Source organism: Sporolactobacillus sp. STSJ-5 (assembly GCF_024385605.1).
In the GTDB taxonomy this organism is placed as follows: Bacteria; Bacillota; Bacilli; order Bacillales; family Sporolactobacillaceae; genus Sporolactobacillus.
The window spans coordinates 1-57671 of the sequence record NZ_JANFOJ010000014.1 but is presented as its reverse complement, the minus strand read 5'-3'; the positions used below and the strand labels follow the sequence as shown (position 1 = coordinate 57671).

Genomic DNA, 57671 nt, shown 5'->3' with positions numbered 1-57671 from the left:
GCAGATAAAATGCATCATTTTATTGATCTCTGCCTTCATGAAACACGTGATGAATTTGAGAACAGTTTGGAATTTACGGATATTGATTTTGATACGATTAAAGAAATCGGCAATATCGTCATTAATTCAATTATTGGCGAACTGAGCAATACGGTAAACATACCGGTTGAATACACTTTGCCAGACATAGATGTGTTAAATGATGCCAATGCGGAACACTTTGTTGATTGTGAAGATTATCGGCTTGTACTGATGATGTTTCTTGCTTTTGACATTGAAGGGACTGAGATTGCCGGAGCAATTGTCATTAATATGACGTTGAATTCGCTCGACGATATCCTGAATAAGATCGATAAACTGTACAATGGAAGATGAGTGATTATGGATTCTATTATTCCTGGTATTCTAAACTGCATAAATGAGGGAATCGTAATGATTACTGAAGACCTCGAGATTACCTACTGGAATCCTTTTATGGAGCGATTATCAGGTAAGAAGAGCAGAGAGGTTCTCGGGAAAAAGGTGGATCAGGTGCTTCCTGCGCTTGAACGTCCGTTCTTTTATAGTGCAGTGAAGCGGTTGACTTCCGGAGGAAACCCTGTCTTCTTCTCAGCTGCCATGCATCGAAAATTGGTGAACCCGGATCATCGGGTGAACATGAAAATGAATCGTGTGATGCTGGAAGGCCGAAGCGATCTTCTCCTTGAATTTATCGATGTCACGAATCAGTTTCAAAGGATCAGTCAATTAAGGGATTATGTCAGTCAACTTTCCCATCTAAATAATCAGTTGAAGCAGAAGGAAAAGGTGATTGAAAAACTCGCCTATTATGACAAATTGACTGGTGTTGCAAATCGAGCATTGTTCGACAAGTTCGCAGACAAATATTTAAGTATGGCCAAAGAACACGGTACAATGCTCGGCCTGATGTTTGTCGATGTTAATGAGTTTAAACTGATTAATGATACCTATGGGCATAATACAGGTGATAAAGTCATGACGCGCGTGGCAAGTCTACTGACAGAATCCACGCGTAAAAATGATATTGTTTGCAGATATGGAGGCGATGAATTCCTGGTTCTGCTCCCTGACATTCGAACCGTTCGAGATTATCAGGCGATCGCTGAACGCATTGAAGTGAATAAAAAAAGACATATCGTTCAGGACGGTTATGATATTTGGCTGTCTCTGAGCATCGGAATCAGTTTTTATCCCGATGACGGTACGACGATTGGTGATTTGATTGAAAAAGCTGATGAATACATGTATTTCAACAAGCATCGATTGAGAGCGCAGCAAAAAGATATGTTTTCAGAATAAACGTCGGGCGGATGAGTCATAAATCCGCTCGATTTTTGGTTAATCAGCCGCCATCTGCATGTTACGGAACAGGCTGATCATGTATTTATTTGCCGACTTCTGATTGAAATTCATCGAATGAAAAAAAGTGACGGTTGACATACCTGCCGGGCAATGGCATAAATAATAAAGCAGGAAGTTGGCGAAAAAGCCGAGAGGGAATGGTCATTGCGATGGATAAACAAGAAGTGCGCTCTAATTTATTGAACATCATGTCAAATGAAGAACAAGTAAAAATAGATGAAAATTTAAGTACATATACCTTTACTCACACTGGCGGAGAAGCTGATCTTTTTGTAAAGCCGCAAACGTATGAAGAAGTAGGAAAGACTGTTGCTTATGCCAATAAGCATCAGCTGCCGCTGACAATCCTCGGACGGGGATCCAATCTTATTATACGGGATGGCGGAATTAGAGGAATTGTCATTCACTGCGGCTGTCTAAATCAAATCAAATGCGAAGGTGAGACGCTGATCGCACAAAGCGGTGCATCGATCATTGATGTTTCTCGTTTCGCTTTGGCACATGCACTTACAGGTCTGGAGTTTGCTTGCGGCATTCCCGGATCAGTCGGTGGTGCATTATATATGAATGCCGGTGCCTATGGGGGAGAAACAGCCGATGTGCTGCGCGGAGCGGTTGTCGTCGACACAAATGGATCTATTTTGAAGCTTGAAGATCATGAACTTGAAATGGGCTATCGACACAGCGCATTTTCTCAAAAAGGTTATTTAGCCCTTGAAGGGACCTTTGTCCTTAAAAAGGGCAATCCAGTTGAAATAAAACAAGAGATGGACCGATTGACCGAATTGCGTGAGTTGAAGCAACCGTTGGAGTATCCATCATGCGGCAGCGTATTTAAAAGACCCACAGGTTATTTCGCCGGGAAACTGATTCAGGACAGTGGATTGCAAGGAACGAGAATTGGCGGCGTTGAAGTGTCGATGAAGCATGCCGGGTTCATGGTTAATGTTGATCACGGCACCGCTTCAGATTACATACGCTTGATAAGGCATGTGCAGGAGACGGTCAAGAAGAAGTTCGGAGTGAATTTGGAAACAGAAGTGAAGATCATTGGTGAAGAACCAAATAAATAACAGGCCGTGCCGGCCTGTTATTTTTAAGTTATAGTGTTATTAAAAATTGACTTATTCTGCGATTCGCTTGCCCATGATGACTAAATCGCGTTCGATCCCATCCAATTCGGCGACTTTCGGAAACGTTCCCCAGCGCTCAAAATCGAAATGTTCAAATAGGCGAAGGCTTGGCATGTTTTGAGCAAAAATAAATGCGAGTATGGTCTTGATTCCAAATTCACTGCAGTGGTCAAAAGCGTAACGAATGAGAAACGAGCCGATCCCTTTTCCTCGAAAGCGTTCATCAAGATAAATACTAATTTCTGCAGTTGCTTGATAAGCAGGGCGTCCGTAAAAATTGCTGAGGCTGAGCCATCCACAAACTTCTCCCTCATATTCAGCGACCCAAAGCGGCCGATTTGGGTCTGCTTGATGAGCGTCGAACCACGGACGCCGATCATTAATGCTGACCAGTTCCGTGTCGGCAGTGACCATGCGGCCAGGAATGGTTGAATTGTATATCGATACAATGGTTGCAAGATCCGATTCAACGGCATCTCTGACTTTAATTAAATGGGACATAAAGTTCCTCCATTTTTTGATTGGCTGCATCTTTTGCAATCAATCGGATAATAAATTGACCATTGCGTGCGCATCGGCTAAAAGGCTGGTGCGCACTTTTTCAGGAGCGGTCACTTTATAAATAAATGAGTTAATCAATTGAACATAGGTTTGCATGTAATAAACAGATGACGAAAGATTCCCACTCATATAAGCCGTTTGCGCTTTGTTCAACGTGTTAGAAAGTGACGCTGTTTCCGACTCATTCAAATTTTTCAACCCGAATTGATGGATGATCTCGTTGCGCATCGTATCAAAGCCGTCACGTATTCCTGAATAGCCAAGCAGCTGAAGCTCGCTGATCGACAGAGGGTTACTGCTGTTGTTTTTCGTTATGGTTATTTTGTAATAAGAGTATATCTTTGGATTTTTTATCGAGAACGCACGTGTCATGGAGCGCCATTTGAATTTCTGGTTAGTTCTTGTATCAAGAAGATCCCAGATTGTCCCATCATTTGATCCCCACACTGTCCAGCTCTCCGGATCGCTTGAATCCCGGCTGTTTGTCGAGGTTAAGGTATACATTTTTATCCTGCGATTCTCTGCTTTAAAATGAAAGATAACTGACGGATGATCTTTTTCGAATTTAACAGAAGTCTGCCACTTGTTGTCGACCAAATCGGTCAGACTGCCTTTCCCGTTTTGAGGATTGATTGTTGCTTTCTCAGTAAGATCATTCAACGCTTTCGGATAAAGAAATGAACCATTTGTCGATTGTGCGGTAAGTGATTCAGGTACAGTATCTGCGGATGTTCCCCAGCTGGATGGCTGAGCACCCATATTAAAGACGAGTGTTCCGCCGTTTGCCAGATCGCTTGCTGATAACGTCGTTTGTTGCAACGAACGGCCATTGAGTGAAACACTTTGGACGTATTTGTTCTTATTGCTTACCTTAGGAGCGCTGATGATCAGCTCTTTTCCGTTCTCCAAATGCAGCGTCATTTTCTTGAAATACGGAGCGCCGATTACATAATTCTGTGTTCCTTTCTGCAGCGGATAGATACCCGCTGCGCCAAATAGATAATAGCCTGAAAGCATCGCTCCTGTATCGGAGCCTAAATAGCCTTGACCGATTGATCCGCCTGTATAGAAACGGTTCAAGAGTGCCCGAGTCATGTTTTGTGTCTTCCAAGGAGCGGAAGCGAATAAATACATGTAGGGAAGTGAAGGCGATGAAGTATTGTCAAGGGTGAACATCCCCATCTTGCTGCCTAAAGCAAGACGCGCTTTTGCTTGTTTTTTAATTGATTGAGCAGAGGGCTCTGTGCTGAGATACTGATCGAGCTTATCAATCAGTCCAGCCTTTCCTCCATACAAATTAATAAGGCCTTGACCATCCTGGGGAACGTTAAAGGCGTTCGCCCAGTCCTCTACAGTTTGATTGCTCAACTGGCTGCTCTTCAATGAACTGATCGCCCATTTTCCGTTCTCTTTCCGCGGTGTGAAGGCATCGAGTGAGCGGTTAAAAAGATTAAGATAATCTTTCGAACGGCTTAAATAATAGCTGCTGTCCTCTGAAAGAGAAGAAGTATTCGGCTGTTTGTTTGCCAAAGTCTTGCCAAAATTCCCTAGGGCAAAATCGTTGATCGATCGGTTTAATGTTTGACTGATGCTGTTTTTTTGACTGGACGATGTATATCCGGTAAGTAACTGTTCCTGTTCATTTTCAGGTACAGAAGCGGCTTGCAGCATAGCAGTATACAGCAGCGACGTATTGATACCAGGAACTCCTTTTGCAACAGCATCAGCAAAGGCGGTCCCTGCATCAGCGTCGAAACGTCCGCCATTTTTATAAACCGTAAGAAATCCGTTTATTAAGCGGGCGGTCAGTTTCGGTTCAAGAAGTGCATAGGCAGGCCAAGCAGTTTGTGCACTATAAGCGAACGTGCTGTTGACATAAATATGCCCATTTTTGATTGACGCTCCCGTGTGATCGGCTGTATTCGCAGAACTCGCCGGAACGCTGAGGTCCGCATATCGGTACTTCGGGTTTTTCTTTGTTCCAATATTTTCAGAACCATCGTTCGGCGATTGATAGAGTCGATAGAGGTTCGAATACAGAGTCGCTTGCTGATCTGTTTCTGCACCATCGACCGTAATTCGGCTGAGTCGCTCATTCCATTCTTTTTTTGCTTTCTTTTCAACATCTTTAATGGAGGTCTTCTTGCCGATTTCCTGGTTCAAATTTTTCTTCGCCTGCCCTATGCTGATCAAAGAACTTCCCACTTTTAAGGTAACTGCGCGGTTCTTTGAGGTATCGAATTTGAAGAAGGCGGTCACAGAATCACGATCTTCTCCGGACAAATGCTGTGCATCGGTAACCGGCTGATCTACGGTTGCGTAGAAGAACATTCTGTTCATGTTGCCGGTGGTTTTATCTTTGATGTCGGAGTAACCTTCAATTGATTGTGTCTTGGGATGCAACGTCAGGCTGCCTTGCCGATCCAGATTGTCAAAGAGCAGATTGCCTTGGCTTCCCGTAAAGGTGTAACGCATGACTGCAGCGTGGCTGGTTGCGGCAAGCTCAGCGCTCATGCCATCAGTAAACGTGACTGAATAGCGATAAGGGCTGGCCGACTCGTCCGATCGATTGAACGCCTTGCTTCGTCCAAGCCGATTGGCGCTTGGTGTACCGGAAAAGCTTGAGGGCATCACCTGCAACGTTTGCCTAATGCCGCTCTGATCATTTGCTGATTGGCTGAGTGAAAAGGACTGAAGTTCAGGCAAATTACTCGGATCATTATTTTGGCTATATGGATAAATCTGTTTCTTCGCACTGCTGTCAATTGCCGGTGACCAATAATTGAATCCGTTGGGCACGCCAATTGCCGGAACCGTATCCCCACGCGCAAATTGTGAATCGGAAGCTGTGCCGCGGAGCACGTTTACCTGATCAACGGGCTGCACCTTTGCAGCAGATGCCGCGGAGACATTGCTGATGCGCAGGTCGTCAACTGCTCCTTTAAATGTGCTTTCTGTCCTTGATGATTTATAGGCGAGAAGAATGCGGACAATTGTTTTTCCTTTTGCAGCTTTACCGAGCGAGATCGTTTTATTATTCCATTGATTCATGAGCATCGTGCCGGATTTTCCCTGAGCTTCCGGGGTTATGGCCACACCATTCTGATCCACTGCTTTCAGCTGATGAAGATAGCTACCATCCGAAAACTTAAGATCGACGGATACATAGCTTGCTGTCTGTGCATTGGGATCCTTTTTTGTCGCTTCAGGAGCGATAAGATAGGAGAGCTGTGTATCTTTTGTTACCGGAATATGTACGTTGAAGAGCTTATTATAGGCATAACTGTCCTTCTTTTTGGCAGTTGAACCTGCATAAGTGAGGACATGACTGCCTGTCCATCCTAACTTTGAGGGAGCATTATACAAATCGCTTGGTCCGCGTGAGATATAAGTAGCCATAGTTTTGCCGCTGCCATCGAACGCCTTGACACCATTGGACGATATTTCTCCGTTTTTACCGTTTTCAGCTGTGTTCTTCCAAGTCAGTGCCGGATTGCCGTTCTCAAAGGAAGTGAAAAAGAGGTGCTGCTTAGTCTGTGCCTTTACTTCGTGACCAGGTAATAATGGAGCGGTCAAGCTCAGACAAATACAGCTGATGAAAATTTTAAAACTAGTACTTAAACTCATGATGCTGCCCCTCTTCTTTTTATACGGCGTACCCTGTCATTCATTATTCGCAAAGAAGTTGATAGCCGTGCCGGCCGATCAATTATTCTATGGTATGTAAAAAATTTCACAGCAAAATAACAGCCAGTAATTCAGTGACTTAATCATTTTATTATAACGGAACGCAGCTTATCTATAAAGAAGGCTCTGCAATGACATTGATTTTTTTACAGCACGTTGATGATGCGGATCAGACAGCATATTGCCCACAAAAAATGAACAGACGTCGCTCGAATCAAAGCTGAACGCAAAAAAAATATGCGACAAGAATGCCGGTCAGCATCTCATCGCAAAACGAGTAAATGATGGTTTCCTAAATCAAGATCAAACATCTTAACTTAAGGTTAACTGCAACAGAAGGTGTGTTAAAGCTTACAAGAACATAATAGCACCGTTTGACCACCATTCAATAAAACGTGTCATGAAATCTGACATATTATTTTGTTTTTATAAATTGTCGATACATCTGTGTTGCAAGATCTGACAGAACTTACTTTGTAAAAGGCGTGCTCATTTCCTTAGCACGTACGATTGCCTGATGAACACAGTCAATGACGTCTTGTTTTACATCTTGTTTGTCTAACGTGTCGATGCCTGCCTGAGTTGTTCCTCCGGGGGTTGCAACAGCCTTCAACAGGTCGGAGGCTGACTTTCCGGATTGATTCAGAAGATGTGTTGCGCCAAGTAGCGTCTGCATGACAAGCTGTGCTGATGAAGCCGCAGGGATTCCTTCACGCATTCCTGCTTCCTGCATTGCCTGAGCAAGATAGTATAAATAGGCGGGTCCGCTTCCTGCAAGCCCTGCGATGACATCAATCTCGCTTTCCTTAACGACGGTAACGGTGCCGACGGTTTCGAACAGCTGTTTGGCGAGTTTCAGCTGCGCATCCGTGACAAAAGAACCTGCTGCTATTCCGGTTGCAGAGAGACCTATGGATGCGGATGTGTTCGGCATCGCTCGAACTATCGAGAGATCGATTCCGGACGCCGATTGAATGAATGAGGTAGGTACGCCTACCATTAACGATATGACCAGTTGTTCCGGACGCAGATAGGCTTTCATTTCCTCCACTGCACTCTTTGTGTCTGCGGGTCTGAATGCAAAGATAACAATCTCAGCATTCTTCAGCGCCAATTCTTTATTCTGAGTTGTGTGGACATGAAACTCCTGTTCAAGTTCTACGAGGCGTTCCTTGTTTGCATGATTGTTCATCCAAACATGATCTGCCGTAACAAACTTTTTATTCAGAAAGCCCTTTAATAAAGATTCCGCTAATTCGCCGGAACCGATAAATGCTATTTTTTCAACCAACATCTTCACCCTTTCATTCCAAAGGTGGGCACCTCCGAGTCAAGGTACCCACCAAAAAAATATCAACGCTATCATATCATTAATTGATCTTACCTGCCAGATGCTCCTTTGAATGTCTGCAGCATTGCGGGTTTTTGCCGCCTTCTGTTTCCGAAGTGAACTCTATTGCCTAGAACCAGTTTTATGGTCTTGTGCAGGCGCGCGAATTGATTCATGCGTGCCGAATATCTTACCCAGTAGGAAAGCAGCACAAGAACCATAATCATAACTTGAGGCGAGGACAAGGTGAAGTCCATAATGCCATACAGAATGATGGTCGGCAATGAAAAGAGAAACAGTGCTGCTGAATAGTTGGTCTTAGCACTCATTCGCTGCGCTTTGAACAGCTGGAACGTATTAATGACAATGACAGCAAGAAAAAACAGACCGCAAAAAATGCCCGATGAAGAAAGAACGGACAGAAACAGATCATGAGCATGCGGAATCATCTCGCCATTAAGTGCCGCATAATCTCTGCCGAAGCCAAACGTAGTGGCACCGAAGAACGGATTCTCCGTAAAAATATGCCAGCTGTTGCCCCAAATTTCAATCCGTTTTGCCATCGATGATTCTGTTCCGCCTGATCGCGGCATCCATTGGTAGAGAAATGGAGCACTGATCATAACAAGGGCAGCAACGGGAATGAATGCCCGAATGCTCAGCTTATAAAGGAACAAAAGGTGAATCAGGAACATAATGGCGAATCCGGCTCTCGATCCCGTTTGATAGATACCTAGATCAAGAATCGGAAGAATCAAAAGTGACAAGACAATAAGCTGCTTGTTTTTTAGCTGCAAGGCTCGCAACAGTTCGACTGAAAGAAAAGCGAGTGCGAGTATTAACAGGTAACAGGCATAGTTCGGATTGAACGTTGATCCGTATAAACGCGGCATACCCCTGTATCCAAATAAAAAATGTCCGGTTAAGAAGGAAACCGCTGTTCCGACAATTGAATCATGAGGAATCAGATTCAATACTTTTTCCGAGAAGAAAATATAAACTCCGCCCCAAATTGTAATCCACACAAATTGTCTTATATGAAGATGTTCGGGATGACGCAGCCAATACATGTAGATCCCAAGGTAACCAATCAGAATGAGCGTGGAAAGAAGATCAGTAACTTGCCAATTAATCAGTACAGAACCGATCGACGCTATGGCCATTAAGGCAAGCAAAAGGCTGATGAGATCGGTAGGCAGCGCATGTTTTTTCGAAATTTGACTGCGCCATTCCAGGATGGCGCAGCCGACAAACCAAGCCATTCCGATAGGCGGGAGCACATATAATAGGATAAACCCTAAAATAAAAGGCTTTTGTTTGACTTTATCAAGTCCGTTCATCATAAATTCGTCCTCCGAATTGTGTTTTCGTTATCTATGCATCATTACTTATACTTTAAATTGATCATCTATATTAAGTTTGTGGGGAAATTTATATATTTGTGGGTTTATCGATGTAAGGGCTACCAAAATTATACATCGATCGTTATAATTAGTGTAATAAAAATGATCAAGCAGGGGGAAGACAATGAAACTTGCCACTATAGGAACAAGCAGCATTACGCAACAATTTGTGAAAGCGGTTAAGAAGACAGGGCGGTTCGATTACGTCGGTGCCTATTCCAGATCGGAGGAAAAAGCAAAGCAGTTTTCAGAAGAATTTGGTGGGAGCCGGTGGTTCACGACACTCGAAGACCTGGCTGCAAGTAATGAGGTGGACGCCATTTATTGCGCGTCTCCGAACGGGCTGCATTTTCAGCAAGTGTCAGTCCTGTTGCGCGGCGGAAAACATGTTATATGTGAGAAACCGATTTTTGCTAATTTAGAAGAATTTGATGAGGCAGTGAAACTTGCAGATGAGCATCACGTGTATTTATTTGAAGCCATCCGCAACATTCAGACGCCGGTTTTTAAAAAATTACAGCAGGAGCTTCCACGAGCGGGACAGCTTCGTTCCGCTGTTCTGCAGCTCATTCAATATTCCTCGCGCTATGATAAATTTCTGGACGGAGAGATTACAAACATCTTCTCACCGAAGTTTGCAGCGGGAGCACTGCAAGATCTTGGCGTTTACCCGACCTATGTAGCGGTCGCTCTTTTCGGCGAACCGGAGCGATCCGTCTATTATCCGGTCAAATTATCCAATGGAATTGACGGCGGAGGTACCTTGGTGCTCACCTATCCCGGCTTCGTCTGTACGATACTCTGCTCGAAGATCGCCTATTCCGATGCACCGTCGGAAATTCATGGTGAAAAAGGAACGTTCCGGATCAATAATTCATCCAATATCGCACGCCTTGAGTGGATTGATGCCCATAATAAAGAGGTACAGCCGATTGCAACCCATTTTGAAGAAGACGATAAGATCTATGAAATCAGCAATTTTGCGGATATCCTTGAACAGAACAATAAACAAGAGTATTTACGTCTACGCGCACTTAGTCGGAGCGTTGTCAAAACCATGAGTTCGGCACGGAAGCAGAGTGGAATCATTTTTCCAAATGATTAATGAGGCACGTTGTACGATCCGGACCTCGGAAGGTATTAAATTCAGACCTGCGACTGATCACGTCCACTTGATTAACAGCTAAAGTAAAGACATCAAAGATTTAATCGTTTGAAAGGCGTGAACAGTATGCGGAATGTATTGGAAGAAACTGTTGATATGGATGGAATTGATGATCTTATTGTCAACACCTCATCAACGGATGTTGAATTGATTCAGACGGAAGAGACGGTTTTAAAAGCTCAGGTTTGGACGGGAGATCTGGATGAGCAGAATTGCCCTGTTGAACTGGTGATGAATAAAAAAGATGACAAATTAGAAATTCATATTATCCGCAACAGACAGGATTGGCTGACTCGCCTCAAGACGTTAAGCTTTGCAAACGTAAAAGTCGTTATCGAGTTACCGACACGACTCTATGACCACATTGTGATTGACGGGCAATCAAGTGATATAAGTGCGTTTGAACTTGTAACCAATCGGATGAATTTCTCATGCCGCTCAGGTGATATTGAACTGATGCATTGCGCCGCAAATCAAGAACTAAATGCGACGACATCAAGCGGTGATCTGACTATTTGCGATACACATGTAAAGGAAAGATTGAATGCGAACACGTCGAGTGGTGATGTTCGTCTGAACAAATCATCTGCGGATGATTTGAGACTGCTCACGCATTCAGGTGACATAACGGTAACTGACTGTTGCGGTGATCTGGATGCTTCGGCCAGTTCCGGTGATATTGACTTGACTAGTGACGAGCTTGCCGGCGATTTGAACTTGGAAACAAGCAGCGGTGATGTCACGGTCACATTCGGGGATGAGCCTGATTCAGTTTCCGTTTATTATCAAGGATCTTCAGGTGATGGTTCTGTACATTTTAAAGATATGCTTTATAAAGAGAAAAGCGATCATCATATCATTGGTAAAAAAGGAGACGGCAAATATAAGATCAAGGCTCGGACAAGTTCAGGAGATTTCAGTCTAAAATAAGCAATCAAAAGCTTCGACGGGTGATAGACCCGACGAAGCTTCTTTTGTAAGATAAGGAAGTTTATCGTTCTGTCTTGCTGGTACAATGATCAGCGCCTTAAGATTTGGTTGGGCGATCAGGTAACTGCCCAATCTGATAAATAAACGGAAAAATTACCCTTATTTACCCGCGAAACAAGCGTCATGATGCATATAACCAGAAAATTTCCGCTTATTTTACTCGTTACTTAATGAAGGACCAAAATACTTTATGAAATAGAAATGTCTGTTCAAGCACATGGTTGATGATTAAAAACCGTATTTGGAGCAAAGGAACTTTCGCTAACTACGCATACGTCCTGTATGCAACGCGAAAGCCATCACATCCTGTGAAAGTAAGGACCGGGCGCTTTTTGCCCGGTTTTTCTAACAAGTAAAGAAAGTATATCGTTCTGCCTTGCTGGTACAATGATCAGCGTCATAAGATTCAGGTGGACGATCAGGCAAGCGCCCAATCTGAGAAATAGACGGAAAAATTCCGCTTAAATTGAAAATGAATGGTAAAATCGCTTAAATAGACGGAGAAATTACCCTTATTGAATCGAAAAACGTAAAAATAGAGGTTTTTTCTCTGAATAAGCGGAAAAATTACCCTTATTTACAGGCAAAACTAACGCCATGGTGCATATAACCGGAAAATCTCCACTTATTTTACTCGTTACTTAATGAAGGACCGGGCGCTTTTTGCTCGGTTTTTCTTATGAACGGAACGGATACATTTAGTCATTAAGTACGATGATGTTCATGGAGCGATATCAAACATGATGTGTATTTGTGACTGATACGCATATTTTCTTGCACTTAGGAGAGAATGTCTTTGATGATTCTGAACGGAAAAAGAAAGGTGGATGATCCGCATGGAGCAGCAGAACAAGAATTTTTCAGACGACACCTCATCCTTGTGGCGGGATACGGTACATCTGCCGGTATTCAGCTCATTGAAAGAAAATAAAACAACCGACACACTGGTTGTCGGTGCCGGTATTACCGGAATTACAGCAGCGTACATGCTCGCAAAAAGCGGTGTTCCGGTTATGTTAATTGATGCTGATCGTATTGCCGGAGGTACAAGCGGCAATACGACCGCGAAGATCACAGCGCAGCATGGATTAATTTATGATCATCTCATTCGTACCATTGGCGAAGAAAAAGCGGGGCTCTATTACCAAGCAAATAAAGAGGCACTTCATTGGATGGGAAAGCATGTGAGCGACCGCGGTATTCAATGCGATTATGAAATCCAGCCGGCAGTTGTTTACGCGACGACAGAACAGGAAGAAAAACAAATTGAGAAAGAAAAGGAGGCTTACGATCGGCTTGGAATTTTGGGATCAATGGCGCATTCAATTGATCTCCCCTTAGAAATCAAAAACGCGATCATCATGCCTGGACAGGCGCAGTTTCATCCGCTGATGTATCTGCATGAACTGCTTGCAGATCTTGTGAAATTAAATGTACCCATTTTTGAAGAAACATTGGCAACGGATATACAAGACCCGAAATCTGAGCCGCTTGTAATGACCAAGCAAGGGTTCGGAATACGCTGTCAGCATGTGCTGACCTGCTCTCATTTTCCTTTCTACGACAACCGTTTTTATTTTTCTCGTATGTTCCCGGAACGCTCCTACTTGATTGCTTGCGAGACAGCCGGTGATCCTCCTGATGGAATGTATATTAGTGCTGGCGCGCCGAAGCGTTCCATTCGCGGCTTGCGTCTTAACCACAAGAACTATCTTTTAATCGGCGGTGAAAATCATAAAACAGGGCGCGGCGAATCAATGGCTGTCCATTACCAGCGACTAGCAGAGTTTGCCTCCGTGCATTTTGGATTGGAGACGGCGGCAGCACATTGGTCTGCCCAAGATTTCACGACATTGGATCAAGTCCCTTATATAGGAAGACTTGCAAATAATAATCCGCGTATTTTGGTTGCCGCAGGTTTTCATAAGTGGGGAATGACCACAGGTACGTTAGCTGCCCAACTCATGACCGACTTGGTTTTGGAACGTGTTAATTCCTATGCGGAGCTGTTCAGCCCCGCTCGGTTTGAAGCGGCTCCAATGCTCGCAAGCTTCCTCGTTGAAAATATGAAAACCGCCGGACAGTTGATTAAGGGAAAGGTCAGCAAACCTGCGCCTCTTGACGATCACTTGCAACGGGATTGTGGCATGATCGCATCGCTTCATGGACGAAAGGTCGGCGCGTACCGCGACAAGCACGGGGACTTAACTGTAGTTGATGCGACTTGCCCCCACATGGGCTGCGAAGTAAACTGGAATCAAGACGAGCGGACATGGGATTGCCCTTGCCACGGCTCGCGCTTCAAAGCCAATGGAGAAGTGCTCGACGGTCCGGCGAAAGAATCATTAGCATTGCTTTTTTCGGAGTCTGATCATCAAAGCAAAACACAGAATACCTAAAAATGGGAGTGTTAACGATGGGCATTATCGAAATCATGGCTGAAGAGAAAATTCAGGAAGGCTTAAAAGCAGGTGCGTTCGACCATCTTCCGGGTAAAGGAAAGCCGCTTGTGCTTGAAGATCTGTCGGCGGTGCCGAAAGATCTGCGTGCCGGTTACAAAGTGTTGAAAAATGCCGGCATGCTTCCTGAAGAATTGCAAATTAAAAAAGATATGGTCACACTGAATGACTTGCTCCAGTGCTGTGAAGATGATAAGGAGCGCGACCGCCTGAATAAGCAGCTGCGCTATAAACAATTAAAATTCAACCAATTGATGGAAAAACGTTCGATCGCCCATTCATCAGCTTTTCAGAGCTATCGTACGCGCATTTTCAATCGGCTTCATTTCTTCTGAAATACTTATTTTTTCTTCCAGATTGTCAGAAGCGGTCCACGATTCCCATAAACAGGATCCTGTTTTGGTTTTCCAACCTTGCTAATATTTTTCTTGAATGTCGGAGTTTCTTTAGTTTGTGTATCATAATCCTGTCCGTTCGGGTATCCGCCGGCAATGGAAAAATCGCTGCTTGCAGAGAGCCGTTTATGCCCAGTTCCTGCGGGAAGAACAAGTACATCACCAGCCGACACTTTGAGTTTTTTGCCCTTCTCTCCGCCAATCATCAGTGTTGCATGTCCTGAAATAACACCGAGTACTTCATGAGATGTGCTGTGAAAGTGATGAAAAGGAAAGACACCGTCGACCCAGTTATTGCCCCAATTGTTTTTCTTGAAAGTGTTCACAATCTGCCCGGTCCTTCCTTTAAATGCACCGGGATAAACCAAGACCTGAAAATACGGATTGTTGGGAATGGTTCCGTCATCTTTAAATGTGTAAGTTTTCACTTTGACGAAGTTGTTTTGTCCTTGTGGTTCGTGCTGCTCAGAAACTGATGTCTTCGCTTTGTCTGCTGAATGAGTGTTTGAGGCTGAATTGCTTCCGCAGGCGGAAAGAATCAGGAGCGGAGCAATACCGGCTATTTGAACCCATTTCTGCATGATGAATTCCTCCTTCGATAGGATTTACCAATTAGTATAACACCCCGAATATTTTGATAATAATGATCTGCTTGCAAGCACTTTTTAAATATCTTCAGTTTAGTAGCTTTTTAAGATTGGTGATAGATTGACGATTTTATTGGTCAGAGTGTGAATGTTTGCGTTCATCTCAGCGTCCATCAAAAAAAACATGAACTTTTGTCAAGTATTCTATTAAAGAAGCAAATCTAATATTGTAATAAAAAATAGATTGCTGTATAGTTAAATTAACCTAATACTTTAGAAAGAAATCTTTTTTCTAAAGGGCAAAGCTACTGAAAAGTAGTGACGCAAAGTCACAGATCTAAGGCGAATATTCGCTAGGATGGCTGGGCCGCCGTATTTGATTATCAAACGTAAATGAGAGGAGATTTTTTTATTATGCGTTTTTTTAAGCATACTTTAGTAGGTTTATTGATTATTATTCTATCCCTGACAACCGCCTCCATATCAAACGCGGATCAGTCGAAGTCAACTGCCGGCTCAACGAAACAATCCCAACCAGTTGTTCAACAGAACGAGTCGATTACAAGCGGTGTTGAAGCAAAAACGGTCAAGAAGCATGCAAAGAAAAAGGCGAAAAAGCCTGCAGTTAAGAAAAGTATTAAAAAGAGCGTAAAGAAAAAATCGATAAAGAAGACCGTAAAGAAAGCAAAGAAGTCAGTTAAGAAGAAAAAGACGGTTAAAAAAGCAGTAAAGAAAGCAGTTAAGAAGACAGCAACGGTACATAAGGCTGCTGTAAAAAAAGCGCCGGTAAAGACAGCAGCAAAAGCACCAGTTAAAGCTGCTGCGCCAAAGGCTCAGACAACTGCTCCCGGTCAATATAATGCATCAGTGGAACAACAGATTGTCTCGCTTGTAAATAATGTTCGCGCACAAAATGGACTGCAGGCACTTCAAGTAAAGCCGGAACTTCAAAGCTTTGCCCGTCAATGGAGTCAGCAGCAGTTTAGCAAAAGTGCAATGAGCCACGGCATGATGAATTTCTCACGGAATACAATAGCAGGACAGAACGTGGCCTATGCTAAAGGTGATGTAAACTATTTCGGATGGGATCAGATTTGGAGTGCTCAAGCGACGATGAATGATTGGATGAATTCTCCGGATCATCGTGCAAATATCCTAAAGCCTCAATATAAATATATTGGTGTCGGAGTTGTCTATGGACAAAAGAACGGCAGCTCAGACGGTTGGGCTTTCTTTACACAAGATTTCTCTGATTAAAGTTCATGAATAGAAAAAAGCTCTGACATTGTCAGGGCTCTTTTCGTTTCGGTTACGGTTTCGCAGTGTAGATCTGTATGGCATCACGGAGCATTTCCGCAGCTCCTTTTGCGACATTGTTTTCGTAATACTTTGTAAAACGCGGATCATCGACGTACATTTGGGCAAGTCCTGCATGGGCTTTTTTTGAATAGGTTCCCTTTGGCCAAAAGAAGCTGAGCCATTGCCGGTGAAGATCCGCTGCTTTCTGAGCACAACTGCTCTCCGGATCATTCAAACTGAGTGCTTCTCTTAGATTTTCAAACATCTCATTTTGGATCATTACCGTTTTTTCATAATCTTCCTTGCTTATATTGGCGAATTGTTGATTGGACTTCTTCACTGTTTCTTCTCCGTATTTTTCACGAATCTCTTTACCGTATTTCTGTTCATTCTGATCGAGCATCTTCTTTTTAAAGCCTACAAATTTTTCTTGATCACTCATAACGGTCTCTCCTTTTTGCGAAGCGAGCGTTTTTTCAATCGTCGCGATCAGTTGATCAAGGCGCTTTTTCTCCGCAATTAATTTCTTACGCTGTTCAGTCAGGGCGTCCACTCGATTAAAATCGTCCGCAGATAAAATGTCAGATATTTCTTTGAGGCTAAATTTTAATTCACGAAAAAAGAGAATCTGCTGCAGACGATCCACTTGTTTTGGTCCGTAAATCCGATATCCGGAAGTGTTAATGGACTCCGGTTTCAGCAAATTGATCTTGTCATAGAATCGCAGTGTGCGTCCGCTTACGCCGGCTAAATCACTGAGCTGTTTGATTGTATAGTTCATGGAACCCCTCCTGACACCTTTACTTTACACCTTGACGCAGCGTCAACCTCAAGACTTTTGTTAGAAATTAATCTGATATTCATTTTGAATTAAATCTTACAAAATAAAACATAGTTTTGTCATCATCAGCATGCAGTGGTAGACTTGGGAGTGTTTTTATTGATGCGTATAAAGGAAGGTATTGGTGACATTCTTCAATCAGTTCCCTTGAACGGAGTGATCTTAGTGTTCAGTCATTCATTTCTCCAATTAAACACAATCTTTATCAGTATTATTATTGAAGCAGTCCCCTTCATCATTATCGGGGTGTTTATTTCTGCAATCATTCAGATGTTTGTTACCGATTCTTTGCTTGCGCGCATTGTACCGAAGAACAGAATAGGATCGGTCGTTTTCGGAACATGCATGGGTTCTCTTTTTCCTGCTTGTGAGTGTGGGATTGTCCCAATCACCGAGCGACTAGTGAAGAAGAAGGTTCCGCTGCATGCAGCAATCGCATTCATGCTTGCCGGTCCGATTATTAATCCAGTGGTGCTGTTTGCGACGTATATCGCTTTCGGAAGCAGCTGGCAGATGGTATTCTACCGAGCTGGTCTGGCGATTGCGGTATCCATCGCCGTCGGAATTCTAGTTTCCTATTTATTTCCCGAAAATCAATTGAGAGACTATGTGGATAAAAAAATAGAAAAGTACCATCTTCACCATGATGAAGCCGCAGCTTCAGAACGAATTTCGTTTATAGAAAAATTCAAAGGTACAATGGATCATGCTATTGACGAATTTTTTTCCGTTGGTAAATATCTAGTATTTGGTGCATTTATAGCCGCAGCGATGCAGACCTATATCAAACAAAGTATTTTGCTCTCATTTGCCAATACACCCTTTACAGCTATTCTCGTCATGATGATACTTGCCTTTATTATGTCGCTTTGTTCTGAGGCTGATGCCTTTGTTGCCTCATCATTCCGAAGCACCTTTCCTCCGGGACCATTGACTGCATTTCTTGTGTTCGGTGCAATGGTTGATATTAAGAACTTGATTATGATGCTCTCGACATTTAAAAAGAAATTCGTCGCTGTGCTAATCACGCTGATTTTTGTCTGCGTGTTTGCAGGCGCGTTGCTCATTTAAGGAGGGGCCGGTCATGATTCGTTTTATCATTCTGTTTGGATTTGCCTACCTGTTTTTGCATCTGCATCTTACCGGAGACATCAGCAAATACATTAATATGCGCTATGGCTATCTGTCTTTTTCAATGATTTTTATTATCGGCTTTATGGCTGTCTATCAAATAGTCAAATGGAATGTCGAAGGCGGCAAGGTGCATGCCAAAGTGGAAGAAAAGCTATTTGGCCACGATCACAGTCATGAGAATAATACATGGTGGAAGAAAGGGTTAACCTATGCCCTCGTTGTCTTTCCACTCATTACAGGGTTGTTTTTACCCATCGCAACATTGGATTCAACGATTGTCCGCGCAAAGGGATTTCATTTCGCAGAAATTGACAATGACAAAGATCAGTATGCAAATCACCAAATTCTGAAACCGGACACGAGCCAATATTATGAGAGCAGCACCTACAAAAAAATGCTGAAGTCAGATATGGTGAAATACAGCAAACCGAACTATTTGTATCTCAATGACGATAATTTTCTTCGTGCGCTTGAAGCGGTTTACAATTATCCTGGTGATTTCTCGAATAAGAAAATTTCCATTATGGGATTCGTCTACCATGGTGATTCCTTGGAGAAAAATCAATTGTTTCTATTTCGCTTCGGCATCATTCATTGCATTGCTGATGCAGGGGTGTTCGGCTTGATGGTTCAATTCCCGCATAATGTTGATTACAAGGACGACACATGGATGCGTGCTGAGGGGACGTTGACCGAAACCTATTACCAACCGTTTAAACAGACCATTCCTGTAATTAAGGTGACCAAATGGAAGCAGGTTGAAAAGCCGAAATCGCCTTATGCCTATCGGAAGTATTAATGACTAAGCAGATTTCTTGAATACACTGCCTAAAATTACCTATAATAAAAGCTGTGAACTTGGAATTGCCTGTTTGTTCGCTCCATATTTTGGACAGGTTCATTCCAAATGATAGTGAGGAGGATTTACATGGCAAAGAAAATTGCTGCAGTACTTGCAAATGATTTTGAGGATGTTGAATTCACGGGACCGGCAAAAGCGTATGAGGAAGCAGGTCACACAGTCACTGTTATTGGGAAATCTAAAGGCGAGGTAATTACCGGCAAGCACGGTGCGAAAGTGACAGCTGATGCTTCGATCGATGAAGTAAAGCCAAGCGACTTTGATGCTTTATTAATTGCAGGGGGCTATTCACCGGATAATCTGCGCGATGATGATCGTTTTGTCGCATTCACAAAGGCATTTATGAATGAAGATAAAGGTGTTTTCGCAATCTGTCACGGTCCGCAGCTGCTGATTACAGCAGAAGCCATTAAAGACCGCAACATTACCGGGTACAAATCAATCGCGGTTGATTTGAAGAATGCCGGTGCAAAGTACAAAGATGAGGAAGTCGTCGTTTGCCACAATCTTGTGACGAGCAGGACTCCTGATGACATTCCCGCATTTAATCGCGAAAGCTTGAAGGTTCTCGCGTAAGACAGATGAATCAAAAACCGCTGTTCCCTGGTTTTACGGGGAGCAGCGGTTTTTAGTTGAATAAATAGGTTCCTTTTATCGTGAATCATTTAAATCGCATGTTTCGATTGTTTTCCGCAATTTTGCATTTGTCGTATAAATGTACGGGTGATGCTTAAGTTACTATGCTCATTTTTGCTAATCCAAGCTCGTGTTTGATGATCAAACTGTTGATGAGGCCGAACCGGCCATTCACCGCATACATCCATTCCTTCCACTAGTCTTTCTTCTATTAGTAATTCAAGCAGGGGATTGAGTTGGTCTATGGAAACGGTTCCTTGATTCCAATTTGTTTTTGCATCATTTTCAGATAGAACATCCTTGTCGATACTGACATAAATATGATCGGTTGTAAGAACGTTCAATAACTGTTCCGGTGTAGGAAACCGTTCTTCCGGAAAGAGGACAACCCGAGATCGTTGAGTTATATGTCCCATCAATGCTTCGTTCAAATCGGGACCAATGATGACGACTTTTTGGAGATTTGCAAGCTGGGAAAGCGCATGACGCACCCATGAACCGCATGAGAGCAACGAGTCGATTCTTCCTTCCTGCAGATCCGTGTGATGATCAAAGAGAACCAGTGAGAAGGGATGATGGATGTTCTTTAATAATGCGAGTGTTGCATAGTGATAGTTCCCGCTGCCCCAGAAGGTCAAACCATGATCAGGAACAGTACTTAATTTGTCGCAGATGTGAATGAATGCTTCAGGCGAGCAGTAGAGGTGCGTACCGCGAAGCTGACTGAAATCAATCCAATGATGCGGCGATGCCGCAAGCAGCTGCGGTTGTGATTTATATGAGTTGTCAAAATTGCAGAATGTGATATCATGATGCAACAAAGTCATGCGCAAACACTTCTTTCTCGAATCAGTAAAGATCACAATAAATAAAACGTTTCCATTTTCTATTTTAATGCAATCTATGAAAAAATGAAACTGAGAAAGGCAAGGTTCCGCACGAAACGGTATAAGAAAAGACGGGGGCGAGAGCATGCGCGCATTGCTTGTTATTGATGTTCAGCAAGGATTTGTTGATTCAGGCGATTTCGAGAAAGTCATCAATCGCATTGACTACTTGGTACATAGATTTAAACATAGCCATGAACCGATTTTCTTCATTCGTCATAAAGATGAAAATACGCACAGTTTAATACAAGATGGTTCGCCCGGCAGTGCCATCTGCCGCAAACTTGCTCCTTATGCTACAGAGATTATTGATAAAAATCTACCCAGTGCTTTTTACCGTACGGGTTTAAAAGAGAAACTGCGAATAGCAGGTGTTGATGAAGTGGTATTGTGTGGATTTAATGCGGAATATTGTATTTTCTTCAATTCTGCTGCAGCTTTTGAGCATGGGTTCAAGGTGCGTGTGATTGAGGATGCATGTGCCAGCGTTAATACAGGGAAAACTTATGAAATGAATGATCTTGATATTCCCGATTTCATCTGTACGGTTCTGTACAATTCTGGTGAGGTCACTGTGAATGAACTTCAGGAGTTTTTGGCTGGGATGAATGCAGAGCACAGTTAAAGGCAGTTATTCATTATTAGTGCGTTAGAATTTCGTTCAGTAAGCCGTTATAAAAAAATAGAATTAACAAAAAATTGACAAATAGATAGATATTCTTCCATTTTTTATCAATTTGTTTTATTATGACAGGTACAGGTCATGTAGACCTGAGTAAGAAAACGCTTTGTGCCTGAGTTAAGGAACAAGCGGCTCTTTTTGTTTTTCTTGGCAGTCACTTAATCTGATCGTCATCCTTGGGATGCTGATCGGACATGTGACTGTTTTTTGTGGCGAATCAATGCAGTAAGAAGTAAGGTTATAGGCAGCGATCCTTATTGGCCCTTTTGAACGCTTAGGATTACAGTTTCATTTACGAGTCAGAATTATCTGATTATGAAGAGATTGTTAATTTATATATACAGAAAATTAATACTTTCTTTTCGTCCATTCTTGCTATACTTAGTTCATTAGGAGGCGAATCATGATGAAAATTTTGTTGTCGGGAATTGCTGTCGGCCTTTTGTTACTGCTGCTCGGCATTGTTACACCTTACCACGATACTATTTTAACGGTGGCATTTAGCATCGCAGTTGTTTGTCTCATCCTAGCCGGCATGTTTGTAGGTGCGCTCATTAGCGGAGATCGCAATCGAGCAAATGTTGCAAGTGAAAGTAAAGAGGATTCGAACAATCGCTTGAAGACAGGTTGGCTTTTCTTTTCATTCGGTATACCACAGCTTGTAGTATGCATTTTATTATTTTTTATATTTCCTTAACAATTTGATTTAATAAATTAATACCATGCGTCGCACTGCGATAACTTCCTTCTTTTACAAACCTAATGAATACATAGAATTGATCAACTTGCTCCGCACAATACGGAGAAGTACTGTTTTGATTTTGCCTCAGTCAAAGTTTTCCAACCCCTCTCCGTTATTATCTTTTTGAGCTGCAGGCTCTTCTTAATTGAGTATCCTTATATAACAAGTGAGTTGGAAATTTCACCATCTCACTGTCTAGTTTCAACAAACCTCATGGGCAGACCGATCGGCAGGGAGTGGGCATCTTCACCATGACCGAGCTGCTCGGTCTTTGCTAACGGCAAGTGACAGCGTTCAGTGATTTCAAGCACGAGCTGTTCAATTGAAGGCTCAGATGATTTTGCCTGCATGGCAGAAAATGTGCCAAGTAATACACCCGAGCACTCGTTAAAGAATGATAATTGATCGAGCTGAGCAAGAAGTGAAGCCATACGTGCAGAGCCGCCTCCGAGCGCTTCCAGAAAAATGATTTTGCCGGCAGGATCAGGAAGAAAGTTCGTACCTGCAAGCTTTAGAAAACAACGAATGTTGCCGCCAATAACAATGCCTGACATCTGATTGCCGCGTAACCATCGCACGTTAAAGGTCGGAACTGATGCATTACCCATAAAGGCGTGTTCAAAGATGGTGCGCTGCGTTTCGGCAAATCCGCCGGCAAGGTTTTTAATGCGATAATGATAGGCTGGCAATCCCGTTCTGGCATAAATCGCATTATTGATCACGGATAAATCGCTGATACCTACAAACGGAACAGCTGTTTCGCGAATGGTATCGAAATCAAGAAAGGGCAAAATCTGATTGGCACTGTCGCCTCCCGACACGTCAAATACAGCTTTGATTTCTGAATCGCGAAATAGGCGAAGAAGTTCAGAAGCACGAAGCTGAGGAGATCCGCTGAAGGGTGAATGTGCACCGCGATAAATAGTTTCAGCAATCTTGACTTTTAGACCCAGTTGATTCAATTGTTGTTCTATTTTGTTTAAGACTGAATGATCATCACGGCAGATTCCATCCGAACACGAAATCAAACCAACCGTATCTCCGCTTTTTAATACAGACAAATCGTTCAACCCCTTACACAGTTATTATTTCAATCCTCTTCGGCGCAAGCCTTTCGGGTAGAAATTTTTCAAGGTTCCTGCAGCTGCTTTTCCCCAGCCCAGTGGAAATCCGTCAATCGTTACAACAGTCCAGCCCTTGCGGCTGTCATTTAAGGGCAATGTTTCACCGCGAAGATATTGATCCCACTCTTTACCCGAATAAGTTAACGGCATTTGGTTGTTAAATGATTCTACAGACAGTGCGAGCGCAAGCGCGTGATTGGGCTCAAAACGATTCTTCTTCTGCTCGCCTAAATGCAGGCCAGCTCGAACAATTTTCAACTTGTCAATGTTTGGACAGCCATCAGGAAGTAAAAAGAGCTGGTTGCCGATAAAATGAAAAAGTCCGGTTAATTTCTTGGTCAACGTGCTGTTCTCGAATACTCGGTAGTCCTTTAACAAATTCTCTTTGACAGATGAGGCTGTCGACTGTTTGCACGTTGAAGCATCCCCACGCTTGCATAGCTTAGCGGCAAAATGACCTTCACCGCGCAGCTTATGCGGCCACAACCTGGCCGTTCTGGATAGTTCAGATCTTTTGGTATCCGACCATTCCGGACGGCCGTCAGCTACACCAGCTGTTTTATCAATCGGTAAAAGTTCAAGATCAGGATGCTTTTCAAGAAAGGCATCAATCATTTGTTCATCCTCTTCTGGTGAAAAGGTGCAGGTTGAATAAACGAGAATGCCATCAGTACGCAGCATGACATAGGCTTGTTCCAGAATCTGTGCTTGTAGACTCGCACATTCTGCGACATGCTGCGGACTCCAATACTGCATGGCTTCCGGATCTTTTCGAAACATTCCTTCACCGGAGCACGGAGCATCAACGAGAATTTTGTCAAAATAGCCCGGGAAATAATGAGCCAAACGCTCAGGCATTTCATTCGTAATTATGGCGTTGGCAACGCCCATTCGTTCAATATTCTCAGAAAGTATTCTTGCTCTCTTCGGATAGGGTTCATTCGAGATCAATAGACCCGTATTGTTCATTATGCCAGCCAGCTGCGTTGATTTTCCGCCGGGAGCGGCACATAGATCGAGCACACGTTCTCCGGGTTGGGGATTGAGTGTCTGTGCAACAAACATTGCACTTGGTTCCTGAATGTAGTAAACACCGGCTTGATGAAAGGGGTGCTTTCCGGGTGCGTCCGATTCTTTATAATAAAAACCATTCGGGCAAAACGGAATCTGCTCGAGCAGGAATGGTGTGCTTTTTGCTAGTACATTCGAACTGATTTTTAATGGGTTGGCGCGCAAGCCGAACGCTCGATGATGATTATAGGTTTCAAAAAAGGCGTGCGCTTCATTCGTTCCCAATAGCTCGCTCATTTTGTTTGTAAAATTTTCCGGTAAATCAATCAAGAAAAATCCTCCTTGTTAGAAACGTCTCTCCGTTATTCTGCAGATACGGGAATATGCTGAAACGAGCGCACATCAAACAATCCCGTATCTGTAAGCTTCAAATCCGGAATAACAGGCAGACTGAGAAATGAAAGGGTCAGAAAAGGGTTGAACGATTCGGAAACGCCAAGTGAGGTTGCTGCTTGTCTTAAGTTTTTTAAAGTCTGAGCTACCTTTGCTGCCGGCGTATCAGTCATTAATCCCGCGATCGGCAGGGCGAGTTCGGCAAGCACTTTGCCGTCATTGACGACAACCATACCTCCGTCTATTTCTCTCAATCGTTCCGCTGCAACAATCATGTCCGCGTCGCTGCATCCGGTGACGACTAAGTTATGTGAATCATGTGCGATCGTTGTTGCCATGGCACCGGATTTCATCTCAAATCCTTTAACAATCGCCAAACCAATGGTACCTAGGCCATTGTGCCGTTCGATAACGGCCAATTTTAAATGATCGCTGTCCGGTGAACATGCGAAGCAGCCGTTTTTGACCGATACCTTTTCAACCAGATCGCGAGTCACAAGGCTGTTCGGAATAATCTCAATGACGTGCGCTTTTTGTGCAGATCCGAGTGGAATGGCAAAATTACTTGGTGAAAGCTCCGGCCATGTGAGCGGATGCTTCTCTGCCTTTATGGAAGAATTTGTATGTTCTTGAACAGCATGCCCTTGCTCAGCGACAAGCTTCCCATGGGCGTAGACCTGCTGAATGGAAAACTGTTTTAAGTCGTCAAGAAGCAGAAAATTAGCCTCATAACCTGGGGCAACAGCGCCTTTTTCACGGAATCCATAGCATTCGGCAGCGTTTAACGAGGCCATCTTGATACAGGTGATCGGGTCCAAGCCATGTTCAATCGCCAGACGCACATTATAATCGACACTGCCTTCTTGTATCAGGTCGTCAGGATATTTGTCATCCGTACAGAAGAGGAAGCGGCGGCTGTTGGTTTCATTGACAAGCGGAACCAGCTGCGGCAGGTCTTTAGCGACTGTGCCTTGGCGAATCATAACGTAAAGTCCGCGCGAGAGCCGATCCTTTGCCTCATCAACGTTGATGCATTCATGATCGGTACGAATACCGGCTGCTTTATACACATTGATGTCCTGTGCATTCAGACCTGCAGCGTGACCGTCTATGCGCCAGCTGTGTTTCTGCGTCATGGCAAGTTTAGCAACCATTCTCTCATCGGCATTCAAGACCGCAGGAAAATCCATGACTTCGGCAAGGCCAAGCACATTGTCATACTGAAAAAGCGGTTCCAGATCATCAGCTTCGAGTGTTGCACCGTTGTGTTCAAATGAGGTTGCCGGTACTGAAGAGGGCAGCATGAAGTAGAGATCAATGCTGCTTTCTTGCGCACGTTCCAGCATGAACCGGATGCCGTTTGCACCGAGTACGTTGGCAATTTCATGCGGATCAGTGATCGCGGCTGTGACGCCATGTGCGGCAAGAACATCGGAAAAAGCGCCCGGTGTCAGTAGTGATGACTCAATGTGTACATGAGCATCAATAAGAGCGGGGCTGATAAACCTTCCCTGGGCATCGATTATTTCTTTCCCTTCGTAGTCGCCAAGCCCGATAATCATTCCGTCTGTAATCGCAACATCTGTTTCTAATAGTTCGCCGCTGAATACATCAATCACTTTTCCATTTTTTATGACTAAATCCGCAGGTTCCTTCTTTGAGGCCGTACGGATCTGATGAATTAACTGATCTTTATTTAATTGCAACATTCATGATCCCCTCTCTATATGTTCCGTCCCGATATATATAGAACATTATAACTGAAATACTTAGAATCGGCGAAGCGGATTCCAGGTTCACACATTGATACCGGCCACATGGGGTAATGCGTTTCACAAAAGATTGCCGACAGTATAGGTGATGGCCATTGTCATTGCTCCGACTAAGATGTTTCGAATGACGGCCGGACGCTTCGGAGCACCGCCTAATTGTGCGCTGACAAAGCCGGTCAAGCCAAGTGCAAGAAGCACCGTGATAAACGTAAAGAGAACACGCACGGATTCAGGTAAGAGCAAAATAGACAATAAGGGAAGAAATGCACCGATGGAGAACGAAATCATCGATGAAAAAGCAGCCTGCCACGGATTGACATATTCATTCGGATTTACGCCAAGTTCGGCAGCGGCGTGGGCACCGATCGCATCCTTGGTCATTAGTTCAACAGCTACTTTCTTCGATAAATCGACAGACAATCCATTTTTTATATAGATTTGAGCGAGTTCATCGACTTCACCGTCATAGTTGTCCCTGATCTTGATTTTTTCGGCCTCGACCACTGCTTTTTCCGTATCCTTTTGCGTGCTTACCGAAACATACTCACCTCCGCCCATGGACAGCGCGCCGGCAACCATGCCTGCTAGTCCGGAGATCATTAGTGTCATGGTATCCGTCGTCGCGCCTGCGACACCGATGACGATGCCGGCGGTCGATACAATACCGTCATTCGCACCGAGAACACCGGCACGAAGCACATTCAATTTCTGATTCATTCCTTTTGCTGTATGATTCATCATTATAGCCCTCACCTCATGAAGTAAAATGAAAAAATTGATTGCAATTGAGAATAGTAATCATCTTCATAACCCTGAAAACGGAACATGCTGCCATCCGAAAGGGGATGACAGCATGCTTGAAAATTAAAATGATTATTATTTGTCGTTGCTTTTATTTTACATTCAAAAGGCTATTCTGTCTATGATTAACCTTTTATCAGCTGCTTGAGGGTGGGTGGCGATTATTTTGTCAGTTCCAAAAATTCATCAACATCGCGCATGAGGTAGTCCAGTGCTGATGACCAGAAGTCCGGTTCCGTTAAATCAACCCCAAGGTAGCGCTCGGCAAGCTGTTCCGTCGTCATTCTGCCGGTATCACGCAAAAGAGCATCATATTTTCCTGCGAATGACGGACCTTCCCGGAGTGCTTGAACATAGATTCCTGTACTGAATAGGAAGCCAAAGGTATATGGGAAATTGTAAAACGGCCAGTTGGTGATATAGAAGTGAAGCTTGGACGCCCAAAAAGTCGGATGGTAAACGTCCAATGTATCATGATAGGCTTCACGCTCTGCATCACTCATCAGCTGATTCAAGCGTTCCACTGAGACTGTTCCTTTTTTACGTTCATCATAAAATCGTGTTTCAAACAGAAAACGTGCATGGATATTCATGAGCAGCGCGACGCAGCGCTCTAATTTGTCGGATAAGAATGTAATTTTTTCTTCTTTTGTTTTGGCAGCAGCTTGTGCAGCGTCGCTGACGATCATTTCGGAAAAGGTGGAGGCTGTTTCGGCAACGTTCATTGCGTAGTCCTGTGACAAATAGGGCAGTTCATTCATTAAGGATTGATGGTAGGCATGCCCTAATTCGTGTGCGAGCGTCGATCGGTTTGAGGCGGTTCCGCTGAATGTCATGAAGATGCGCGACTGCCCTGCAATTGGAAAATTGGTGCAGAAACCGCCAGGACGCTTATTTGCTCGATTTTCTGCTTCAATCCAGCGATTTTCCAAGGCTTTTTTTGCGAACGATGCCATGTTCGGATTAAATGAGCCAAAATGCTTGATGATAAAATCCGCTACATCCTCATAGGTCAATTTTTCACTATTTTTATTGAGCGGAGCGTCGACATCAAACCATGACAGCTTCTCAAGGTTAAGCAATTCGGCTTTGCGCTGCATAAATTGTGCAAGCTTCGGCTTATAGCGATCAATGACCGACCACATCGTTGACAGCGTCTGTGCCTGCATTCGATTGTAGTCGAGCGGTTCATCAAGAAAGGATTCCCAGCCGCGCGCTTTATAAGCGGCAATCCGGAATCCTGCGATATGGTTTAAGGCGGCAGCGAAAAGATCGGCATGTTCAGACCATGCCGACTCCAATGCATTGAATGCCGCTTGTCTTACCGTTCGATCCGGATCATCCAGCAGATTGTTTGCCTGGCTGACGGACAAGGTTTCTTCTTTCCCATTGCGGATGAGCTTGATTTCCATTTTTCCAACCAGACTGTAATAGAGATCTTCCCATGCGTGATAGCCGTCAACGGCAAGGCCGCTAATCAGCTGCTCTTGATCTGATCCTAGCTTCTTCCGAGAAAGTTCACGTTTTTCCCGGAGTGCAAATTGCATTTCTTTTAGGACTCCATTTTCAATAAGTCCGTTAAAATTACTGTCTGAAATTTGGCGCAGCAAATTTTCCAGAATGCTGCTAGAGGCATCTAATTCAGCCCCGAGGCTTTGCATCCGATTATTTGCTTGGGCAGCCTTGGCATCTTTAATGTTTTGAGCAGTTAAACATTCTACATAAGCAGAACCTTCATTAAATTGTTTACACAATGTCTCGTATTTTTTGATCATTGCAGTGAATGCTTCGGCATCTTGAACCGTATAGGGTTCTTTTCTTGCCTCCAATTCATTTTTAAATGAAGAAATGGCTTGTTGAAGATCATCTAAAAAAGTGCGGAATGGAGCAGATGATGCACCGCCTTTAAAAATGGTGTCAAGCTCCCACTTTTGATTCAATGTGTTCATTTTTTCCCCTCTTTCTCATACTGCAACCAATTGTAGCATAATGATGTGCACTCAAATTTTGTTGTTTCCTGACTTTATTGATATGATTATAAATAGGAATTCATTAAGGAGAAAAGACCAATGCGTGTGCTCTTTGTTTGTCTTGGCAATATTTGCCGTTCACCAATGGCTGAAGCCATATTACGAATGAAGGTTAACAAAGCAGGATTGTCCGAAAAAATTAGCGTTGATTCTGCGGGAACCGGCAACTGGCATATTGGTGATCCGCCGCACCGCGGAACACAAAAACAATTGGAGGCAGCGGCCATTCCCTTTGATCAAATCAAGGCAAGGCAAATAAATCAAGCAGATTTTCAACGATTTGACCGAATTATCGCCATGGATCGAAATAATGAGCAGGATCTGATTCAAATGGCTGATTCTCGAAACAGATCTAAAGTGAGCCGATTTATGACCCTGCTTCATGATCAGCCTCAAGCGGATGTTCCAGATCCTTATTATACCGGCCGCTTTGATGAAGTATACGATCTGATTGATCGGGGAACGGATCAGTTAATTAAAGAGCTTGCCCGGCAAATCAGATAAAGCCCCACTATTTAGCAGCAGGCAATAAGCAATGCCCCTCATATTAATGAACAGGTGTGTGCAGACTATTCACGTGATCCTTTTAAGGATTACCTACTTTGAGGGGGCAGAATCTGATGAGTGTTTATGGCAAAAGCCAAATGGGCAAATTCATGCTGATCGGCGGCTTGGTCGGCTGCGGTTTGTCAATGATGAGCCGCGAGACACGATCGGTCTGGGGTCACCATCTATCGAATGCGGCGACCGGCGGAGGCAATTTGATTCGGACTATTTATCAGCATCCGGATCAAGTCGGCAAATATATGCAGGTTACAGGCACACGCCTTAAAGGCCTGGCACGAGAAGTTTCCGACGACTTCCAGCAAATGATCGACCGTGTGGAAAAGGCAAGAACGAGTACGAGCGACACCTACCAGTACGTGATGGAGATTGGAAGTGAGCTTGCCGAGATGGCTGGTAAAATCAAGCAATCCGGAAAAAACATGGCCAATTACCAAGAACCTGTACTGATTGATAATGAAGCAGATGCGCTGCAGAGATTGGAAAATGAAGCACCAGTACCAAATCCGGGTACAATGCCCAACAATCAGAGCAAATCGATTCATCAGTATGGTCAGAAGGACAAGACCGGAAGGAATACGCGTCCAAATCGGCATTCATAACAGAATTCCGTTGAGGACAGAGAGACCGGGGATGGGGAAAAGTGGGAAAAGTGAAGCTCAGAGATATTCTTCTCTTCGCCAAACTTCTGGGTAGACGTTTTATTGATGATCATACGGCGGATTTAGCGGCAACATTGGCATATTATTTCTTGTTGTCGCTTTTTCCGCTGTTTATTTTTTTATTTGCAATCATTCCGTATTTAGGTCTTGATCAGGACCAGCTGTTTTCTCTTTTTGGCGCTTATCTGCCCAAAGAGGTGCTTTCGCTGATCCATCAAAACTTAGACAGTGTATTTACGAAACGCGGCGGATTGCTCTCAGTCGGTGTCATTGCCACTCTTTGGCCTGCCTCGAGCGCAATTAACGCGCTCATGCGTACGTTGAATCGCGCTTATCAAGTTGAAGAAACACGTTCTTTTTTTCTCATCCGGCTGCTTGCCATGTGCTTTACCGTAGCGATGATTTTTGCCATAGCGATGACCCTAGCAGTCAACGTCATTTCTGCTGGGGTCGCGAGAACTTTATTTAACCATATCGGTCTTTCCCACACGTTTGCCGATATGTGGTCGGTCATCAGCACACTGGTCACGTTCTGCGTGATTATCATTATTTTTGCTTTTTTGTACCGGCTCGGACCGAATATGAAGCTGAAAATGGACGAAGTGATGATCGGCGCGGTGATTGCCGGAGTCAGCTGGCAAGTTGTTTCTTATGGCTTTTCCTTCTATGTTCGCTATTTCGGCAATTATGCCTCCACGTACGGTACCCTTGGAGGAATTATTGTTCTCATGCTTTGGTTTTATTTAACCGCAATTACGATTATTGTCGGCGGTCAAATTAATGCAATTATTCATGAACTAACGAAGACAGAAAAGAACGACCTTTTTGATTAGCACTTGTTCTGCTGCATGGTAATGACATTCTGTGTCTGCCCAAGAGAGCTTCGATCTGCAAATTATCCGCGCAAGAGTCTGAGACCGTTAAGAATAACCAGAATTGTGCTCCCTTCATGCCCGACGACACCAAAAGGCATGGTCAGAAACTGCAAAAAGTTGGTGGCGATGAGAAATGCAATCATAGCCATGGCAAAAATAATATTCATCTTAACAATCCGACTCATTCTTTTTGACAGTCGCACCGCTTCTGCTATTTTTGTCAGGTCGTTTTTCATCAGAACAATATCGGCAGTTTCAAGGGCTGCATCATTTCCCGCTCCCATCGCAATCCCGACTGAAGCTTGAGCAAGTGCAGGAGTATCGTTAATCCCATCGCCGCACATGGCAACATGGCCGTATTTCTGATTTAATCGCTTGATTTCCATTGCTTTGTTCTCAGGAAGGCAATTAGCAATGTAGCTGCTGACCCCGGAATCTCTCTGTACCGCGGCAGCGGTCTGCTCATTGTCACCGGTAATCATGACGGTTTTAATTCCGTACTTATTAAGTGAGCGGATTGCGTCTGCTGCTGAATCTCTGATTTGGTCCCTTAAGGCGAAGCGGCCGATTATTTTTTCCTCAGAAGCGATGTACACCAAGGTTTCATCACGGTTTGGACGGGCAAAATCGCTAATCTGCAGAAACTCATTTAATGCTTCGGGCTGCATCATCGCTTCTTTACCGATCATGTATTGCGTGTCACCAACAGAGCCGATGATACCAAATCCTGGCTTGACTTTAATTTTGCCTATCTTTGGCAAAGCGGCAGTTCCGCAAACCTCGTAGGCATACGTGACGATCGCTTTCCCAAGCGGATGCGACGATTGATTTTCGATTGCGGCCATGTAACTGAGAAGTGTGGCATCACTTAGTGTGCTGTTATTAATAAACTGCGTGACTTCAGGAGTTCCGTTTGTAATCGTTCCGGTTTTATCGAAAGCGATGATTTTAATCATAGCCAACTGTTCCAAATGAACGCCGCCTTTGATCAGTATGCCGTGACGGGCACCCGATGCAACGGCTGATAGAACGGCAGGTGTTGTTGAAGCAACCAGAGCACAAGGCGAGGCGACAACAAGCAAAACCATAGCTCGGTAAATGGTTTCACTCCACGACCAGCCTAATAGAACATGCGGCGCGAAGAGCATCAGTGCGGTGGCAATAAGGACGACTTTGACATACGTGCGTTCAAAACGTTCAATAAATAGCTGAGTCGGAGCTTTCTCTTTTTGAGCTGATTGGACAAGGTCCAAGATCTTACTAAACAAAGAGTCATTGCTTCGCTTCGTGACACGTGCGAAGACACTGCCGTCCAAATTCATTGTGCCCGCCATCAAATCAGCACCGGATTTCTTGAAAACCGGTACGGATTCGCCGGTCATCGTCGCTTCATTAACCGTCGTTTCTCCATCGGTAATGACAGCGTCAGCAGGAATTCGTTCTCCCGGCTTAATAAGAATGATGTCGCCGGGGGTGATTTGCTTTACTGAGATCATCGTTTCGCAGCCATTTGTGACGAGACGAGCGACTTCAGGCTGCAGATCCATGAGTGCAGAAAGAGCATTGGTACTTTTGGCTGTTGAATAAGTCTCCAAAGCGCCGCTGAGTGCAAAAATAAAGATTAACACAGCCCCTTCGAGCCAATGGTTGATGCAGGCTGCGCCGATTGCAGCTGTAATCATTAAAAGTTCAACATTCAGCTCGCGTGTTCGAAACGTATCTGATAGTCCTTGCTTTGTTTTAAAATAACCGCCGATCAGGTAGGCAGCTGGGTAGAGAAGCCATGAGTATGGAATATGAGCGAGCCCGAGAAGATAGGCAATGAGCGTCAGTGCTCCCCCGGTAAGGGCGGCGATTAGTTCACCGTGCTGTTTCCATAGAGCACTGATCGGTTGATTGGGATTAGGATTACTTGGGAATTTGACGAGCTTTGCCTCTGGTATCATAAAAATCCGACCCTTCGTTTAATAAATTATTGATCAGTAAAAAGTTATAAAAGATAATAAATATAATTTAATATATATTATTATTAGAAAATTAGTGATTAGAAATAAATTCTTTAATTGAGAATAATAATCATCATCGAAACCCCTAAGAGCACTCAATGCTGCCGCTATAATAAGCGACAGCATTGATCAGATAAATTATAATTATTTTAATTTATGTTAGTTTTATAGTAATACACTTTTTCACATATGTCCATTCGATGGTCAATGCTTTATAAGTAAAAAAAGGCCAAGCATACATCTTTTTTGAAAAAAGCACATAGTTATCTACAAAGGAGGAGAGCGGTTATGCTCAAAAGATTGAACAAAAAACATATGGCCGCCGTGCTCTTTATTGGTTATCTTGCTATTCTCATTTTCGCAACCCTTCTAACGCATAATTACTATACATACGGAAAGTCAAGCAATCTTATCCTTTTCAGCAGCATACGGCTTATGCTGCGCAGTGGCAGTTTACTGCTTATATTAAAGAACATTGGCGGGAATGTGCTGCTGTTTTTCCCACTTGGCTTTTTATTACCAATACTCATTCAGCCTAAACGGCATTTTGTTATCCGGCAGCTGCTTGTCGGATGTTGTATCAGTTTGCTTATTGAGTTATGTCAATATTTTTTTGCTGAACGCATTTTTGATATTGATGATGTTTTATTAAATACGATCGGTGCGATGATGGGTTGGGGCTGCTATGTTATCATTCGATTCTGCAAACATAAGTTGATCATCTTTTATACTAGGTGAATATTCAAAGGCCTTCGCAAACCGATCTTATTTTTAATAAGGTGTGAAGTTTGAACTAGTTAATGAAAGAGAAGACGATCTGCTGCTTTGTGAATGCGCATCGCGCCGCGCTCTCCCATATGGTATTCGATCAGTTCGCCGCCGGCATTAAATAGATAATAGGCGGGGACAAAACGATTTCCGAACGCATCAGCCAGTCGATGAGTATTGTCGATGAGGACGGGCTCCGTAATTGAGTGCATTGCAGCAACTCGCGCAACTTCGTTTACGTCCAGATCAGCCTCAGACAACGGCATATGGATGGCGACGACATTGAGTTCCTCTTTGTATTTTTCACGAATGGATTGTACGACCGGCATTGCGTCCTTGCATTTTGAGCAGCTTATCGACCAGAAATGGATTAACGTTGGCGTGCCAAGAAGACGCTCGCGCGTGACTTTTTGATTCATCCAATGGGTCGCAACGCTTAGATCGGGCATAAATAATTTTTTCTTCACGAGCAATTCCCCCTATAAGGGCCTTCAACGCACTTGAAGGTCTTGTTGCACTGTTATGTTATGCTTTGTTGCGGCGGGTGGTTCTAGTGCTTCGATGAAATGAAAAAAGAGCCTCAATGATTTGAGACTCTTTGCTTCGGTGCTGAATAATTGAGAGAAGATTTTCGTGCAATAATGAATTGATGAATAAAGCAGCTCATTGAGGCAAGGAAAATAAAAACCGCTATTCCGTAAAATAACCCGCCTTTCGGTATCCAACTGATCAGCGAGCTTCCGGCTACCGGACCGACCATACATCCGGCACTGTAACATACGGTCATCAAGATGTTGCCGAGCGGTATTTGCTCTCTGTCGAGCAAATCGCTGACGTAGCCCATACTCATTGAATAAAGTGATCCGATCAGCATGCCGGCACCGAGTAGTGTGAAATAGATGCCGTAGAAATAAGCGGAGAGCAGGCCAGTGCATGCGATGAACATGGCTCCGAATAAGCAAATGAGCGGAAGAAGCCGCCTACGGCCGAATCGGTCTCCAAGCATACCAAGCGGTACCTGCGTCAGCAGAGCACCGGTAACAAAAGATGGAAGCAGAATTGAAATTTGGTCAAGATTATAGCCTTGCCGCACTGCAAAAATTGGGAAGCTATTGTTCAGTGAAGTTTCCAGATAACCGAAGGCAAGTGTTACTGCTAAACCGGACCAAGTTGCGGCAATGACTTTTTTATAGCGTGCAAAGACTTGTCGCAGAGTTGAACCACCGGAAGTGCTCAACTCGGGATATTCATTTTTAAGAAGAAATAAAAGCAGGAGGACTGCAAGGCAAAAGAAGCCGCTGGTAATGAACGGAACATTCGTACCGAATGCAATCAATCGGACAAGCAGTGGTCCCGCTGCTATGCCTAACCCAAAGGACAATCCGTAGAAGGCAATGTTTCGTCCACGCTTGTTCATCGGACTGTCAATCGTAATCCATGTTTGTGCGGCAAGATGCAGAATGCTGTCGCCAAAACCAACACACAGCCTGAGTGCAAACCAAAACCATAGATTCATCGAAATTGGAAAAAGAAACAGAGGTACTGTAATCAGGGCAAGTCCGATGATGAGAAAGAGCTTGTAGCCGAGCTTTCGCATCGGTTTCTCCAGAAGAGGAACAGAGATAAGCATACCTATGTAAAGTGAGGTAGATCCCAGCCCGTTTAAAAGAGCGGAGACACCGTTTTTTTCTAAGAGCACAGCAACGAGTGGAAGAAGCATCCCCTCTGCGGCGCCGCAAATGAAGACTGAGCCGATTAACAATAAAAATTGGAAACGTTGATATGCCGCGCTGTTCATCGGAGATGTCCTTTCTGTGCTGTAAATTTAAGCTTTAATGCCCAGCAGAAACTAGTATACCTGTTTTTATTTATTTCGTCCTTAACAATTTGCGGAAGTAAGGACCGGGCGCTTTTTGCCCGGTTCTTCTAACAAGTAAAGTTTAAGATTTTGCCTCGCTGGTCCGACGATCAACATCATAAGATTTGGTTGGGTAATCAGGTAAGCGCCTAATCTGATAAATAGACGGAAAATTTCCGCTTAATTAGAAAATGAATGAAAAAATAGCTTGAATAGACGGAGAAATTCCGCTTATCGAATCGAAAAACGTGAAAATGGAGGGTTTTGCTTTGCATAACCGGAAAAATTACCCTTATGTGCCCGCGAAACAAGTGCCATGATACATATAACGGGAATATCTCCGCTTATTTTAGTAGTCTCACCGCATCCTGCCGAAGTGCGTATCGGGCTGTGGCCGGTTTTTCTAATAAAAATTCAGACTTCAAGCTTAGATTCCTTTACAAATGAGCGCTTATCCACGAAAATATAGATACTGTCATAATAAATGAAAAACTAACTTATAGAGTTGGAAGTGGAATTGATGGTTAACTTTGCAAAATCAGACGCGCTTAATCGTTTGCCGAAACAGTTTTTTGCTGATCTCGTTGTCAAAACAAATGCGGAAATAGCCAAGGGGTACGATGTCATTAATTTAGGTCAGGGAAATCCGGATCAGCCGACTCCGCCGCATATTGTCAAGGCGCTGCAGGAAGCGGCAGCCAACCCGCTCTACCATAAGTACTCGCCGTTCAGAGGCTATGATTTTCTGAAAGAAGCGATTGCAACTTTTTACAAACGCGAATATGATGTCGACCTTGATCCGAAGACTGAAGTCGCTGTTTTGTTCGGATCAAAGACCGGTCTGGTTGAGATCGGTGAATGCATACTGAACAGCGGCGATACGGTGCTTATGCCGGATCCCGGCTATCCAGATTATTTGTCCGGTTTTGCGCTTGCAAATCTAAAGATGGAAACGATGCCTCTTCTTGAAGAGAACGCTTTTCTCCCCGATTATGCAGCAATGCCGGAGGGACTTCTTGATAAGGCGAAATTGATGTTCTTAAATTATCCAAATAACCCGACATCGGCGACTGCTCCTGCTGATTTCTTTGAGGAAACGGTGAAGGTTGCGGAAGAACATAATATTTGTGTCTTGCATGATTTTGCCTATGGGGCGCTTGGTTTCGATGGTGAAAAACCGCGCAGCTTCCTTCAGACGCCAGGCGCTAAAGAGGTCGGTATCGAAACGTATACCTTGTCAAAAACCTATAATATGGCTGGCTGGCGAGTCGGCTTCGCGCTCGGAAACAAGAGTGTTATTGAAGCGATCGAATTATTTCAGGATCACTATTTTGTCAGCTTATTTGGCGGGATACAGGAAGCAAGTGCGAAAGCATTGCTCGGCCCGCAAGATTGTGTCCGTGCACTTGTGCAGCGCTATGAAACACGACGCAATGCTTTTTTTGACGCAGCAAGCAAAATCGGCTGGAATGCAACACCTTCCAAAGGATCTTTTTTCGGCTGGCTTCCGGTACCTCAGGGCTATACTTCCGAATCGTTCTTTGCGTATGTTTTGGAAAAAGCACATGTTGTGCTGGCACCGGGAGTCGGATTCGGTTCGGGCGGAGAAAAGTACGTCCGCATCGGCCTTCTGAGCGAACCGGAACGGCTGACCGAAGCAGTAGAACGCATCGGCAAGCTTCACTTGTTTGATTAACAGCTATATCTAATGATGAAAACCAGTTGCGGCACTTCCATGCTGTAACTGGTTTTTCTATAGCTTCTTTTGGATAATTTTGCAGTTCTGGGCAGAAGATAAGGAAAAAAGGAGTTTTCTGCCTTGAAAAAAATAATGTCTTTACTTGTGTGCGCTGCGTTGTTATTTTGTATATCCTCTGAGGCAGCTGCAAAAAGCGTGATGCCCAATGCATTGCCGAAATCGGTGATCGACATCTCTAAAGAAAATACCTATCCGAATCCGACACATGATGCTTCTGAACTTGTGCCGAGTCAACGCACCAAAGCCCTGCTCAAGACAGCGAACGTCCCAGTGGAAAATCCAGTGTTGATCAAACTGCTCAACGAATCATACATTCATCCGTCAAAATGGTCGATCGGTTATTCGGCACGTATTTATCTTGGAGAATGGCCGCTTAATTACAAGTCGAAAGAAACATCCGTCAACTGGGAGTATAAACGGATTAATGATAATGCCGCCGATGCTCGCGGCAGCAAGAGTGCTCAGCAAATCGGCTACCTTCAGAAAATCCAGGCAACTGTTAAGGGAGGATTGACCTCTGAAGTTCCGAAAAAAGAAGAAGCGAGCCAATTGATTTTGGCAAAAACAATGGAAAAAACACATCTATCAATTTCATTCTCAACAATTGTTGGGGCGGGAACAAAAATTGACCGCCCGTATCAAGTACCTTCCAAACAAGTCGGACATTTGTACGGCTATGTGCCGGCGGTTAATGAACGCGGAAAAATTACTTATGGTGAAGTTTTTCTTGTCTTAAAGGGAGGTAAAGCGCATCTTGATGTTAAAAATGTGATGCAGCAGGGCATCGGCGCATGGATGCCGATTACCGATCACCTTTCGCTTCGGTACATTGCTCAGTAAATCCATCTGCTCAACCTTTCACTCAGATCTGTGCTAAAGTGAAAGAAGAAGCTGTAATGGAGGTGCTGGAAATGGGAAGAGCGACGAATTCAAAAGCAGATCAAGTGATTTATTTAAAGAATCGATTTAAGCTGCTCGCTCAGGTTGCTTGCGCGCTTAACGAAGAGACTGCAGCTCATGAAGATCTGGAGAATATCTTAGCAATGATGGATAATCTTGAGGTGAAAATACGTAGATTTCGGGATGATTGGGCAGACGGGCTTGTAGAAAAATAAGGAAACATAATTCAAACGGAAACGGTCCACCCTAAAATCGGAGGGTGATCGTGTGAAAAAAATAGTGTTAGTGCTCTTGATTGCCATGTGCGGAACTTTTGTCCATCCCTTTTCTTCATACGGAAAGGACTGGTATTTCAAACCCGCAAAGAATAACCAGCCGGCGACGACAGAGCCTGAATATGAAGCATTACTTAAGAAATATGACGGAATTTTTATCGGAGATACGTCAAAAAAAGAACTGTATCTGACCTTCGATAACGGATATGAGGCAGGATACACTTCAGGAATGCTTGATACCTTGAAAAAGGAAAAGGTTCCTGCCACATTTTTTATCACCGGACACTATATTTCGGATCAGCCGGAGCTTGTCAAAAGGATGGTTAAAGAAGGCCACATTGTCGGAAATCATTCGTGGAGCCATCCGGATCTATCGAAAATAAGTGACGCAAAGTATAAAAAAGAATTGGCAAAACTTAAAGGACGTTATATGAAACTGACCGGCGATAAACAAATGACCTATCTGCGCCCGCCAAGAGGTACGTTCAGCGAACGTTCATTGAAGTTGGGTCATGACGCTGGCTACACCAATGTATTCTGGTCGGCTGCGTATCGCGATTGGCTACGAGACGATCAACACGGCGCCGATTATGCGTACGATCATATCATGAAACGTATTCATCCAGGTGCAGTAATTCTGCTTCATACCGTTTCCAAGGATAATGCTCAAGCGCTGCCGCGTGTGATACATGATTTAAAGAAACAGGGCTATCAATTTCGCAGCTTGGACGATCTGATGGCGAAGCGTGTTCTGCCTTCTGAATTTTGGTGAGTTTTGTGCATACCTCAATCCTATTTGGGATCCGAGGTATTTTTTTTGAAAAAAAGCTCGAAAAAAGTTAAGAACAGTATCCACAAGTTTATCCACAGACTTGACAATAAAAAAACCACAATAGTAAGCATTTAAACATGATTGTCCACATAATCCACAAAAAAGAGGATAAATATTAACAAAATCATGCACATTTTTACTTAGCGTTAATAAAGGGTAAATCATAGTTATCCACATATCCACAAAGTTATTGACATTTTCACTTCTTGTGTTCTCACAAAGTCTGAAAAATAGAACTTAAACAGTCTTGATTTCGACAAATTACGATCTTCAAGAAATACATTGTATTTTTTTAGGAAACATTTATAATAAATTTGTTTTATTAAACTCAGTGTATATAAATAGTAAACTTACGAAAGTGGGGGCTGTCGGTGCTGATCGGCGGGAAGATCAAAAATTTGCGCCTTAAGAGCGGCCTGACGCAAGAAGAACTTGCGGAACGGACGGATCTGACGAAAGGCTACATATCGCAAATTGAAAATGATTTAAGTTCACCTTCTATAGAAACCTTTTTTGATCTCTTGGAAGTGCTTGGCTGCGATCCGAAATCTTTTTTTGATGATCAGACCTTTGCGCAAAAAGTGATTTATCAGCAGCAGGATCAAACTGAATTTTCCGATGCACAACTGGGTTATCAGCTTCGCTGGCTTGTTCCCGAATCTAATGAGAAAGAGATGGAGCCGATCCTTTTGCAGTTAGAGAGACGCGGAGCATTCAAAACATTCGAGCCGTCTCCCGCAGAGACCTTTCTCTATGTACTGTCCGGGTCGATCACCGTCCGTCTTGGGAAGAAACGCTACCATGCGAAAACAGGCGATTCGGTTTACTATCATGCATCTGAAGAGCATCAGCTGATTAATGAGGGCAATGAGTCTGCAAAAGTGCTTTTGGTTGCGACTGAATCTTATTTATAAGAAGAGCCGACTTAAGAGATTGTGCTGTTTAACAGCATGTAACATCAACATAAGAAAAAAGACATGGAGTGGGAAGGATGTGGCAAGGCAGGTGCCATAGCAGGTACAGCGCCGGAGATCCGATGACAGAAAAGACAATCATTCAGTTTGACCATGTTGCCAAACGATTTGACGGGGAAACCATTTTAAGAGACATTAATTTTGAAATTGAACGGGGTAAATTCTATACGTTGCTTGGTCCGTCCGGGTGTGGAAAAACAACCATTTTACGCTTAATTGCCGGATTTCTGGAGCCGAGTGAAGGAACCATTACCTTTGACGGGCAGTTGGTCAATAAAATTCCACCAAATAAGCGTCAAGTTAATACTGTATTTCAGGATTACGCACTGTTCCCGCATCTGAACGTTTTTGAAAATGTGGCGTTTGGCTTGCGAATAAATAAATTAGCAAATAAAGAAATTGAGCCAAGAGTGAAAGAAGCACTGCATTTCGTCAATCTGGATGGTTACCAGAATCGCGAAATTGCCGATCTGTCTGGCGGACAGAAACAACGGGTTGCGATTGCACGTGCCATTGTCAATCGTCCACAGGTGCTTCTGCTGGACGAGCCCCTGTCCGCTTTGGATCTTAAGCTAAGGACTGCAATGCAGGTTGAACTCCGCCAGCTGCAGCGCCGACTTGGCATAACGTTTATTTTCGTAACGCATGACCAAGAGGAAGCACTGGCAATGTCTGATGAGATCTTTGTCCTGAATCAGGGGAAAATTGAGCAGAGTGGTTCGCCGCGCTCGATTTATGACGAACCGATCAACCGTTTTGTTGCCGACTTTATCGGCGAATCCAACATCATTCCCGGCACGATGCTGAGGGATCGTGTCGTCTCCTTTGCAGGTAAAACCTTTGATTGCGTCGATCAGGGCTTTGATGAAATGGAGTCTGTAGAAATCGTGATCCGACCTGAGGATTTGGAGCTGAAGCCGCAGGGAGAAGGGATGCTGCAGGTACGCGTAGAGTCTCAGTTATTCAGAGGCGTACATTATGAAATGATCGGTAAGGATGCGGATGGAAATTCGTGGATGATTCATTCGACGAAGAGCGCGCAAATCGGTGAAGCAATCGGTCTTTTTTTTGAACCTGAAGCGATTCACGTCATGCGTCATGGCGAGACCGAAGAGGACTTTGATCGACGCCTGGAAAGCTATGAGGGTGCCGATCATGACTAAAAAACTGACGAACACCTATCTTATCCCTTACGTTTTGTGGATCGGTCTTTTTGTCATTGCGCCTTTGGCGATGGTCTTATACTATTCTTTTTTTGACATACAGGGACATTTTTCTTTTGAAAATTATGTGCGGTTCTTTACACCAATTTATTTAAGGATGACAGTCAGCTCGATTGGCTATGCATGTTTAATCACCTTCTTTACTTTATTGATTGCCTATCCGACTGCTTATTTGCTAACAAAAATGAAAAATCGCAGGCTGTGGCTTATGCTCATCATCCTGCCGACTTGGATTAATGTCCTATTGAAAGCATATGCCTTCATCGGATTGCTCAGTACCTATGGCCCTGTGGATACACTGTTGGCATTGTCTGGCATCGGACGTAAGCAGATTCTGTTTACAGGCTTCAGTTTTGTTTTTGTTTCGGTGTATTTATTTATTCCTTTTATGATTCTGCCTATATACAACAGCCTCGAAAAGCTGAACAACAGCTTTGTTGAAGCAGCTTATGATTTAGGCGCATCTGCTTGGGCAACCTTTCGGCGTGTCATTTTTCCTCTTACACTTGAAGGCGTCAAATCCGGCGTCCAAGCTGTATTTATCCCTGCGCTGTCTCTGTTTATGCTGACGCGTCTGATTGCCGGTAATCGTGTGATTACACTTGGGACGGCGATTGAGGAACATTTTCTTGTCACGCAGGACTGGGGAATGGGCGCGACGATTGCTGTCTTTTTGATTCTAGCCATGATCGTCGTTATGGCACTGATGGGAAAGGGGTGGCTGAAGCGGTGGTGAAAAAAAGAACTTGGTCAACCATTTACCTCCTTTGCGTCTTTGCTGTGCTCTATCTGCCCATTTTTTATCTTATGTTTTACTCGTTCAATAAGGCCGGGAACATGACACATTTTACAGGCTTCACTTTTGATTGGTATAAAGAAGTGTTCTCCGATAAACGGTTAATTGTGATTGTCATCGATACGGTGATCGTAGCTCTGCTGTCCTCAGTGCTTTCGACCGTGCTCGGTGTTTTCGGTGCCTTGGCGATCTATTTGACGAAGCGACGTCAATACAAGAACATGCTGCTTTCATTAAATAATATTTTGATGGTGAGTCCGGACGTTATTATTGGCGCTTCATTCCTTATCCTTTTTACACTGATCGGCATCAAGCTTGGCTTTATCTCGGTGCTGCTCGCGCATATCGCCTTCAGTGTACCCATCGTTGTGCTGATGGTTCTACCTAAGCTTCAGGAAATGAGTCCCACACTGATTGATGCTGCGCGTGATCTCGGTGCGAAAAGGCTGGATGTGTTGTTAAAGGTGGTTATTCCGTTTATTACGCCGGGCATCTTCGCCGGATTCTTTATGGCACTCACGTATTCTCTCGATGATTTTGCCGTTACATTCTTTGTCACCGGCAATGGATTTTCAACATTGTCTGTTGAAATCTATTCACGAGCGCGTCAAGGCATCTCAATGTCGATCAATGCGCTCTCGACACTCATTTTTCTGATTACCCTTGCCATTGTGCTGGTTTATTATTTCTCAAGCCGCGGGATGGGAAAAGTGAAGCATCTTCCCGGAGGTGAGGACGCATGAAAAAGCTGGTTGTTATGCTTACCGCGGTCCTAGTCATGGTTCTCGCTCTGGCGCTTGTTTCTGCGCGGCTGACCGGGTCGACAACGAAGGCCGATTCCAAGACGTTGACGATCTATAACTGGGGCGATTATATTGATCCGACGCTGATCACGAAATTTGAAAAACAGTACGGCTATCGCGTCATCTATCAAACCTTTGATTCTAATGAAGCGATGCTGACGAAAATTCAACAAGGCGGCACTTCATTTGATCTTATTGTTCCGTCTGATTACATGATCAGCAAAATGCGTGATGAGCATCTACTTCTGCCGATTAATGCCAAAAATGTGCCGAATTTAAAAAATATTGATTCGCGTTTTTTAAATCTGTCTTTTGATCCAAACAATCATTATTCAGTCCCTTATTTCTGGGGTACGGTGGGGATTGTCTACAATCCCAAAATGCTTGGCGGCAGCAAGATCACGAGCTGGAACGATCTGTGGGATAAAAAGTATAAAAATCAAATTTTGCTCGTCGACAGCGCGCGGGAAATCGTGGGAATGGGATTAAACAGTCTGCATTATTCATTGAATGATACCAATAAAAAGCATTTGGAACAGACGTTGCAAAAGCTGAAAAAATTGAAGCCGAACATTAAAGCAATTGTCGGCGATGAGAATAAATTGCTTTTGCCGAGACGAGAAGCAGCCATCGGGGTCCTCTGGTCCGGAGATGCCGTAGAGATTATGGATGAAAATCCGGAATTGACCTATGTTATTCCAAAGGAAGGATCTAATGTATGGTTTGACAACATGGCCATTCCGAAGGGTGCGACGAATAAGAAGGGTGCCGAGCAGTTTATTAATTTCATGCTTGACCCCAAAAACGCTGCTAAGAATGCGGAATACGTCGGCTATGCCACCCCAAACCGTGCGGCAATGCGTTATCTTCCCAAAGAAATAAAGGATGATAAACGCTTCTACCCTGATAAGAAGCTGACGGACCGTCTTGAGGTGTATGAAAATTTCAGCAAGCCGGTTAACGCGCGCATCAACGAATTATTTCTTGAATTTAAAATGAGCCATTAAATATAATGGATCTAAGGATGCATCCTTCCATTTGCTTTTTAACGTGACCGTCGGTAAATTTTTAGAAGGTATGAGGCGATTTATATTGCACAGAAAGTTGTTTATGCTATTATTTTAATAAAAGTGCTGGAGGATTGATCGATCGATGGCGATTATCACCAGGATACGAACGAACGAAAAAGAGCGCGGCTTTTTTTCTGTGGATGTTGCAGAAGAGGACGGAAGCGAGAAAAGCCTGAACATTCATGAAGACGTACTCGTACGCGAGGAATTGCGCAAGGGGCTGGAATTAACGCCGGAGCAGTTGGGACGCCTTCATAGCGAGGCATCGGGTGTTCTAGCCTATAACGCAGCACTCCGCTACCTGTCTTATCGTATGCACAGTGTGTTTGAAATGAAGCAATACTTGGAGAAAAAGGAGTTTGGTGAGCCGCAGATCAACTATGCGGTTCAGCGTTTGAAAAATGAGAAGCTGCTTGACGATGAGGTTTTTGCTGCTTCATTTGTACGCACGCGCATTCAAACATCCACGAAGGGACCGCAGCTTATCTATAGGGAGCTGCTTCAGGCCGGGGTTCCGCAAGAGATTGCCTCGAGGTCTGAAGATCTGTTTCCGCTTGAAGATCAGGTCGAGCATGCGCGAAAATACTTGGCAAAGCAGACGTCTTCGGTCAAGAATAAGAAGTCGAAAGTGGAAGCACGTTTGGTACTTGCCAGACTGTTGATGCAGCGAGGCTATGCTCGAGAAATCAGTGATCAGGTGCTTAGTGAAATTACGGAATTTCTTGAGGAAAATGAAAAAAATGCCTTGGCGCATCAGGCAGAGAAAGCTATGCAGAAATACAAGAAATTCTCCGGAAGAGAGTTCGCTCAGAAAGTAAAGAACTATTTATATCATAAAGGCTATCCGCTTGACGCAATTAATTTGTTCTTAAGCGAACGTATCCATGGCATTAATGAGTAATAATGATATGCAATAAAAAAAGGGCATCCTGTTATCGAGGATGCCCTTTTCGTTTCATTTGCTCAAATATAGATTTGAATTACGAATTCATACGTGCTAATACAAGCTTCTTACGCAGCTTTTGTTCGCTGAATACCCAACCTGTATATGAGCTTTGCACAGATAAATGTTTATCGAGCCATACCGTTGCAGTAAATGGGTACGTACCTTTTGAATAATATCTCAGATCAGTAAACTGAATGACGTATCTACCGTTTCTACGCGCCATTGACCAGTGATAGATCGGAGAGAAAGAAAGGAAAGCACGCACATTTTTATCTTCAGCTGCCGCTTTAATCATTTGATTGTCAAAGTCGATCGGCGTCCGTTCAAAGCGATCAATCAGATGCAGCTTTTTACCGTTCACTTTGCCGACATAAAAGTAATCTTCGCTTTCCGCCGCCAAATGATAATGAGACCAGCGCATGGTCGGCGATAAATAAACTTTAGTTAATCCGGGCAATTGGCTTTTCACATACTTAATGATGTACTTGTGGTAAAAGCCTCGCAGGACATAGTAAACAGAGATCGTCGCGTATATGATCACGAACGTGATTCCCGGATGTCCAAGGGTCTGCCAAATGGCAAAACCGATGAGATGCATGATGAAAATGAATGGGTCGAATATGTTGATTGTTCCTAACGCTACCCATTTTTCCGTAAACGGCCGCGCCGCCTGAGTTCCATACGCATTGAAAATATCAACAAAGACGTGAATGGAAACTGCAGCAAGCGTCCATATCAGCAATTGGCTCGCGTTTGAACCGGGAACAAGTGCAAGGATAATGGCTGCTAAAATGAATGGCCAAAGCAATGTTGCCGGAAGCGAGTGTGTCATGCCGCGATGATTGCGAATATACGCAGCATTATCTTTTAATTTCAGAACCGTATCAATGTCGGGAATTACTGAACCTGCTACAACGCCGATCATTACCGCCTGATAAGTCAGCGGACTTTGGGCGACGAGCGGATCGAGTGTTGCCAATCCGGCTAACCCGAATCCCATAACAATATGTGTCGCTGTATCCATGAAAAAGATTGTCCTCCCTTTTGAACAAAGCTTCTTTTTTCAATGGCACCAAAGATCAAGTGAATCTGCTTTCATTGTCACACAAAATCAAGGATAATGAAAGGGATATTTATGGCAATTTTGATTGAAAATGACATAAGAAAGGTTGAACCGTAGTGAATGCCCAAGAAATCAAGCACTTTAATCATGACTTACTGGATTGGTTTCACAGTCAAGGGCGCAGGCTGCCCTGGCGAGAAACAAACAATCCTTACTATATTTGGATTTCAGAAGTGATGCTTCAACAAACACAGGTGAACACGGTCATTCCTTATTATAACCAATTTATCAGCCGTTTTCCGACGCCGGATGCACTTGCCGAAGCACCGGAGCAGGAGGTTCTGAAATGCTGGGAAGGACTTGGCTATTATTCACGTGCGCGCAATCTTCAGCACGGCGTCCGTGAGGTGGTTGAGAAATATAACGGCACGCTCCCAAACAAAAAAGACGAATTATTATCCATTACCGGTATCGGACCCTACACAGCCGCGGCTCTGCTCAGTATTGCATACAATGAACCTGAGCCCGCAATCGACGGAAATTTGATGCGTGTTCTTTCTCGAGTATTCTTAATTGATGATGATATCGCCAAGCAAAAGACAAGAAAGAAATTCGAAAAATTGGCGAGTGAATTAATTATTGAAACTGAGCCTGCGGCATTTAATCAAGCGCTTATGGATATTGGTGCAACGATCTGTCGGCCGAAAAACACGGATTGCCCCGAATGTCCGATTCACCGCTATTGTCTGGCTTATGATGAAGGTGCACAACTGGAATATCCGGTGAAAAGCGGAAAAGCCAAGCCAAGATTGCTGCATTATGCTGTTCTGCTGATTCAAGATGAGCAGGGACGCTACCTGATTGAACGCAGACCTGATAAAGGATTGCTGGCCGGTTTATGGCAATTTCCAATGATGGCGCTTGACGAGTATGAAGACAGCGAGCAGCAAGAAAGCTATGTTCAGGATCGATACGGCTGCGAGGTATCGCCTGCTGAACAGACTTTTTCATATATGCATCGTTTCTCACATCTAATATGGGATTTGACTCTTCGCATAGGAAAAAGTTCTGCTCATAATCAATTGAGGGAACGGCAGCGTTGGGCAGGCTTGGACGAGCTTGAAAGTTACCCGTTTCCGGTTTCTCACCAAAAAGTGATTGAGTGGATAAAAAATAATCGACACGTTCATACATAATATTTAACCTTTTTGGTTAGAGTAGTGTGGTGGAGGTGATACTCAATGGCTAAGAAGATGAATGCGGGCACAGATGCGGAACAAGTAAAGAAACAAAATGCCCAATCTCAAAACGGACAGTTCAGCGGCGAATATGGCAGTGAAACAAATGCACAAGAAGTTCGCCAGCAAAACCAGAAGTCGCAGCAAAATAAGCAGTAATCACCTTACGCACGGAAAACGCCTTGTCCAGACAATGGACAAGGCGTTTTGCTTTGCTGGTGCGACGATATGATCATAAGATGCAGATTCCCAATCCGCACTTATCGGTTGGGCGATCAGGTTAAGAGACTAATCTGATTAATAGACGGAAAATCTCCGCTTAATTGGAAAATGAACGAAAAAATAGCTTAAATAGACGGAGAAATTCCGCTTATCGAATCGAAAAAAGTGAAAATGAAGGGTTTTTCTTTACATAAGCGGATAAATTACCCTTATTTACCCGCCAAACAAGCCCCATGGTGCATATAAGCGGAAAAATTCCGCTTATTTTGCTCATTACTTAATGAAGGACCAGAATGTTTAATGAAACTGAAGTGAGATGAGGGAACCTTCGCACGTGTAAAGGAGCTTTCGCTAAATACGCATACGTCCTGTATGCAACGCGAAAGCCATCACATCCTTTGAAAGTACGTCCTGTACGCAACGCGAAAGCCATCACGTCCTGCGGGAGTAATGAACGGGCGCTTTGCTCGGTTTTTCACGAATGAGCCAATCCATGTTATTGACACAACTTATGCTGGAATGCATAAATGACAGCCTGCGTACGATCTTGTACCTCAAGTTTGCTTAGAATATTGCTGACATGCACTTTGACGGTTTTCAAAGCAATAAAAAGGTCATCAGCAATTTCCTGATTGCTTTTACCACTGGCCATGAGCAGCAGAACTTCCATTTCACGGTTGGTTAAGTCGTCATGCAGTGCTTTATTTTGGTTCTTTTTCATCCGAGACATTACTTTCTCCGTAACCTCAGGTTCGAGTACGGAATGACCATTGTACGTTGAACGGATCGCTTTGGCGATGTCACTTGCTTTGGATGTTTTAAGAAGATAACTCGTAGCTCCGGCTTCAATCGCAGGATAGACCTTATCATCATCAAGGAAACTTGTAACAATGATAATTTTTGCCTCCGGCCATTTTTCCACAATCTGTTTTGTTGCTTCGATGCCGTCCATTTCCTCCATGACCAGATCCATCAAAATAATATCCGGCTTCAATTTCAAAACTAAGTCAATAGCTTCACGACCGTTATCAGCCTCTCCAACCACCTGGATATCCGGCTGTGCTGATAAATAAGCGGATACGCCGATGCGTACCATTTCATGATCATCAACAAAAACAACGTTAATCATTGTTTTCATCCCTTTCGATTATGGGCACTTTAATTTCCAAACTCGTTCCTTTATCGGGAACGCTCACTAATTTAATTTGACCGCCGATCTGTGCAGCACGCTCTTTCATATTCTGCAGACCGTATGAACCTGGTTTTGTCGCTTGTGCTTTAAAGCCGACCCCGTCATCAGTAACGCGCAGAATGACGAATCCTTCACGTCGAATGAACAGCACGTCCAGATTCTGTGCCTTGGCATGGCGCAGGGTATTCGACACCGTCTCCTGCAGAATACGGAACAGTTGATCTTCGATACCGCGTTCCAGTTTAATCGGTTCGATCGTTGCATTGATGTTGAGCAGAACTTTTTGCTTGAGTTCGAGAAGTAATTCCTCCACTCCTTGTTTAAATGCTTTTCCATGAAGTTGTACCGGCCGTAGATGGAGGAAGAGTGCCCTCATCTCGAGCTGGGACTGATGAATCGTCTGTTCAACTAGCTTCAATTGACGACTTTCCATATCATCCGATACTGGCCGCAACTCGTTAATTGTCGACATAAGCATCGATGCAGCAAACAATTGCTGACTCACAGAGTCGTGCAGTTCGCGGGCAAGACGATTGCGTTCTTCAGAAACAATTTTCTGGATCGCCTTCTCCTCAATTTCCGATTTATCATTTGCAGCCTGCTGCGCCAGCTGTGTCAATTCATTGATTTTGGAACTGATCTGCTGCGTACGGTTAATAATCGGCTGCACGTCACAGGAATAGACGTTGTCACCGCCTGCCTCTTTTCCTTGCATGGCGCCATCGAGTGTATCGCTGACAATGACGAGTTGCCTGCGCCAGTACAAACCGGAAATCAGGCCGGCGACACCTCCGATAAAGAGCGCCAGAATCGGCACGATAAAAGCAAAGGGCAGATGCCACACCTGCTGATTCCAGAGCAATGACCACTTAGAAGGAGGGAAGGCAATAAAGAATACTGAAGAAAAGAGGATTAAGCAAACAAGTGAAAAACAGATGCCGACGATCATTTGCCTTTTGACTGCGGTCATACGCGCAGCACCTCCAGACTTCCGGCAACTGCAGAAATCATCAGTTTAACTTTTTGCTCTGCTTGATCATAACCGTCAGATTGTATGATTCTCGATTCATGAATCAACTGACTTTCATGATGATCGAAGAAATCGACTTGCCCAAGCACAATTGAGTAGTGCATGGCAACCTCAACACCGTAAGGAACGAGGATACGCACTCTCCCTGCAAGATGGCGTATAAAGATAATCGATTCCTTTTTCGGGAGGATCGTTTGGCTGAGATCAATGATTGTGTCACCGGCACCAGTTTGGATGTTGATATCCTGCCATTCATAGCCTTGGTCAGGGGTTTCTTGGTGGCCGAACCATTTATTTTTGAGCAGCCCTGAGAGAATCGTTACTTTGTCTTCAAAAGCAGAAGGATGATCAAAGTCGGGTGTAATCTGCTTTGGACTTTTTTTCCTTTGAATGAAATCGATAACAAAGCAGATAAATAAAGCGATGATAATGAATTTAAAAACAAGCAGATTAAAAATGGTGAATACAAGTCCGATCACGCCGATCCAGAACAGAATTTTTCCTTTTCGCGAGTGCTTGTTGTTTCGTCCATAGTAAAGCATTGCACCGAATAGTACAGCAGGGAATAGGAAACCCCATCCGTCGAACAGCGTTTGGAGAATAATGAGAAACAGGCAGACAATAATGAGCCAGCTGTATTTATCATTTTTCAGTTGCTCAAACATGTTGGATCATCTGCCTTTCGTGTTGCAGTTCAGCTGAATTATGTAGATAAGAAAAAGGCGTTCATCGCACCTTTTTCCATTTTAGCATCGTTATGTGGGACAAGCTAGACCGTACTGTTTCCTCAATTGGTTTTGCCTTTTTCAAGTTCGCGCTCGATTTCGCGAATTCGGGCATCAATCGTATTCTGATGATAATTGGTGTTCACCTTTTGTTCAAGCTGTTCGAGATACATTTCGCTTTCCTCAAATTTGGAAAACGATTGCCCAAATGCCCGCTCTGGCTGAATGATTGAGTTCATGCGGTGATTCGCATTGGCAATGTTCTCACGGCTCATCAGCTCCATGCGTTTTAAATACATATCCTTTAATTTTCGTTTCATTTCTGCGTAATTCTGTTCCAGCTGATCAAGCTGTTTGACGGTCGTTTCGTAGGCATTTTTCAGTTGCTCTGTTTTCTGTGCATAATCCTCATGTTCTTTTAATGCAAAAGTGTATAATTCTGTCTCCGCGGCGCGTTCGGCGATGTCAGCCTGATGCTTTCTTTTCGCAGCCATCTCAGAGGCTTCATGATACTCCTTAATAAACTGATCCTTGAGCAGATACTGTCGGTCAATTAATTGGCGTACCCGCTTTACTTCAGCCTCACAGCGGCGCAAGTGCTGATTTAGTGTTGCAATTGGATTTTTTTGCTCTTTCTGGTCGAGCATGTCGTTCAGATCGGCAGAGATTGAGTCTTTCAGACGAGTAAATAGATTGCTCATTATGGGTTGCTCCTTTTATTTGATGTATTTGTTACACAATCACAAGCTAAGATCGTATAAAAATTTAGCGGAATTCCTTCCATTCTTTCTCGAAGTGATCAAATGGGTCGCGCGGTTCGACAATCACTGGTTTTTCATTCTTCCACGTTTTGTATACAAAGTAGAGACCGGCAAGTGCGATGATGCCGATGATGGCAGGAACATTGCCAATTGAGAAGCACAGGGCAATAATCCCCACGATCGCCCAAAGCACTTTTCCTCCGGTGGAAGCGGCTTTGTTGAACTTCTTAAATGCAAAGTACAGGACAGCCAGACTGACAATTAAACCAACCATGGATCCCAACTGAGTAAGCAGGACGATCAAGCTGACGGCTCCAAGCAGAAACAAGGCAAATTTTTTCATGTATGTGATCCTCCTTTCTATGTCCTAATCATATAAAAAAGGCGATGTGCAGATAATGAGCCGAAGCTGTATCTTGAGCTAAGTCTTTGGACTTAGTCATGCTACAACTTGAAAGCAAAACAAGGCTGCAACCCCATTTGCGCACTTGCGAACCGTTAGTCCAGGCAAAGATCAGTAAATATCTGGAAAAAATCAATAGAATCTGAGAAAAGTTCAGACCAATCCAGGTGAATTAAAGTCCAATGTGAGAAAAGAAAAAGGAACGGTCCTTGGAGCCGTTCCTTTTTTGCATAATATGAGTATGAAGATTTAGATGAATTTATCGAATCTGATTCGACTTCTTGTGAAACGACTGATAGCTGTTGACGAGAAGGTCGAGATGTTCAACATGCTGACTGTAATCAATGATTGTTGACAAAAGTGGAAGAATGTCGAGCCATTCATCGTTGTTAGTTTGCGAGAAGAAGGAAAAAAAGGAATTGGCAAGATCGGTGCGATGCTGATAATCTTTTTTTGCCTGCTCCTCATGTCGTTTTCCCCTAATTTTGCCGTCAAATTTGAGCAGCACGCGCTCATGAAATGTCATTAATCCGCTTAACTGAATTCTGAGTGTTTCCCGAAATTGATCCGGTAGGAGCCGAAAAGCATTTTCATTGCGGTCCAGCTCATTCAAGGCTTGATGGAGCAATCGCGTTGCGGTGATCATTTCACGAAAGATAACCGTACGCCGCAGTTTCACCGGCATCGCTTTTTTCCTGAAAACACGTTCTTCCTTATACCAGTGGTAATAATTTTCGATTTTCAGCTTTCTGCTGTCGAAAGCAGCTAGTTCAGTTTTAATCTTCGTATTATCTGAAGTTCCTCCGCTGAGCAGCCGCGTCCACTTAAAAAGCTGCGTGGTTTGATCAAGAATTTGTTCATAAAGAGTCTTTTCATAATGAGGCGGGAAGATCAGCAAATTAACTAATGTCGCAGAAACAACACCAATGCAAATCATGGAGAACCGTCGAACCCCTTCAAGAAGGAACTCGTTGCCGCCGCTCATTCCGCTCGACATGATGAAAATGACGGTCACCATCGTTAAGGTGAGTGTCCGATGCAATCCGAATTTAAGATGGATTAAGATAACAAAGACGACGGTCAGTCCGACGACAATTGATGTGTCGCCGAAAATGATGACCGCGGCAACCGCAATGAGCGCACCGATGAAATTGCCGTAGATGTTCTGGACCATCGCCCGAATGGAGCGTTGGACCGATGGTCGTGTCGTCATGGCAGCAGCGACTCCGGCCATGATCGGTGGAGTCATCCCAAATGCTAAAGCGGTCATTAATGCAACAGTTACGGCAACGCCGGTTTTCAGACTGCGGGCACCCAGATGCATGGTGTTTCTCCTCCTTATCTTAAGAAAAAAAGAGCGGCTCAGGCCGCTCTCCTCTTATAAATACATTAAGACTTGGCGAGCTGAGCGAAAGCATAATCAACAGCTTCCAGTGTATCGTCAATATCTTGTTCACTGTGTTCGGTCGTCAAGAACCATGCTTCATATTTCGAAGGTGCTAAATTAATGCCCTTCTCCAGCATGTATTTGAAGAAACGTCCGAACATTTCGCTGTCGGTTGCTTTTGCTTCTTCGTAGTTTGTGATTTCATGATCGGAAAAATACAGCGTCATCGCTCCGCCAATACGATTGATCGCTATTGGGAGACGGTATTTTTCGTTGATCGTGTGCATTCCGTCTTCCAGCTTCTTTCCGAGACGGTCCATTCGTTCATAAATCCCCGGTGTTTGAAGTACTTCCAAACATGCGATGCCACTCGCCATGGAAAGCGGATTTCCTGCCATAGTTCCTGCCTGATAGGCCGGACCAAGCGGTGCAACTTCATCCATAATTTCTTTTTTGCCGCCGTAAGCACCGATTGGCAGTCCGCCGCCGATAATCTTGCCCATTGCCGTGAGATCCGGGGTCACACCGAGATAGTTTTGTGCGCCGCCGTACATGAATCGGAAGTTCGTAATGACTTCATCGTAGATCACGACTGAACCGAACTGATGGGCGATTTCATTAACCGCTTCAAGGAAGCCTGGCTGAGGCATAACCATCCCGAAGTTGCCGACGATTGGTTCAACAAGCACGCCTGCGATATCCGAGCCCCATTTGTCGAACGCTTGCTGGAGTGTGTCCACATTATTAAATGGAACTGTGATGACTTCATGAGCCGTACTTTCCGTTACACCGGCCGAATCTGGAGAGCCAAGGGTGGAAGGGCCTGAGCCTGCTGCAACAAGAACGAGGTCAAAATGTCCGTGATAGCTTCCTGAAAATTTTAAAATAATCTTTCTTCCTGTGTATGCACGAGCCACACGGACAGTTGTCATCACCGATTCCGTACCTGAATTGGTGAAGCGCACCTTGTCTAAGGAAGGAATGGCCTTCTTCAGCATAACGGCAAGTTCAGTTTCCAATTTCGTCGGTGTGCCGTACAGAACGCCGAGTTCAGCTTGCTTTTTGATTGCTTCGGTGATGTGCGGGTGAGCGAATCCGGTAATAATTGGTCCGTAAGCAGCTAAATAGTCTATGTAACGATTCCCGTCTTCGTCCCAGAAATATGCACCTTTTCCTTTTTTCATGAACACCGCGGCACCCCCGCCGACCGCGGCATAAGAACGCGAAGGACTGTTAACGCCTCCGACAATATGCTCAAGCGCTTCTGCATAGAGTTTTTCTGAAGTAGTAATATTCATTGTACCGATCTCTCCTCTAACCAATAAAGTGACATTTCTCACTCAAGTATCCAATACAAGTAAATAAATGACAAGCAATGAACCTTAATGAGAAATTAATCAAACATGCGATGGTTCATCAAAAACACAAAATGTTCGAGGATGCGTGCGGTGAGTCCCCAAATTGTTTTTCCTTGATAGTCGTAAAAAGGTTCAGTAATTTGCATATTACGAAATGCATAATTTTTTCCTGATACAATCCGTTCGAACGGAAATTCTGCATTTTTATCCACGGAAAAAATGAGCGAGTGTTTTTCGGGGATCTGTTTCATGAGCCATGGGAGCGGTATTGTAAATAGTTCCTGAACCTCACCAGGGTTGGGATTAAGTGTTTCAGACGAGTCAATGACACCGACAAATGGATAAATGAATAATTCAGAGGTCGCGATGCATGTGCCCATTTGACCGATGACGTTAATGGATTCTTTTTGGATTCCTAATTCTTCGCATGTTTCACGTATGGCAGTAGCATGCATGGAACCATCAATTTTTTCACTGCGTCCTCCGGGAAAACAAATATCTCCAGGCTGCCGCTTTAATTGCGCAGCACGAATTTCCAAAAGAATATGCCATGTATTGTCCTTATGAATCAGTGGCAGAATGACCGCCGATTTTTTCGCCGTATCTTCGCCGATAATTGAACCGTCGTTTTCTATTCTCCGTGTAATACTTCTTATATCCATATGATCACCTACATTTAGACGATTTTACCTTCTTATTCTACCATTTTTAGTGAGTGACCGCCTGATTGCGGTGATTGCAGAAGCGCATAAGTTCACTTTACTGTCTGATCGGGGTATGATTTAACTGGTACAAGTATCTTCTCTATTGAAATAAAGCGGATCATTTCGTGCATCTTTAAGAAATGAACGGACTTTGACCTTCGCAAACGAATTGACTGAAAGGAATTGATCACAATGTTGGAAGCAGGAACGAAAGCACCTGACTTTACATTACAAGAGACAAATGGAATGGAAGTATCTCTATCTGATTTTAAGGGAAAAAATGTTGTCCTGTATTTTTATCCGAAAGACATGACTCCAGGGTGCACAACGGAAGCGTGTGATTTCCGTGATCAAAACAGCCGTTTTGAAAAACTCAATACCGTCGTTCTCGGAATCAGCCCTGATCCAATCGAAAAACACCAAAAATTTGCCGAAAAGCATATGCTGCCCTTCACACTTTTATCTGATCCTGATCATCAAATTGCCGAAACGTACGGAAGCTGGCAACTGAAGAACATGTTTGGGAAAAAAGCAATGGGGATTGTTCGTTCCACCTTTGTTATTGATAAAGAAGGGACCATCAGTAGAGTCTGGCCGAAGGTAAAAGTTGCGGGACATGTTGAAGAAGTGTATCAGTACATTAAAGAACAGCTCATATAATGAAGTAAAGTAATTCTCAAACAGAATACTTAAATGAAAAAATCAGGTGTTTCAAGATCCTGATTTTTTTGCTTAATATCGGCTGAATGGCGTGCGGTCATCAAAGCAGGTCATTCGAGCACTTTCAAACACCATTTAATCGGTAAATGTTCTTCCGTAATCTAGAAGCGGATCTCATTGCCCGCTTAATTTTTTCGATTAGATGCATGTAACAGAGTGAATGTGGCAAAATATAAGGTGAATGCTCTCTAGACTTTAGCAAGTACTGAACATTGACAGGACAAGCTTTAACCATGTAAACTAAAAATATAATTATAACCATTGTAATCTGATAATTGATTTTAATAATCACTATCTTTGAAAGTGAGGTGCATGACGATGAGCGATAATATGTTAAAAGTAGATCACGCGATTGAGATGCTAAAGAGCTCTGGTGTACGCATTACACCGCAGCGTCATGCGATTCTTGAATATCTAGTCTTTTCAGATTCACATCCTACAGCGGATGAAATCTATAAAGCGCTTGAACACAAATTTCCTAATATGAGTGTTGCGACTGTATATAATAATTTACGCGTATTTAAAAAAACCGGCTTAGTCAAAGAACTTACCTATGGCGATGCTTCCAGCCGCTTCGATTTTTCAACCAAGCGCCACTATCATGTGATCTGCAGTAAATGCGGGAAAATCGTCGATTTCTTTTACCCGGCACTTGATGAAGTAGAAGCACTGGCTGCACAGGTTACCGGATTCAAAGTGGACCATCATCGTCTTGAAATTTACGGCGTTTGTCCGGAGTGTCAAGCTAAAGAATCAGCTACTCCTTCAAAGCCACAGCAAGAATCAAGCATTAGCTGATTCAATCATTAAAAAAATATGTCTAAAAAAACCAGAAGCGAGCCGTTTTGTGTTGACGGATTCGCTTCTGGTTTTTTTTGCAAGTAAAGAAAGTATAAGAATTTGCCCCGTATTTAAACGAATAAACCAGTGTCTTGGCCGAGAATCAAAGCAGAGGTGCGAGACGCCTGCAGGATCAGGTGCCAGCGAGACCCCGCAGATTTCTGCTTGTCTGAGGAGGTTCGCGGTGCGCCCGCGGTCGCGCTCAGTTGATGCGAGCAACCGAAGCGATGATTCAACACTGTAAAGACACAAACCAATCACACATGGCTGGAGATTAAAGACCGGGCGCTTTTTGCCCGGTTTTTCTTACAGGTAAAGAAAGTATATCGTTTTGTCTTGCTGATACGACGATAAGGTCATAAGATGCTGAATTCCAATCCGCACTTATCGGTTGAGCGATCAGGGTAAGT

At 43.8% G+C, this 57671-nt stretch carries 55 protein-coding genes and 1 riboswitch (1 of these 56 running past the window's edge); of the genes, 31 read left to right on the top strand and 24 right to left on the bottom strand.

The features are described from left to right. From NOM01_RS12835 to murB, 3 genes are all read left to right on the top strand, one after another. A protein-coding gene (locus NOM01_RS12835; RefSeq protein ID WP_255748888.1) for a chemotaxis protein CheC crosses the window boundary here: on the top strand, positions 1-375 show its 3' portion. 255 nt of this gene lie to the left of the window's left edge; the window shows 375 of its 630 coding nt (coding positions 256-630); the start codon falls outside the window, past its left edge; it ends in the stop codon at positions 373-375. Positions 376-381: 6 nt separating this feature from the next. Then, on the top strand, positions 382-1320 hold the full coding sequence (locus tag NOM01_RS12830; protein ID WP_255748887.1) for a GGDEF domain-containing protein: 939 nt from the start codon (positions 382-384) through the stop codon (positions 1318-1320). Positions 1321-1532: 212 nt separating this feature from the next. Next, the gene (murB, locus tag NOM01_RS12825; protein ID WP_255748886.1) at positions 1533-2456 is read left to right on the top strand and encodes a UDP-N-acetylmuramate dehydrogenase; all 924 of its coding nucleotides are present in this window, start codon (positions 1533-1535) and stop codon (positions 2454-2456) included. Between the two features lie 51 nt (positions 2457-2507). Here the strand turns inward: murB and NOM01_RS12820 are convergent, their stop codons facing one another. From NOM01_RS12820 to NOM01_RS12805, 4 genes are all read right to left on the bottom strand, one after another. Continuing rightward, positions 2508-3017: a GNAT family N-acetyltransferase gene (locus tag NOM01_RS12820; protein WP_255748885.1), complete on the bottom strand. Its 510-nt coding sequence runs from the start codon at positions 3015-3017 to the stop codon at positions 2508-2510. A 39-nt stretch (positions 3018-3056) separates the two neighbouring features. Further along, positions 3057-6704, bottom strand: coding sequence for a GH92 family glycosyl hydrolase (locus NOM01_RS12815; RefSeq protein ID WP_255748884.1), 3648 nt, complete (start codon positions 6702-6704; stop codon positions 3057-3059). Between the two features lie 529 nt (positions 6705-7233). After that, positions 7234-8055 carry a pyrroline-5-carboxylate reductase gene (gene proC / locus NOM01_RS12810; protein ID WP_255748883.1) on the bottom strand — a complete coding sequence of 274 codons (822 nt, stop codon included), beginning with the start codon at positions 8053-8055 and terminating at the stop codon, positions 7234-7236. Between the two features lie 89 nt (positions 8056-8144). After that, positions 8145-9437 (bottom strand): O-antigen ligase family protein, encoded by a 1293-nt coding sequence (locus tag NOM01_RS12805; protein ID WP_255748882.1) that lies wholly within the window; start codon positions 9435-9437, stop codon positions 8145-8147. 184 nt (positions 9438-9621) lie between these two features. Here NOM01_RS12805 and NOM01_RS12800 point away from each other — a divergent pair, with 184 nt between their 5' ends. The 4 genes from NOM01_RS12800 to NOM01_RS12785 all read left to right on the top strand — a co-directional run bounded on the left by NOM01_RS12800 (position 9622) and on the right by NOM01_RS12785 (position 14446). After that, positions 9622-10602 (top strand): Gfo/Idh/MocA family protein, encoded by a 981-nt coding sequence (locus NOM01_RS12800; RefSeq protein WP_255748881.1) that lies wholly within the window; start codon positions 9622-9624, stop codon positions 10600-10602. Between the two features lie 126 nt (positions 10603-10728). After that, complete coding sequence (locus NOM01_RS12795) at positions 10729-11592, top strand: DUF4097 family beta strand repeat-containing protein (protein WP_255748880.1); 864 nt, start codon at positions 10729-10731, stop codon at positions 11590-11592. An 896-nt stretch (positions 11593-12488) separates the two neighbouring features. Further along, complete coding sequence (locus NOM01_RS12790; RefSeq protein ID WP_255748879.1) at positions 12489-14051, top strand: FAD-dependent oxidoreductase; 1563 nt, start codon at positions 12489-12491, stop codon at positions 14049-14051. Positions 14052-14068: 17 nt separating this feature from the next. Beyond that, positions 14069-14446, top strand: a complete 378-nt coding sequence (locus NOM01_RS12785) for a DnaJ family domain-containing protein (protein ID WP_255748878.1) — start codon at positions 14069-14071, stop codon at positions 14444-14446. Between the two features lie 5 nt (positions 14447-14451). Here the strand turns inward: NOM01_RS12785 and NOM01_RS12780 are convergent, their stop codons facing one another. Beyond that, complete coding sequence (locus NOM01_RS12780; RefSeq protein WP_255748877.1) at positions 14452-15087, bottom strand: cupin domain-containing protein; 636 nt, start codon at positions 15085-15087, stop codon at positions 14452-14454. Positions 15088-15381: 294 nt separating this feature from the next. Next, a riboswitch (cyclic di-GMP riboswitch) is annotated at positions 15382-15468 on the top strand. Positions 15469-15507: 39 nt separating this feature from the next. Between NOM01_RS12780 and NOM01_RS12775 the strand changes: the two genes are divergently transcribed. After that, a complete protein-coding gene (locus NOM01_RS12775) occupies positions 15508-16350 on the top strand; it encodes a CAP domain-containing protein (RefSeq protein ID WP_255748876.1) in 843 nt (280 codons plus the stop codon). A gap of 52 nt (positions 16351-16402) precedes the next feature. On the opposite strand, the gene NOM01_RS12770 is transcribed toward NOM01_RS12775, so the two are convergent. Next, the gene (locus NOM01_RS12770; protein ID WP_255748875.1) at positions 16403-17173 is read right to left on the bottom strand and encodes a MerR family transcriptional regulator; all 771 of its coding nucleotides are present in this window, start codon (positions 17171-17173) and stop codon (positions 16403-16405) included. A 162-nt stretch (positions 17174-17335) separates the two neighbouring features. On the opposite strand from NOM01_RS12770, the gene NOM01_RS12765 reads away from it, so the two are divergent. From NOM01_RS12765 to NOM01_RS12755, 3 genes are all read left to right on the top strand, one after another. Continuing rightward, positions 17336-18304 (top strand): permease, encoded by a 969-nt coding sequence (locus NOM01_RS12765; protein WP_304654883.1) that lies wholly within the window; start codon positions 17336-17338, stop codon positions 18302-18304. Between the two features lie 13 nt (positions 18305-18317). Further along, the gene (locus NOM01_RS12760; protein WP_255748874.1) at positions 18318-19166 is read left to right on the top strand and encodes a TIGR03943 family putative permease subunit; all 849 of its coding nucleotides are present in this window, start codon (positions 18318-18320) and stop codon (positions 19164-19166) included. 129 nt (positions 19167-19295) lie between these two features. Continuing rightward, positions 19296-19805: a type 1 glutamine amidotransferase domain-containing protein gene (locus NOM01_RS12755; RefSeq protein WP_255748872.1), complete on the top strand. Its 510-nt coding sequence runs from the start codon at positions 19296-19298 to the stop codon at positions 19803-19805. Between the two features lie 89 nt (positions 19806-19894). Here the strand turns inward: NOM01_RS12755 and NOM01_RS12750 are convergent, their stop codons facing one another. Then, on the bottom strand, positions 19895-20692 hold the full coding sequence (locus tag NOM01_RS12750; protein ID WP_255748871.1) for an arginase family protein: 798 nt from the start codon (positions 20690-20692) through the stop codon (positions 19895-19897). A gap of 154 nt (positions 20693-20846) precedes the next feature. Between NOM01_RS12750 and NOM01_RS12745 the strand changes: the two genes are divergently transcribed. Continuing rightward, entirely contained in the window at positions 20847-21377 is a 531-nt protein-coding gene (locus NOM01_RS12745; protein ID WP_255748869.1) for an isochorismatase family protein, read from the top strand. Positions 21378-21837: 460 nt separating this feature from the next. Continuing rightward, entirely contained in the window at positions 21838-22131 is a 294-nt protein-coding gene (locus NOM01_RS12740) for a DUF5316 domain-containing protein (protein WP_255748868.1), read from the top strand. A gap of 233 nt (positions 22132-22364) precedes the next feature. Here NOM01_RS12740 and NOM01_RS12735 read toward each other — a convergent pair whose 3' ends face one another. From NOM01_RS12735 to NOM01_RS12715, 5 genes are all read right to left on the bottom strand, one after another. After that, positions 22365-23237, bottom strand: coding sequence for a S66 family peptidase (locus tag NOM01_RS12735; protein ID WP_255748867.1), 873 nt, complete (start codon positions 23235-23237; stop codon positions 22365-22367). A 24-nt stretch (positions 23238-23261) separates the two neighbouring features. After that, entirely contained in the window at positions 23262-24638 is a 1377-nt protein-coding gene (locus tag NOM01_RS12730) for an RsmB/NOP family class I SAM-dependent RNA methyltransferase (RefSeq protein ID WP_255748920.1), read from the bottom strand. A gap of 35 nt (positions 24639-24673) precedes the next feature. After that, positions 24674-26413 carry an adenine deaminase gene (ade, locus tag NOM01_RS12725; protein ID WP_255748866.1) on the bottom strand — a complete coding sequence of 580 codons (1740 nt, stop codon included), beginning with the start codon at positions 26411-26413 and terminating at the stop codon, positions 24674-24676. A gap of 123 nt (positions 26414-26536) precedes the next feature. Beyond that, a complete protein-coding gene (locus NOM01_RS12720; RefSeq protein WP_255748865.1) occupies positions 26537-27214 on the bottom strand; it encodes a VIT1/CCC1 transporter family protein in 678 nt (225 codons plus the stop codon). 224 nt (positions 27215-27438) lie between these two features. Continuing rightward, positions 27439-29226, bottom strand: coding sequence for a M3 family oligoendopeptidase (locus NOM01_RS12715; RefSeq protein WP_255748864.1), 1788 nt, complete (start codon positions 29224-29226; stop codon positions 27439-27441). Between the two features lie 120 nt (positions 29227-29346). On the opposite strand from NOM01_RS12715, the gene NOM01_RS12710 reads away from it, so the two are divergent. The 3 genes from NOM01_RS12710 (at position 29347) to NOM01_RS12700 (ending at position 31366) form a co-directional block, all read left to right on the top strand. After that, on the top strand, positions 29347-29811 hold the full coding sequence (locus NOM01_RS12710; RefSeq protein WP_255748863.1) for a low molecular weight protein-tyrosine-phosphatase: 465 nt from the start codon (positions 29347-29349) through the stop codon (positions 29809-29811). Between the two features lie 116 nt (positions 29812-29927). After that, positions 29928-30473: a hypothetical protein gene (locus NOM01_RS12705; RefSeq protein ID WP_255748862.1), complete on the top strand. Its 546-nt coding sequence runs from the start codon at positions 29928-29930 to the stop codon at positions 30471-30473. Positions 30474-30514: 41 nt separating this feature from the next. After that, positions 30515-31366, top strand: coding sequence for a YihY/virulence factor BrkB family protein (locus NOM01_RS12700; protein WP_255748861.1), 852 nt, complete (start codon positions 30515-30517; stop codon positions 31364-31366). Between the two features lie 62 nt (positions 31367-31428). On the opposite strand, the gene NOM01_RS12695 is transcribed toward NOM01_RS12700, so the two are convergent. Next, complete coding sequence (locus NOM01_RS12695) at positions 31429-33354, bottom strand: heavy metal translocating P-type ATPase (protein WP_255748860.1); 1926 nt, start codon at positions 33352-33354, stop codon at positions 31429-31431. 348 nt (positions 33355-33702) lie between these two features. Here NOM01_RS12695 and NOM01_RS12690 point away from each other — a divergent pair, with 348 nt between their 5' ends. Continuing rightward, on the top strand, positions 33703-34152 hold the full coding sequence (locus NOM01_RS12690; RefSeq protein ID WP_255748859.1) for a VanZ family protein: 450 nt from the start codon (positions 33703-33705) through the stop codon (positions 34150-34152). A gap of 59 nt (positions 34153-34211) precedes the next feature. On the opposite strand, the gene NOM01_RS12685 is transcribed toward NOM01_RS12690, so the two are convergent. Further along, positions 34212-34649 carry a TlpA disulfide reductase family protein gene (locus NOM01_RS12685; RefSeq protein WP_255748858.1) on the bottom strand — a complete coding sequence of 146 codons (438 nt, stop codon included), beginning with the start codon at positions 34647-34649 and terminating at the stop codon, positions 34212-34214. A 113-nt stretch (positions 34650-34762) separates the two neighbouring features. After that, positions 34763-35980 carry an MFS transporter gene (locus tag NOM01_RS12680; RefSeq protein WP_255748857.1) on the bottom strand — a complete coding sequence of 406 codons (1218 nt, stop codon included), beginning with the start codon at positions 35978-35980 and terminating at the stop codon, positions 34763-34765. Between the two features lie 580 nt (positions 35981-36560). Between NOM01_RS12680 and NOM01_RS12675 the strand changes: the two genes are divergently transcribed. The 10 genes from NOM01_RS12675 to NOM01_RS12630 all read left to right on the top strand — a co-directional run bounded on the left by NOM01_RS12675 (position 36561) and on the right by NOM01_RS12630 (position 45573). Beyond that, entirely contained in the window at positions 36561-37736 is a 1176-nt protein-coding gene (locus NOM01_RS12675) for a pyridoxal phosphate-dependent aminotransferase (protein ID WP_255748856.1), read from the top strand. Between the two features lie 123 nt (positions 37737-37859). Then, positions 37860-38639, top strand: a complete 780-nt coding sequence (locus tag NOM01_RS12670) for a YfkD family protein (RefSeq protein WP_255748855.1) — start codon at positions 37860-37862, stop codon at positions 38637-38639. A gap of 71 nt (positions 38640-38710) precedes the next feature. Then, positions 38711-38914 carry an SE1561 family protein gene (locus tag NOM01_RS12665; protein WP_255748854.1) on the top strand — a complete coding sequence of 68 codons (204 nt, stop codon included), beginning with the start codon at positions 38711-38713 and terminating at the stop codon, positions 38912-38914. Positions 38915-38966: 52 nt separating this feature from the next. Next, complete coding sequence (gene pdaA, locus NOM01_RS12660) at positions 38967-39746, top strand: delta-lactam-biosynthetic de-N-acetylase (RefSeq protein WP_370646111.1); 780 nt, start codon at positions 38967-38969, stop codon at positions 39744-39746. A gap of 431 nt (positions 39747-40177) precedes the next feature. Then, positions 40178-40720: a helix-turn-helix domain-containing protein gene (locus tag NOM01_RS12655; RefSeq protein WP_255748853.1), complete on the top strand. Its 543-nt coding sequence runs from the start codon at positions 40178-40180 to the stop codon at positions 40718-40720. Between the two features lie 122 nt (positions 40721-40842). Next, on the top strand, positions 40843-41943 hold the full coding sequence (locus NOM01_RS12650) for an ABC transporter ATP-binding protein (protein ID WP_255748918.1): 1101 nt from the start codon (positions 40843-40845) through the stop codon (positions 41941-41943). Next, complete coding sequence (locus tag NOM01_RS12645) at positions 41936-42739, top strand: ABC transporter permease (RefSeq protein WP_255748852.1); 804 nt, start codon at positions 41936-41938, stop codon at positions 42737-42739. The genes NOM01_RS12650 and NOM01_RS12645 overlap by 8 nt, the downstream gene beginning before the upstream one ends. Beyond that, the gene (locus tag NOM01_RS12640) at positions 42733-43542 is read left to right on the top strand and encodes an ABC transporter permease (protein WP_255748851.1); all 810 of its coding nucleotides are present in this window, start codon (positions 42733-42735) and stop codon (positions 43540-43542) included. The genes NOM01_RS12645 and NOM01_RS12640 overlap by 7 nt, the downstream gene beginning before the upstream one ends. Continuing rightward, the gene (locus tag NOM01_RS12635; RefSeq protein ID WP_255748850.1) at positions 43539-44609 is read left to right on the top strand and encodes an ABC transporter substrate-binding protein; all 1071 of its coding nucleotides are present in this window, start codon (positions 43539-43541) and stop codon (positions 44607-44609) included. The genes NOM01_RS12640 and NOM01_RS12635 overlap by 4 nt, the downstream gene beginning before the upstream one ends. A gap of 145 nt (positions 44610-44754) precedes the next feature. Then, a complete protein-coding gene (locus tag NOM01_RS12630) occupies positions 44755-45573 on the top strand; it encodes a RecX family transcriptional regulator (RefSeq protein WP_255748849.1) in 819 nt (272 codons plus the stop codon). A 79-nt stretch (positions 45574-45652) separates the two neighbouring features. Here NOM01_RS12630 and NOM01_RS12625 read toward each other — a convergent pair whose 3' ends face one another. Then, on the bottom strand, positions 45653-46642 hold the full coding sequence (locus tag NOM01_RS12625) for a metal-dependent hydrolase (protein ID WP_255748848.1): 990 nt from the start codon (positions 46640-46642) through the stop codon (positions 45653-45655). A 155-nt stretch (positions 46643-46797) separates the two neighbouring features. On the opposite strand from NOM01_RS12625, the gene mutY reads away from it, so the two are divergent. Both mutY and NOM01_RS12615 read left to right on the top strand, forming a co-directional pair. After that, entirely contained in the window at positions 46798-47877 is a 1080-nt protein-coding gene (mutY, locus tag NOM01_RS12620; RefSeq protein WP_255748846.1) for an A/G-specific adenine glycosylase, read from the top strand. A 45-nt stretch (positions 47878-47922) separates the two neighbouring features. Further along, entirely contained in the window at positions 47923-48078 is a 156-nt protein-coding gene (locus tag NOM01_RS12615; RefSeq protein ID WP_255748845.1) for a gamma-type small acid-soluble spore protein, read from the top strand. A gap of 559 nt (positions 48079-48637) precedes the next feature. Here NOM01_RS12615 and NOM01_RS12610 read toward each other — a convergent pair. The 8 genes from NOM01_RS12610 to NOM01_RS12575 all read right to left on the bottom strand — a co-directional run bounded on the left by NOM01_RS12610 (position 48638) and on the right by NOM01_RS12575 (position 55659). Beyond that, positions 48638-49270: a response regulator transcription factor gene (locus NOM01_RS12610; RefSeq protein ID WP_255748844.1), complete on the bottom strand. Its 633-nt coding sequence runs from the start codon at positions 49268-49270 to the stop codon at positions 48638-48640. Continuing rightward, positions 49263-50303, bottom strand: a complete 1041-nt coding sequence (locus NOM01_RS12605) for a sensor histidine kinase (protein ID WP_255748843.1) — start codon at positions 50301-50303, stop codon at positions 49263-49265. The genes NOM01_RS12610 and NOM01_RS12605 overlap by 8 nt, the downstream gene beginning before the upstream one ends. Then, positions 50300-51028, bottom strand: coding sequence for a cell wall-active antibiotics response protein LiaF (liaF, locus tag NOM01_RS12600; protein ID WP_255748842.1), 729 nt, complete (start codon positions 51026-51028; stop codon positions 50300-50302). Before liaF ends, NOM01_RS12605 begins: the two co-directional genes overlap by 4 nt. Positions 51029-51150: 122 nt before the next feature. Continuing rightward, positions 51151-51789: a PspA/IM30 family protein gene (locus NOM01_RS12595; protein WP_255748841.1), complete on the bottom strand. Its 639-nt coding sequence runs from the start codon at positions 51787-51789 to the stop codon at positions 51151-51153. 64 nt (positions 51790-51853) lie between these two features. Further along, the gene (locus NOM01_RS12590) at positions 51854-52192 is read right to left on the bottom strand and encodes a lmo0954 family membrane protein (RefSeq protein WP_255748840.1); all 339 of its coding nucleotides are present in this window, start codon (positions 52190-52192) and stop codon (positions 51854-51856) included. A 319-nt stretch (positions 52193-52511) separates the two neighbouring features. After that, on the bottom strand, positions 52512-53576 hold the full coding sequence (locus tag NOM01_RS12585; protein WP_255748839.1) for an FUSC family protein: 1065 nt from the start codon (positions 53574-53576) through the stop codon (positions 52512-52514). A gap of 65 nt (positions 53577-53641) precedes the next feature. After that, on the bottom strand, positions 53642-54937 hold the full coding sequence (locus NOM01_RS12580) for a glutamate-1-semialdehyde 2,1-aminomutase (protein WP_255748838.1): 1296 nt from the start codon (positions 54935-54937) through the stop codon (positions 53642-53644). 95 nt (positions 54938-55032) lie between these two features. Then, the gene (locus tag NOM01_RS12575) at positions 55033-55659 is read right to left on the bottom strand and encodes an NUDIX hydrolase (RefSeq protein WP_255748837.1); all 627 of its coding nucleotides are present in this window, start codon (positions 55657-55659) and stop codon (positions 55033-55035) included. Positions 55660-55893: 234 nt separating this feature from the next. Here NOM01_RS12575 and bcp point away from each other — a divergent pair, with 234 nt between their 5' ends. Together bcp and perR are read left to right on the top strand one after the other, a co-directional pair. Further along, entirely contained in the window at positions 55894-56361 is a 468-nt protein-coding gene (gene bcp, locus NOM01_RS12570) for a thioredoxin-dependent thiol peroxidase (protein WP_255748836.1), read from the top strand. A 378-nt stretch (positions 56362-56739) separates the two neighbouring features. Next, entirely contained in the window at positions 56740-57219 is a 480-nt protein-coding gene (gene perR / locus NOM01_RS12565; protein WP_255748835.1) for a peroxide-responsive transcriptional repressor PerR, read from the top strand. Positions 57220-57671 lie beyond the last annotated feature (452 nt).

What these genes read in the sequence shown, in the direction of transcription:
- NOM01_RS12830 (WP_255748887.1), top strand. Translation starts at nt 382, where the DNA reads ATGGATTCTATTATTCCTGGTATTCTAAACTGCATAAATGAGGGAATC.
- murB (WP_255748886.1), top strand. Translation starts at nt 1,533, where the DNA reads ATGGATAAACAAGAAGTGCGCTCTAATTTATTGAACATCATGTCAAAT.
- NOM01_RS12820 (WP_255748885.1), bottom strand. Translation starts at nt 3,017, where the DNA reads ATGTCCCATTTAATTAAAGTCAGAGATGCCGTTGAATCGGATCTTGCA.
- NOM01_RS12815 (WP_255748884.1), bottom strand. Translation starts at nt 6,704, where the DNA reads ATGAGTTTAAGTACTAGTTTTAAAATTTTCATCAGCTGTATTTGTCTG.
- NOM01_RS12805 (WP_255748882.1), bottom strand. Translation starts at nt 9,437, where the DNA reads ATGATGAACGGACTTGATAAAGTCAAACAAAAGCCTTTTATTTTAGGG.
- NOM01_RS12800 (WP_255748881.1), top strand. Translation starts at nt 9,622, where the DNA reads ATGAAACTTGCCACTATAGGAACAAGCAGCATTACGCAACAATTTGTG.
- NOM01_RS12795 (WP_255748880.1), top strand. Translation starts at nt 10,729, where the DNA reads ATGCGGAATGTATTGGAAGAAACTGTTGATATGGATGGAATTGATGAT.
- NOM01_RS12790 (WP_255748879.1), top strand. Translation starts at nt 12,489, where the DNA reads ATGGAGCAGCAGAACAAGAATTTTTCAGACGACACCTCATCCTTGTGG.
- NOM01_RS12785 (WP_255748878.1), top strand. Translation starts at nt 14,069, where the DNA reads ATGGGCATTATCGAAATCATGGCTGAAGAGAAAATTCAGGAAGGCTTA.
- NOM01_RS12780 (WP_255748877.1), bottom strand. Translation starts at nt 15,087, where the DNA reads ATGCAGAAATGGGTTCAAATAGCCGGTATTGCTCCGCTCCTGATTCTT.
- NOM01_RS12775 (WP_255748876.1), top strand. Translation starts at nt 15,508, where the DNA reads ATGCGTTTTTTTAAGCATACTTTAGTAGGTTTATTGATTATTATTCTA.
- NOM01_RS12770 (WP_255748875.1), bottom strand. Translation starts at nt 17,173, where the DNA reads ATGAACTATACAATCAAACAGCTCAGTGATTTAGCCGGCGTAAGCGGA.
- NOM01_RS12765 (WP_304654883.1), top strand. Translation starts at nt 17,336, where the DNA reads ATGCGTATAAAGGAAGGTATTGGTGACATTCTTCAATCAGTTCCCTTG.
- NOM01_RS12760 (WP_255748874.1), top strand. Translation starts at nt 18,318, where the DNA reads ATGATTCGTTTTATCATTCTGTTTGGATTTGCCTACCTGTTTTTGCAT.
- NOM01_RS12755 (WP_255748872.1), top strand. Translation starts at nt 19,296, where the DNA reads ATGGCAAAGAAAATTGCTGCAGTACTTGCAAATGATTTTGAGGATGTT.
- NOM01_RS12750 (WP_255748871.1), bottom strand. Translation starts at nt 20,692, where the DNA reads ATGACTTTGTTGCATCATGATATCACATTCTGCAATTTTGACAACTCA.
- NOM01_RS12740 (WP_255748868.1), top strand. Translation starts at nt 21,838, where the DNA reads ATGATGAAAATTTTGTTGTCGGGAATTGCTGTCGGCCTTTTGTTACTG.
- ade (WP_255748866.1), bottom strand. Translation starts at nt 26,413, where the DNA reads ATGTTGCAATTAAATAAAGATCAGTTAATTCATCAGATCCGTACGGCC.
- NOM01_RS12720 (WP_255748865.1), bottom strand. Translation starts at nt 27,214, where the DNA reads ATGAATCATACAGCAAAAGGAATGAATCAGAAATTGAATGTGCTTCGT.
- NOM01_RS12715 (WP_255748864.1), bottom strand. Translation starts at nt 29,226, where the DNA reads ATGAACACATTGAATCAAAAGTGGGAGCTTGACACCATTTTTAAAGGC.
- NOM01_RS12710 (WP_255748863.1), top strand. Translation starts at nt 29,347, where the DNA reads ATGCGTGTGCTCTTTGTTTGTCTTGGCAATATTTGCCGTTCACCAATG.
- NOM01_RS12705 (WP_255748862.1), top strand. Translation starts at nt 29,928, where the DNA reads ATGAGTGTTTATGGCAAAAGCCAAATGGGCAAATTCATGCTGATCGGC.
- NOM01_RS12695 (WP_255748860.1), bottom strand. Translation starts at nt 33,354, where the DNA reads ATGATACCAGAGGCAAAGCTCGTCAAATTCCCAAGTAATCCTAATCCC.
- NOM01_RS12690 (WP_255748859.1), top strand. Translation starts at nt 33,703, where the DNA reads ATGCTCAAAAGATTGAACAAAAAACATATGGCCGCCGTGCTCTTTATT.
- NOM01_RS12680 (WP_255748857.1), bottom strand. Translation starts at nt 35,980, where the DNA reads ATGAACAGCGCGGCATATCAACGTTTCCAATTTTTATTGTTAATCGGC.
- NOM01_RS12675 (WP_255748856.1), top strand. Translation starts at nt 36,561, where the DNA reads ATGGTTAACTTTGCAAAATCAGACGCGCTTAATCGTTTGCCGAAACAG.
- NOM01_RS12665 (WP_255748854.1), top strand. Translation starts at nt 38,711, where the DNA reads ATGGGAAGAGCGACGAATTCAAAAGCAGATCAAGTGATTTATTTAAAG.
- NOM01_RS12650 (WP_255748918.1), top strand. Translation starts at nt 40,843, where the DNA reads ATGACAGAAAAGACAATCATTCAGTTTGACCATGTTGCCAAACGATTT.
- NOM01_RS12645 (WP_255748852.1), top strand. Translation starts at nt 41,936, where the DNA reads ATGACTAAAAAACTGACGAACACCTATCTTATCCCTTACGTTTTGTGG.
- NOM01_RS12635 (WP_255748850.1), top strand. Translation starts at nt 43,539, where the DNA reads ATGAAAAAGCTGGTTGTTATGCTTACCGCGGTCCTAGTCATGGTTCTC.
- NOM01_RS12630 (WP_255748849.1), top strand. Translation starts at nt 44,755, where the DNA reads ATGGCGATTATCACCAGGATACGAACGAACGAAAAAGAGCGCGGCTTT.
- NOM01_RS12625 (WP_255748848.1), bottom strand. Translation starts at nt 46,642, where the DNA reads ATGGATACAGCGACACATATTGTTATGGGATTCGGGTTAGCCGGATTG.
- NOM01_RS12615 (WP_255748845.1), top strand. Translation starts at nt 47,923, where the DNA reads ATGGCTAAGAAGATGAATGCGGGCACAGATGCGGAACAAGTAAAGAAA.
- NOM01_RS12610 (WP_255748844.1), bottom strand. Translation starts at nt 49,270, where the DNA reads ATGATTAACGTTGTTTTTGTTGATGATCATGAAATGGTACGCATCGGC.
- NOM01_RS12605 (WP_255748843.1), bottom strand. Translation starts at nt 50,303, where the DNA reads ATGACCGCAGTCAAAAGGCAAATGATCGTCGGCATCTGTTTTTCACTT.
- liaF (WP_255748842.1), bottom strand. Translation starts at nt 51,028, where the DNA reads ATGTTTGAGCAACTGAAAAATGATAAATACAGCTGGCTCATTATTGTC.
- NOM01_RS12595 (WP_255748841.1), bottom strand. Translation starts at nt 51,789, where the DNA reads ATGAGCAATCTATTTACTCGTCTGAAAGACTCAATCTCTGCCGATCTG.
- NOM01_RS12590 (WP_255748840.1), bottom strand. Translation starts at nt 52,192, where the DNA reads ATGAAAAAATTTGCCTTGTTTCTGCTTGGAGCCGTCAGCTTGATCGTC.
- NOM01_RS12585 (WP_255748839.1), bottom strand. Translation starts at nt 53,576, where the DNA reads ATGCATCTGGGTGCCCGCAGTCTGAAAACCGGCGTTGCCGTAACTGTT.
- NOM01_RS12580 (WP_255748838.1), bottom strand. Translation starts at nt 54,937, where the DNA reads ATGAATATTACTACTTCAGAAAAACTCTATGCAGAAGCGCTTGAGCAT.
- NOM01_RS12575 (WP_255748837.1), bottom strand. Translation starts at nt 55,659, where the DNA reads ATGGATATAAGAAGTATTACACGGAGAATAGAAAACGACGGTTCAATT.
- bcp (WP_255748836.1), top strand. Translation starts at nt 55,894, where the DNA reads ATGTTGGAAGCAGGAACGAAAGCACCTGACTTTACATTACAAGAGACA.
- perR (WP_255748835.1), top strand. Translation starts at nt 56,740, where the DNA reads ATGAGCGATAATATGTTAAAAGTAGATCACGCGATTGAGATGCTAAAG.